The sequence below is a fragment of the Vibrio sp. 99-8-1 genome, assembly GCF_013114595.1.
GTDB lineage: Bacteria > Pseudomonadota > Gammaproteobacteria > Enterobacterales > Vibrionaceae > Vibrio.
The window spans coordinates 57672-115342 of the sequence record NZ_VTXE01000013.1; the positions used below are offsets into that span (position 1 = coordinate 57672).

Consider the following 57671-nt stretch of genomic DNA (forward strand, 5'->3'; position numbering starts at 1 on the left):
CTTCCTGAAAAGTCGGATATCACAAATAACGCCTTTATGACGGTGCTTATCAACTGTGGCTTCTCTATTCTTGCAGGTATCATGATCTTCTCTGTATTAGGCTACATGGCTGCAGAACAAGGTAAACCACTAACTGAAGTTGTTAGTGCAGGTGTCGGTCTAGCGTTTGTTACGCTTCCAGCGGCGATCAATCTTCTGCCAGCGCCTTATATCCTTGGGCCTCTATTCTTCCTAGCTTTGGTTGTTGCAGGTTTAAGTTCGCATATCTCTATTATCGAAGCGGTAACCTCAGCCATTATCGATAAATTAGAAATGAGCCGTAAGAAAGCCGCGACCATTGTATGTGGTACAGGTTTTGTTATCTCACTAGCATTTGCAACTAACGGCGGATTACTACTACTTGATCTTGTTGACCACTTTGTAAACAACGTTGGTATCTTAACAAGCTGCCTAATTGAAATTGTACTGATGGCTTGGCTCGTTAAACTGTCTGACATTCGTCAATACGTGAACAAAGTATCCGATTTCACAGTCGGTGTTTGGTTTGAAATGTGTCTACGTTTTGTATCGCCAATCATGCTAGCCATTATTGTCGCCACTAAGTTTATCCACCTTATTAATGAAGGCTATGGTGGTTATGCTCAGTTTGAACTAATGACTCTAGGTTGGGGACTTATCGTCGCTTTAATCGCTGTTGGTGTCATTATCAACATGAACAGCCAACCACAAAAACCACTAGCGGAGGCACAATAATGACTACTGGTGCAATTATAATGATGATTATCGGCCTTGGTGTTACTTGGGGTGGAGCAGCATTTTGTATTAAGAAAGCGATGGACAAGCAGTAAATCCTTCGGCTAATAGCGCAATGAAAAAAACCTCAATAGTATGGCTATTGAGGTTTTTTATTTGAGGCTACTGAGGTATCAACCAAATAGATAACAGTTACATGGCGGCTTTTATTGCCCGAGCCAATCTATCCGGCGCCTTTTTAGGGTCGGCATCGGCATCGTTGAAAAAGTCTGAAACAACGCTAAAAATGGCATCTCGAACAAAGCTGGTAGTGGACATATTAGCAGACAAACTTGGTAACAAATTCTGTGAACCTTCAGACTGGCGAAAAGCTTCCATCGAAGCCACTGAACACTGATCAAATCGATCTAATGAGATATCAGCTCTAGCCGGTAATGAGCCTTTATTGAAGTTAAATGCTTCTTGGAAAGATTTAGACATGATCGTTTGAGCGAGTTGTGCTTTACCCTCTTTTGCCAGTTTGTTGTAGTGCTTAAAAAAGACAAAACTATCGATGTTATAACTGAACATATCTACTGTTCCAGGTGCTGGGACACAAAGGTAATCTTCACCCGGTACTTTTCCTGCCGCAGTAAACTCACCTTTCACCCAGTCTCCCATTAGCTGCATTGCTGCTTTACCTTCTATAACCATATCTGTCGCAGCATTCCATGTTCGTCCAAAAGAGGCTTTATCTATATAATTACGTAGTTGATGGAAACGACTGAACACCTCCACCATTTTTTCTCCCGATAAAGTATCCATGTCTAAATCTACAAAAGCTTTACGATAATCTTCTGCCCCCAAAACAGCCAATGCTATCGCTTCAAACAAGGTCGTGTCTTGCCACGGTTGTCCTCCGTGAGCTAATGGGATATATCCCGCCGCTTTGATTTTTTCAGCAACGGTAAAAAACTCTTCCAACGTCGTCGGGATGGATACACCGACTTCTGCAAATACATCAGGGTTTGCCCATAACCAGTTCACTCTATGTAAGTTGATAGGAACCGCGACATATTTCCCTTTAAACTTCATGATATCGGCTACAGATTTAGGCAGAACATTATCCCAATGCTCAGCGATAGCGACATCCTCGACATTGGTTAAAAAGCCTAGTTGCGCCCACTCTTGAATATCGTAACCTTTAATTTGAGCCGCAGTAGGAGGGTTACCGGATACGGCTCTCGCTTTAAGCACCATCATGGCGCTTTCACCGCCACCACCTGCCACGGCAAAGTCTTTCCATGTGTAACCTTTGCTTTCCATGACCTCTTTGAGTAACTCTGCTGAACGAGCTTCTCCTCCAGACGTCCACCAGTGCAGAACTTCCAGTTCATTGGCAACAGCCAGATTTGTCGCTAACAGTAATCCGCCTAGAGATATGCCACTTAGCGATAAAAGCTTTCTATACATGTTACTTTTCCTCAAGTGCTCGCACCTTTTTCATTTAACTACGAGCTAACGTACAGCTGCAATAGGGAGGCTAACGCAAACTCGTAAGCCCCCTTGTTGTAAATTGCATATGGTTAGGTCCCCGCCATGGGCATGAGCAATACTTCTCGCGATCCCCATACCCAGACCATGCCCTTCATCATCTTTTGCCAAGCGAAAATAGGGCTTAAAAACATCTTCGATTAACGTGTCTGGGATCCCCGGACCTTTATCATCAATAATAATCTCTACTGAGTCATCCGACTTTGTTAACACGATATTGACTTCATTTCCGTATTTGACGCCATTATTAATAATATTGGTCAAACAACGTTTTAATGCTAATGGTTTGCATACAAATGGAAGCGCATCAACCGACGCGATCTGAACATTTTCTCTATCACGATTATGATGCTCTGCTATGCCCTCTATCATGTCCACTAAATCAACTTCATCCAGGTTCTCATGAATATCAGTATCCTTAACGGTTTGTAACGCGCCTTTTACCATTAATTCCAACTCATCCAGATCTCGATTAAATTTTAAACCTCTCTGGTCATCTTCAATTAACTCTGAACGTATTCTAAGGCGAGTAATGGGTGTTTTTAAATCGTGAGAAATAGCACTAAATAGCCTTTCTCTGTCCTCTATATGCCTTCCAAGTCGCATTTGCATTCGGTTGAAAGCTCGTGTTGCCGTCACTAACTCCGATGCCCCCTCTTCCACTAGCGGAGGTTGATCAATATCCATACTTAGCGCATTCGCAGCCTGTGCAAGACGTTTTAGCGGTTTAACCTGCAGGCGTATCATAAAATAAGTTAAGGTCATCAATAGTGCTGTAATAAACAGGATAAAGAATACTTGTTGATTAGAGAGCACTTCATCTTCCAGCATGACATACGGTGAAGGAAGTAATGCTGCAATATAGAGCCACTCATTCTTTGCCAGTTCAATTTGCACCACCAATATTGGTGGATTAAGAGGCTCTAAACTCAAGGTATAATGAGCCCACGATTTAGGAAGATCGCTGAGTAAGGTATCGTTACTAAGAACATGTAAATTATCCGGCAGAGAAAATTGAACATTAATTTGGTTTAGGCCCGGTAATTTTTCCATCAATATAGTTTCGAACACCTCAATGGCCGTACGTTTCATCTCATTATTTGCTACAGGATCGATCGTAATCTCTTCTTCATTGAAAGAGACAAAAAACCGCGTGCCACCCATATTCCGCAATTGGTCCAGAACAATATGACGATATTGTTGTGGTAAAGACTGAAAAAAATTTGCCGTTGACGCAAAGTTATTCGCCATACTTATAGAGGTCGATTTTAACCCTTCTAGTTCCCGATATTTAGATTGGGTATACCAAATAGCCGTAGCAATAAGCTGAGCAAATATAACAGAGAGTAACGTAAGCCAAAGAGTACGAGACACCAATGAACGCGGAACGATTCGCCTTAAACGCTCTTTGCTCGCTTGATACGCGGTTTTTAGCCAATGAATAGGCTCATTAACTGTCATATATGACATCCGCCGCCAATATATAGCCATCACCACGCATGGTTTTAATCAATTTAGGTTTTTTACCACTATCACCGAGTTGATTACGAAGTCGGCTTAACTGCACATCTAAACCTCGTTCTGTCGGCAGTGCATTACGTCCCTTCATCACTTGCGAAATACTGTCTCTATCTAAAATTTGGTTAGGATGATCTAGGAACAACATCAACAAAGTAAAATCTTTACCCGACAATTCAATTTCATTGCCGGTATCTATATCCGTTAACGTATGAGTACGGACATGGAGAGTCCAGTTTGAAAACGTAATGCGCTGCGGTTTCGCTTTAGGCACTTCCACTGCACGAGTACGCCGTAGCATGGCTTTAATTCTGGCGGTTAATTGACGAGGACTGAATGGTTTTGCCACATAATCATCCGCACCAATTTCCAAACCCACTATTTGATCGGTTTCATCTGAAACAGCCGTAAGCATAATGATAGGCACATTAGAAGAACGACGAATATACTGGCAAAGGGAGAAACCGTCTTCTCCAGGCAGCATTACATCTAACAAAATAAGATCAGGCTCCCCTTCTAATAAGTGGCGTTTCATCTCTTCACCTTCAGAGGCTAAGACAACCGTATATCCTGCTCGTGTCAAATACTCATCGAGTAATTCACGAATTTCCTGATCATCATCGACAACTAGAATTCGTTTCTTTGCATACATGCTTATGTTCTCCTCCAATGCGTCAACAAATTATATAGATAATCTCGAAAGGAGATGCCATTCCTTCGATTATCTTTCTTAAACTGACCCTATTGATGCCACTCTGAATCCTGCACCTTGAGGTCACTTGAGTATAATCATTACTTATGCTTTCGTCAGCGACAAGACAAACTACCTAATCTAACCATCCGCTAACCTTGCCATATAAACCTCATTATTCACTATAATGAGCATGATAAATAACTAAAACATCTCAAAACTGGAATATCATTCTGTATAAAAATGCGTAATTTCACCCTATAACCTAAATTTACCACATTATTACCGTCGCATTGCGCTATGTTACCTTTTGTTACATCCAGCGTGACCACCGACCCGAAAAAATATTTCAAGAACCACTATTATATTCTCAGTCGGTGAACATATTCATTTAAAGAAATCTAAAAAGAAACCTTCAATAAATAAGAAAGTTTATTTTTGGACTATATAAATATGCCAACTATTATTTAATTAATTACTAACAATAGTTATATCCACATTTTTGATAAGTAATTAACAAAAACACATTTTATTATTATCTCAGAAAGTTATAACGGGGGTTATATGGACTTTTTTAGTACTATGCAAAAAATGGGGCGCAGCCTCATGCTACCTGTGGCGTGTATGCCTGCAGCTGGTATTTTACTCGGTATTGGTGGTAACTCAGAAGTTGCTAAGTTTTTACCTGAAATCGTAGCACAAGTAATGACCGAGGCCGGTCTGGGTGTGTTTGCAAACATGGCACTGTTGTTTGCAATCGGTGTAGCTCTTGGTTTTACAAAAAATGATGGCGTAGCGGCTCTAGCAGCGGCACTAGGTTACCTAACAATGACTCGCGTATTGGGTGTTGTTGCAGAAGGTACTGATACTGGGGTATTTGGTGGTGTCATTATGGGTCTGGTTGCGGCCGAACTCTTTAACCGCTACCACACTATCAAGCTTCCTACTTACTTAGGATTCTTCGGTGGTAAACGTTTTGTTCCTATCGTCACCTCTCTAGCAGCGTGTATTGTTGCTGCTATCCTAGCGGTTGTATGGCAACCAATTGGTGCAGGTATCGCTCTATTCTCTGAGTGGGCTGCATATCAGTCTCCAGAAGTAGCCTTTGGTATCTACGGTATTGTTGAACGCTCTCTAATCCCATTCGGCCTACACCACATCTGGAACGCACCTTTCTTCTATGAAGTTGGTGAATTCACAACAGCAGCTGGTGAAGTTGTTCGCGGTGAAATCCCTCGCTACCTTGCTGGTGACCCAACTGCTGGTAACCTAGCTGGTGGTTACATGTTCAAGATGTTTGGTCTACCTGCTGCGTGTCTAGCAATGTATGTAACAGCGAAAAGCGATAAGCAAAAACTGGTTGCTTCTATCCTTGGCTCTGCTGCTCTAACATCATTCCTAACTGGTATTACTGAACCAATCGAATTTGCGTTCCTATTCGTTGCGCCTCTACTATATGTTGTTCACGCTCTACTTGCGGGTTCTGCTTTCGTAGTAATGATTGTTCTTGGTATCAAGCACGGTACTACTTTCAGCCACGGTCTATTTGACTTCACGCTACTGTTCGGTCACTCAACTAACGGTTGGATGCTACCTCTTGTTGGTCTTGTTTATGCTGCAATCTACTTCACAGTATTTGTGTTCTTGATTAAAGCCTTTAATCTTCAAACTCCAGGACGTGAAGATGAAAGCGAGTCAAAAGTACAAGCAGACACAAGCAGCGATGAGCTTGCTATGAACATCACAGCGGCATTTGGTGGTAAAGAGAACATCAAAGACCTAGAAGCATGTATCACTCGTCTACGTGTTACTGTAAATGATGGTTCTAAAGTTGATACAGATAAACTGAAACAACTTGGTGCTGCAGGTGTATTTGTTAAAGGTGATAACTTCCAAGCGGTATTTGGTACTCACTCAGAGATTATCAAAGGTCAAATGGAAGCACTTGCTTAATTTGAAATAATAAAAGACCAGTATCCCTATAACTGGTCTTTTAAATTATAAGCCCAAGTATTATTTATACTTGGGCTTTTATTTATATGGGAAATAAAAAATATAATATTACTCATTAATGCAATATACAGAAAACCGATTTTAATAAGTGAATTATCAAAAAACTGTAGTATCAAAAAATAAAAAACCGCGATTTACGTCGCGGCTATATTTTTAAGTAACAGACCCTAGATAGTTGTTTAGCGAGAGTTTATCGCCATGAGTTCAAGCATTGATTGAAAACATAATCACTCTAGGATAAGAACAATTTTCTAAAATTGTCAGTCGTTTTTTGTGCAACTTCTGTAAGAGAGATATTTTTCAATTGAGCAATATACTGAGCAACCTCAACAACATAAGCCGGTTGATTCTGCTTTCCTCTATGAGGAACGGGAGCCAGATAAGGCGAATCCGTTTCAATTAACAAGCGTTCTATCGGCAGTGCTTTTACAACGTCTTTGAGCTGCGTCGCTTGTCGGAAAGTAACAATACCTGAGATAGAAATATAAAAACCGAGCGACATCGCTTGCTCTGCAAATGCCATATCTTCGGTAAAACAGTGGATAACGCCGCCACAGTTCTGCGCATTACCCTCTCTAAGTATTGCTAATGTATCTTCTCTAGCATCACGAGTATGAATAATCAGCGGTTTATTCAGTTTCACCGCCAGAGCTACTTGCTGTTCAAATCGTTCTCTTTGTAACACAGCAGTTTCAGGTTGATAATGGTAATCCAACCCGGTCTCACCGATCGCCACAACTTTACTATGATTGGCGTACTCTTCTAACATCTGCAATGAAAAATCGCTTTCCACGTCCAGTGGATGAACCCCACAAGAAGCATAAACATTACTATGCGGTTCAATCATTTCTATCATGGCAGGGAATGCATCTAATGTAACGCCAACAGACAGCAGTTCTGTAACCTTCACCTGTTGTGCTTTACTTATAACGTCATTCACGTCGCTATGTAACGACTCATAGTTAAGCTTATCGAGATGACAATGGGAATCTACGAACATAAGTCCTCTTGAAGTTCTATTAACCAATTGGTGAGCAATAACTCCTGATTGAGACCAGAAAAAGTAGTGAACTGATGAGTTAACTCAGCTAGAGCAGTTGACGCTTTGTAAGCCGATTGATAAGGAACAACGGTCATCAACTCTTTACTAAGGGAACACAGACCTATCTCTTCAATAGCAAAGTGCCTTTTCTGGATATCTGACAGAATAATCGCCAGCCAATTTAAACGTGCTAAAAAATCGTCCTTAAGCAGGAGATAAATAGATGAATAGTGACAACTATCACCGGCAAGCAGATCAAATAGTGCCTGTTGCAACGTTAAAAAATGTTGATATTGGCCACTTTCAAAAAATTGCAGCGATTGTAACGGTGCGTAATTGTTAAGACGAATACCGGTGTGGTTGATCTCTACATCACTTTCCGACTTGAGCCATAAGTAAACTTGTTCTATATCTGGCTGAGCGACCTGCCATTTCTGACAACGACTTATAATGGTTGGCAACAAAGCATTCTTATTGGTCGTCAGTAGTAAAAAGACACAGTTTTCCGAGGGCGATTCAAGGGTTTTTAGTAATGCGTTAGACGCAGACTCATTCATGGCTTCAGCAGGAGAGATAATAATGACTCGCTTACCGCCAAGCTGAGATGACTGCTGAGCCCATTTATTGCATTCTCTAACTTGGTCTACGGTAATAGATTTACCCGATTTTTCAGCAACAACCCAATGCACATCAGGATGATTTCCTGATTGAGTAAGCGCACAAGAGTGACAAAAACCGCATGGTTCAGATGTCGAATGGCTACACACTAACGTGTGCGCAAAATGTTTAGCTAACTCAGATAACCCCGTTCCTTTTGGCGCACTACAAAGCATCGCACCAGAAACAGAGTCTGTTTCACTCAAGTTCTGCCATTTTAACCAAACCGGCTCTAGCCAAGGATAGACATTTTGCATAAAGGAAGTTACCCGTTGTCCTTTAACCATAAGTTCAAGGCCTGATATATGCTCGCTTCTACTTGCTCAATACTCTGGCTAGCATCGATCACTTTTACTGAGTCATCATTGGCTGCCAACTCTAGGTATCGAGCTCTAGAGCGATCAAAAAAGCTGATATCCATCTTTTCTATTCTGTCTAGTTCACCACGGCCTCTCGCTCTCTCAAGCCCTAATCGAGGGTCGAGATCTAAATAAAGAGTAAAGTCTGGCTTAAATGCGCCAAGTGTTGCTTGCTTCAGATTACTCATCACTTTAGGGTCAATTTGGCGACCTCCACCCTGATAAGCTTGAGAAGACATATCATGCCTATCTCCAACAACCCAATGCCCTTTATCAAGCGCGGGTTTAATCACATTTTCCACCAGTTGTACCCGAGCGGCATAAATAAGAAGCAGTTCCGTCATATCTTGCAGAACTTCGCCTTCATGCTCCTCTTTTACCAAGGCTCGCATTTTTTCGGCCAACACAGTACCGCCCGGCTCGCGAGTATTAACAATATTGGAAATACCGTGCTGAGATAATGTCTCTTTAATAGCAGCAATGGCGGTGCTTTTTCCAGCCCCTTCAAGGCCTTCTACAACGATAAATTTGGCGTTATTCATTTTTTCTTTCTTAATTGTTTTAGGTACTGTTGTACAGCACGATTATGATCTTTTAAATTTTTCGAAAACACATGACCACCAAGACCACTGGCAACAAAATAGAGGTAGTTACTGCTAATAGGCTGGAGTGCTGCTTCTATGGATGATTTACCCACCATGGCAATGGGCGTTGGTGGTAATCCATTAATAACATAGGTGTTATACGCAGTACGAGTTTGAAGATCTTTTTTGCGAATATTGCCGTTATATTTATCACCCATGCCATAGATAACCGTAGGATCCGTTTGCAAACGCATGCCTCGTTTTAGACGATTGATAAAGACAGAGGATACAGTGGCTCTTTCAGACTCGATTGCTGTTTCTTTCTCAATAATGGACGCCAAAATTAGCGCCTCATACTCTGATGCTAGAGGTAACCCTTCTTGGCGTCCATCCCAGCTAGCCGCCAGCACCTCTTTTAAATCTCGATGTGCTCGTTTTAAAATATCTAAATCAGACATACCAGCAGTGTAATGGTAGGTCTCAGCAAGAAATAGCCCCTCTAACTTCTTCTGCGGTATTGCTAACCGTTCCGCTATCTCTTGCTCTGTTAATTGTTCAATTTTCTGTTGTAAATATTCAGCTTGCTTCAAGCTTTCACGCCATTCGGTAAATCGGCTACCTTCTACAAACGTAATGGCAAATTGATGCTCTTTGCCTTTGGCGATAAACAACAGCATATCAGCCAGTGTCATCTCCGGCTGTATGAGAAAAGTGCCCGCCTTAATATGAGTCAGTTCCGGCTGAAAACGACGCAGCAAACTCGAGTACTGATTAGCTACAATCCAACTCTGTTGCTCTAACTGCTTAAGTAATGAGGAAAAGCTGCTACCACTTTTAATGGTAATGATGGTGGCTTCAGTGATTTGTATACTCTGATTGGCATACTCTTCTGTCTGCTTTTTGACAAAAAGATAACCGCCGCCTGCAAGTAACACAGCCAGCAGCAAAAGTAGTGTAATTTTTTTAATCACGAAGTTAACGTCTCCTGAAAATATCGTGTTTTGCTTCCTATAACGAAGCTTTGATGATCAATATTAATAATGGGGGCAACCGTCAACAAAGCATTGCTCATAAATACTTCGTCAGCCGCCAAAATATCAGCCAAAACATAATCAGCCACGTTAACCGTTAAACCTATCGCTTTAGCCTCTTGCAGCACTTTATAACGAGCGATACCTGTTACTCCACATAAAGAGAGATTTGGGGTATATAGCACTTCATCTTTTAGCCAAAAAAGATTCGCCATTGTTGTTTCAATGACATTATCTTGAATATCTAACACCAGCGCGTCTTGATGACCAAGCTTGTCGGCTTCAGCTTTAAGGAGTACTTGTTCTAAACGGTTATTGTGCTTGTGGCCCGCCAATAATGGTGAGTGACCTAACCTCGATGGACAAATGCCAAGGCTGACACCTTGTTGCTGCCAGTTAAGATAGTGTGCAGGATAAGCAAACGAACTAATGGTTACCACCACATTATGTGCGCCTGTCGGGCTGTATCCACGTCCCCCACTGCCTCGGCTAACATGCAACTTTACACCAGCCCTTAATGCTGAACTAGCTGCCTTCTCTACCCACAGCTTAACTCGCTCCCAGTCCGGCGACGCAATATTTAACAGATCCAAACAAGATTGCATCCGCTGAGTATGTAGCGCCCAATCGAGAGGCTCTCCTGTGGCGGTTAGTATGGTGGTAAAACAACCATCACCGTATTGAAATGAACGATCATCCGCAGGAATTGTGGCTGATGGTTCTCCATTTACCCAAATCATTCCTTTCTACCCTATTGGCTACAGACCGCTAGCCAATACTTTAACTAAGCAGCCGCTGGTCGATTTTGTACAGCGGCTAATGTTAACAGAAAATGCGCCTACTCTATGCAAAAAAAAACGGCTCGATATTTTTAATCGGCCGTTCTTTCATCAACAGATAGGGAAACTTGGTTAGATTTTCTTAAAAATCAACGAACCGTTTGTGCCACCAAAACCAAACGAGTTACAAAGCGCATATTCCATATCGACTTTACGAGCAGTATGAGGCACTAAGTCTAGATCACAACCTTCGTCAGGATTATCTAAGTTAATGGTTGGCGGTACAATTTGATCAACCAATGCCATTGCCGTAATAATCGCTTCTACCGAACCTGCGGCACCCAATAAGTGACCCGTCATAGATTTGGTTGATGATACTAATACCGTTTTCGCTGCTTCTTCACCGATTGCACGTTTAACACCACGCAATTCAGCCACATCACCAGCAGGGGTAGAGGTACCATGAGCATTGATATAACCGATTTGCTCGCCAGTAATACCAGCATCGCGCATCGCAGCTTCCATGGCTAACGCACCACCAGAGCCGTCTTCACTCGGCGCTGTCATATGGTAAGCATCACCACTCATTCCAAAACCAACCACTTCACAGTAAATTTTAGCGCCACGTGCTTTAGCGTGTTGGTACTCTTCAAGTACCATTACACCAGCTCCATCACCAAGAACAAAGCCATCACGGTCTTTATCCCAAGGGCGAGACGCTTTTTGCGGTTCATCATTACGGCTAGAAAGAGCTTTAGCGGCAGCAAAACCACCCATACCTAATGGCGTCGATGCTTTCTCTGCACCACCTGCCACCATCGCATCAGCATCGCCATAAGCGATCATACGAGCAGCATGGCCGATATTGTGTAAACCTGTAGTACAAGCGGTAGAAATAGCGATATTAGGGCCACGTAAACCCTTCATGATCGACAAATGACCAGCGATCATATTGACGATTGTGGAAGGCACAAAAAATGGGCTGATCTTACGGGGACCTTTATTGACTAACGCAGCGTGACCTGTTTCGATCAGACCTAGGCCACCAATGCCTGAGCCAATCGCAACACCAACACGTGCTGCACTCTCTTCTGTGACAGACAAGCCTGAATCATCTAGCGCTTGTATTCCTGCAGCAATGCCGTATTGGATAAACAGATCCATCTTACGAGCATCTTTTTTGGACATATACTCTTCGCTGTTAAAGTCTTTAACTAAACCAGCAAAACGAGTAGTGAATTCGGATGTATCAAAGTGTTCGATATTTACAATACCACTTTGACCTTCTAGCAGGGCCTTCCATGAAGATTCTACGCTGTTACCTACCGGTGACAACATACCCATGCCAGTGACAACGACACGACGCTTGGACACGATTTTACTCTCCGGGATTGAATAAATGATAAGTGAGGATAAAAGAATTTTAGATAAAACTCAGGCGGTCTAGAGCGACCGCCTGGGAGAGAACTATTACTGAGCGCTGTTTACGTAGTCGATAGCAGCTTGAACAGTAGTGATTTTCTCAGCTTCTTCATCTGGGATTTCAGTGTCGAACTCTTCTTCTAGAGCCATTACAAGCTCAACAGTGTCTAGAGAATCAGCACCTAGATCATCAACGAAAGAAGCTTCGTTCTTAACTTCAGCTTCGTCTACACCTAGTTGTTCAACAATGATTTTCTTTACGCGTTCTTCGATGTTGCTCATTTTTTCTTTTCCTTTACAGACTTCGCACTATGCGACGTTTTTCCGTAGTTTATTCAAACTATAAAAAGTTGCAAGACTGACCATGCTGGTCAAACCACAATCTTCACGATTTTAACTGAAATTTTTACTAAAGTTGACTTAAATCATGCATAAATACGCATAAATTTAAACCATGTACATTCCGCCATTCACATGAAGCGTCTCGCCAGTAATATAGGCGGCCTCTGGAGAAGCTAAAAATGCAACCGCTGCTGCGATTTCACGTGGGTCACCCAAGCGACCACTTGGCACTTGAGATAATGTAGCAGCACGCTGCTCATCATTCAGTGCTTTTGTCATATCGGTTTCAATAAAACCCGGTGCAACAGTATTTACCGTCACACCACGAGAAGCGACTTCTCTCGCCATAGATTTAGTGAAGCCAATAACACCTGCTTTTGCTGCTGCGTAATTGGTTTGGCCAGCGTTGCCCATAGTACCAACAACAGAACCAACATTAATGATACGCCCGTTACGTTTTTTCATCATTCCACGCAAAACTGCTTTAGAAAGACGGAAAATCGCCGTCAGGTTAGTATCCATGATATCTGTCCACTCGTCATCTTTCATACGCATCAACAAGTTATCGCGGGTAATACCTGCATTATTAACCAGAATATCTAAACCACCAAATTCATCAGTGATTTTTTTCAATACTAATTGTATTGATTCAGGTTCAGTCACATTTAAGGCCAAACCTTTACCATTTTCGCCCAAATACTCGCTAATAGCATTTGCACCATTTTCACTAGTAGCCGTGCCAATAACTATGGCACCACGTTCTACAAGAAGTTCCGCAATAGCACGGCCAATACCACGACTGGCTCCGGTTACTAACGCAATTTTACCTTCAAGATTATTCATCTGTTTCTCACACTTATTTTGCAGCATCAAAGCCAGCAGGGTCATTAACCGCAGCAGCTGTCATAGATTTAACAATTCGCTTAGTCAAACCAGTCAATACTTTGCCCGGACCAAGTTCATACAGTTTTTCTACTCCAGACTCGTTCATTTTCACTACACCCTCAGTCCAACGTACTGGGCTGTATAGTTGACGAACAAGCGCATCTTTAATTTTGGCAGGATCCGTTTCAGCAATAACATCAACGTTATTAATCACTGGGATCTGCGCTGGTTTTACTTCAATCTCTTCCAATGCAATGGCAAGCTTTTCTGCCGCTGGCTTCATTAAAGCACAGTGAGATGGAACAGACACAGGCAACGGTAATGCGCGCTTAGCGCCCGCTTCTTTACATAGAGCACCAGCTCGTTCAACAGCCGCTTTATTACCTGCAATCACAACTTGCCCAGGTGAGTTGTAGTTTACCGGAGAAACCACTTCACCTTGCGCTGCCTCTTCACACGCTTTAGCGATACTTGCGTCATCCAAACCAATGATGGCATACATAGCACCAACACCTGCTGGAACTGCTTCTTGCATTAACTGGCCACGAATCTCAACTAATTTTATCGCTTGTTTAAAATCTAATACGCCAGCACAAACCAGAGCTGAGTATTCACCTAGGCTGTGACCCGCCAAATTTTCAGGTTGTGCCAGCCCTTGCTCTTGCCATACACGCCAGATAGCAACAGAAGACGCTAACAGTGCAGGTTGAGTACGGAATGTTTCATTTAAATCTTCTACCGGGCCTTGTTGAATTAATGCCCATAAATCGTATCCCAGCGCTTCCGATGCTTCAGCAAAGGTCTGTTTCACGATTTCAAATTGTTCACCTAACTCCGCAAGCATACCTAGGGCTTGAGAGCCTTGGCCTGGGAATACGATAGCAAACTTGCTCATAGCTTTATTTCCTTAAGCAAATAATAATGAAAAGAGGAGCTGTTTCTCAACTCATCTAAAACTTAATTAGTGCAGAGCCCCAAGTGAAGCCGCCACCAAACGCTTCTAACAATACCGTTTGACCACGTTTAATTCGTCCGTCTCGAACCGCTTCATCCAATGCCGTTGGCACGGTTGCAGCCGAGGTATTTCCGTGACGATCTAACGTTACAACCACTTGTTCCATTGGCAGTGACAGTTTTTTCGCCGTAGCTGAAATAATACGGTAGTTGGCTTGATGAGGAACGAGCCAGTCGAGTTCCGACTTATCCATGCCGTTGGCTTTTAATGTCTCTTTTACTAAGCGAGACAATTGGGTAACCGCCACTTTAAACACTTCATTTCCCGCCATGTGAAGCCACGTATTGATGTCTTCCTGATTGCGGCGAGATGGATACCTCAGACTGAGTAGTTCGCCAAAGCGACCATCAGCATTGATGTGAGTCGATAAAATACCTGGCTCTTCGCTGGCAGAGATAACAACCGCACCAGCACCATCACCAAATAAAATAATGGTAGAACGGTCACTTGGATCACAGGTTTTAGAGAGTGTATCTGAGCCAACAACAAGAATATTTTTACATATACCCGATTTAATGTGTTGATCAGCCACTGAAAGCGCATAAACAAAACCAGAACAGGCGGCAGCCATATCAAATGCAGGACAATGCTTAATCCCAAGATTAGCTTGAACCTGACACGCAGCAGATGGGAATGCGTGTGAACCACTGGTCGTCGCGACAATAATCATATCAATATCGTCTTTGTCTAGCCCTGCCATATCAATCGCATTTTGCGCCGCTATGGTAGCCATATCGGCAACAGTTTCGTCTGGAGCTGAAATACGACGTTCTTTGATACCCGTTCTTGCGACAATCCACGCATCGTCGGTGTCTACCATTTTCTCTAAATCTGCATTTGAACGCACTTGAGATGGCAGATAGCTGCCTGTTCCTAAAATTCTACTAAACATGAAGACTAATAATGCCTCTCGAGTAAAACCGCTTCTAAGCGATCGCTAATACGGCTTGGTACTTGTCTTTTGACTTCGTGTACCGCCTCACCAATAGCATTGATAATAGCAGTAACATCTGCACTTCCGTGACTTTTTATCACAATGCCGCGCAATCCTAACAAACTTGCGCCATTATACTGGTCGGGGTTCAGGGTTTTTAGCTCATTAAATAACTCTGAAAACAATTTTCTTGCTACCCAACCTTTAAAACTTGACGCCATCATATGAGCTTTAAGCTTGCCTAAAAACAGATGGGCAACCCCTTCCGAGGTTTTTAAGCAGACATTGCCGACAAAGCCATCACATACAACCACATCAGCAGCATCATGAAATAACTGATCGCCTTCAATGTAACCAGTAAAGTTAATGGATTTTGTTTGGCTGAGCATCTCTGCACAACGTTTTACCAAGTCATTGCCTTTTATCTCTTCTTCACCAATGTTAAGAATTGCCACTCTAGGAGGAGAAGATAAATGCTCTTGTGCCAGCGCGCTGCCCATCACGGCAAACTGGAATAAAGTATCCGCGTCCACGGACACATTGGCCCCTAAATCTAACATCCAGGTTTTCCTACCCTGTGCGGTAGGTAGAGCAGACACCAATGCTGGTCTCTCTATGCCGGGAAGCAATTTAAGTCGAAAACGAGAAAGGGCCATCAAAGCCCCGGTATTGCCACCACTAAGGCATGCATCAGCGCCACCATCGGCAACAAGATCTAACGCAATACGCATGGATGTGCCATCACTGTTACGTAAGGCTAAAGAGGGTTTTTCTGAATTGGCAATAATACGTTCGCTATGCTGAATAGCCAAACGTTGATTCGGTGACTGTCCTAATTGGGTAAGTTGAGATGTGATCGAAGATTGATCACCAACTAGGATCACTTTTAGCTCTGGGAAATGTGACAATGCCTGCACGGCGGCAGGCACTGTTACGCGAGGACCAAAGTCCCCGCCCATTGCATCAAGTGCAACGGTAATAGTTTGCAAAGGTTAACCTTACTTATTGATAACCTTTTTGCCACGGTAGTAACCGTCAGCTGTCATATTATGACGTAGGTGAGTTTCACCTGAAGTTGCGTCTACAGATACTGCTGCTGTAGTTAGCGCATCGTGTGAACGACGCATGCCACGCATTGAACGTGATTTCTTGCTCTTTTGTACGGCCATTGACCCTACTCCTTTGTCCTAACTTTAAACGACTTATCGTTTTAAGTTCTTTAAAACTTCGAAGGGATTCGGTTTTTCTTCCTCAACTTCTTCAGGAAGATCGCCAAATACCAAGTTGTTTGAGTTAACGCTACAGTTCGCTTCATCATGCATCGCAATTTGAGGTAAACCTAAAATGAACTCGTCTTCAACTAATTGTATGAGGTCTACTTCACCGTACTCGTTCAGATCTACCAAATCGTACTCTTCCGGTGCTTCTTCTTCACTTTTCTCACTATAATAGGGAGTATAAGTAAATTGGACATCGCACTGATGTGCGAAAACTTCATTACAACGTTGACACTCTAAATCGACTTCGACGTTAGCTTTACCAGAGATAACGACTAATCGCTGTTCATCAAGCTCAAATGACAATGAGACTTCTGCGTCGCGTTTTACGCTGACAACTGATTCAGCTAATCGCTTAAAAAGACTGATTTGAATGATACCATTGTAATCAAGTCGCTTTTGAGCTGTCTTAGCAGGATCAACCGAGCGCGGTATTTTTACTTTTTGCATAGGGCGCGAATATTATCTTTCAAATCGTCTTGAGTCAAAGAAAAAGATTAAAAACTTACTATTTTTCTTAGCATAGATATCCCTGTTTACCAATCACGACGATCTCGCTATCCTGCTAAGCTACACGTAACCATTAACACACGATTATGACTCAATTAGACTTGGTATTGGCATCCACATCTCGCTATAGAAAATCCATTTTGGATAAACTCTCGATTCCATTTTCTGTCGCCGCTCCACAATGTGATGAAACGCCATTGGAAAACGAAACGCCACAAGAGTTAGTGATGCGTTTAGCTCTTAATAAAGCTCAAAGTTGTTCACTCGATAAACCATCGCTCGTCATTGGCTCTGATCAAGTGTGTGTGATAGATGGAAATATCGTTGGTAAACCGCATAGCAGAGAGAAAGCGATCGAACAGTTAACCTCCGCCAGTGGTAAAATCATTACCTTTTATACAGGCTTAGCGCTTTACAACACTCATTCACAACAATATCAGCAGCAATTAGATACTTTTCGAGTTCACTTTCGCCAATTAACTCAGCAAAAAATTGAGTGTTATATTGATAAAGAGTTACCGCTGGACTGTGCAGGAAGTTTTAAAAGTGAAGGGTTAGGTATTGCTTTATTTAACAAACTTGAAGGGGATGATCCAAACGCCCTCATCGGTTTACCATTAATAACGCTGATTACCATGCTAGAGCAGCAAGGCATCGATATATTACAGTAATTTCCTAAACTAGGGTCTGTTTTCAAATTGAATGGTGCCAACAGCAGACAAACTGCTTACTGTTGGCAACACACGATTTACTCGTCGTTCAGAGTTAATCTCTATCCAGCTTACTTAGTACGTTGTTTAGTTTGTCTTCCATTTCAGCGGCTATTTCCATCCACTCTTCTGTTGCGGGGTGGACAAACTTAATATGTGCAGCATGTAAAAATAGGCGATTTAATCCTACTGCACCCGTATAAGCATCAAAACGTCGGTCGCCATACCTATCGTCCCATGCGATAGGATGTCCGGCATACTGAGTATGCACTCGAATTTGATGCGTACGACCGGTGATTGGGCTAGCTTGAACTAAGGTCGCTTCTTTAAATTTCTCTATAATTTTGAAACGTGTTTCTGAGGCTTTGCCATTAGAGTTAACACGCACAATACTATTCACTTCGTTTTTTAGCAGAGGCGCATTAATCGCCTTACAACTTGCCTTCCACTGCCCCATCACCAAAGCAAAATAGTACTTCTGTACTGTTTTGTTTCTAAACTGAGCTTGTAGATGTCTTAGTGCAGAGCGTTTTTTAGCTACCAACAAAATTCCAGAAGTGTCTCTGTCGATTCGATGCACCAGTTCTAAAAAGCGAGCATCAGGACGCAAAGATCTCAACGCTTCGATAGCGCCGAACTTTAATCCACTTCCACCATGAACCGCAGTACCCGATGGCTTATTTAATATAAGCAAATGCTCATCTTCATAAATAATGCACTGCTCTAATTCTGCGACTTTATTGAGTTTTGTGCTTGGTGCTTCAGGTGTATTGCTCTGGTCAATTTTTACTGGTGGCACGCGTACTATATCATCGGCTTCTAACTTATATTCAGCTTTTACCCGCTTCTTATTTACGCGCACTTCTCCCTTACGAATGATTCTATAAATCAAACTCTTAGGTACATTTTTCAATTGGTTTTTAAGAAAGTTGTCGATCCGTTGTCCCGCCATATCAGCGTCAATATCAACAAATTTCACTTGGGTTTTTATCTCTGTCATAGCAGCTATTCTAACACTCAAAAACAGGAATACTTACTTTTTCTTAGCAACAAGCAATAAAGGGAAATAATTTCAACATTAATTGTAGCAAAAACAGTAAAAAGCGGATTGATAAGCTTATCAGAATGAGTTGTGCATAAAATTTGGGATTAAAATTGGACAAATGTTATCAACAGCTAAGTTTTAAGATAAATAACAAAGAGTTATGATGATGCCATTTTTAGCAAACTTCAAAAAACAGCCTGTTTATAACAAAGCAGATTGCTGAATTTCCCCTTCACTGCTATAGTTCACTCCTATAACGGATAAATTGATTATATTTTGAACTTTTTAGTTTTCCGTAATAAGCGAAAATGAGTAGATGGCTTTATATCAAAATGCAGCATATGGCGTAAGACATTAAGAATAGAGCTGCTTGTCGCACTACTCACCGATTACTAATGTTGAGTATTTACCACTTAAAATGTGGATCAGGGGTTAAACAACTCCTGATGACTGGAGTGTCCGCGAGCATCCCTTCCAGCCGTGAGGTTGCAACGATTAAACCATGGGATCTGACACCATTAGTAACGACGCGAAGCGACAAGTAAAAACACTAAAATAAAGAAAAGACAACGAGAATTTCTACAATGAAAAGAATGTTAATCAACGCAACTCAAAAAGAAGAGTTGCGTGTTGCTTTGGTCGATGGACAGCGACTATTCGATCTTGATATCGAAAGTCCTGGACATGAATCCAAAAAAGCGAATATCTACAAAGGACGTATCACTCGTATTGAACCAAGTTTAGAAGCTGCATTTGTAGACTATGGTGCAGAACGACACGGTTTCCTCCCTCTTAAAGAAGTCGCCCGCGATTATTTTCCTAAAGGTTATACCTACCAAGGCCGCCCAAGCATTAAAGAAGTGCTTGAAGAAGGTCAGGAAGTAATTGTACAGGTTGAAAAAGAAGAGCGCGGTAGCAAAGGTGCAGCCTTAACCACATTTATCTCTCTAGCTGGTAGCTATTTAGTATTGATGCCAAATAACCCTCGTGCAGGCGGAATTTCTCGTCGAATCGAAGGTGATGAGCGTACTCAACTAAAAGCGGCGCTAAGTACATTAGACCTTCCTCAAGGCATGGGCTTAATTGTTCGTACTGCGGGTGTTGGTAAAAGTGCTGAAGAGTTAGAGTGGGATTTAAACTTACTGTTAAATCGCTATGGCGCGATCAAAGAAACGGCAGATTCAAGGCCTGCTCCTTTCTTAATTCACCAAGAAAGTAACGTTATTGTACGTGCTATTCGTGACTATTTACGTCGTGATATTGGTGAGATACTGATCGACAGCAACAGTATTTATGAACGCGCACGTGAGCATATACAATTTGTACGTCCTGACTTTTTAAACCGCGTTAAAAAATACGATGGCGACGTTCCTCTGTTTACCCATTACCAAATCGAAACTCAAATTGAGTCAGCATTCCAGCGTGAAGTTCGTCTTCCTTCTGGTGGTTCAATTGTTATCGACCCAACAGAAGCGTTAACGTCTATCGATATTAACTCTGCCAGAGCAACAAAAGGTGGAGATATTGAAGAGACAGCTCTAAATACCAACCTAGAAGCCGCCGATGAGATTGCACGTCAGTTACGTCTGCGTGATTTAGGTGGTTTAGTGGTAATCGACTTTATCGATATGACGCCAGTACGTCACCAAAGAGAAGTTGAAAATCGTCTTCGCGAAGCGGTACGTATGGACCGTGCTCGTGTTCAGATTGGTCGTATTTCTCGCTTTGGATTGTTGGAAATGTCGCGTCAGCGCTTGAGCCCTTCTTTAGCGGAAGCAAGCCACCATATTTGCCCTCGCTGTATGGGGACAGGTGTCGTTCGTGATAATGAGTCATTAGCGCTATCTGTTCTTCGTCTTATTGAAGAAGAAGCACTAAAAGACAACAGTTCTCAAGTCATGGCAGTGGTACCTGTGGCCATTGCTTCGTATCTGCTCAATGAGAAACGTCGTTCAATTAACCACATTGAAAAGTCACAAAATGTGAAAATCATTATTGTGCCTAATTCGGACATGGAAACACCTCACTTTGAGGTTATTCGTATTCGTGAAGGTGAAGAGCAAGAGCTGCTTTCTTATTTAGTACCGAAGAAACTAGAAGCACTAAAAGAAGCAGAAGCGGCTGAGCAAGAAGAAGTTGATATTAAGCCTCGTAAGATCGAAGAACCAGCACTACAAGGTTTTGCCGGTCCTGCGCAGTCAGCTCCAACGCCAGCACCGACTCCAGCTCCTCAACCTGCCGCGAAGAAAGAACCAAGCCAGCCGGGTATGATTTCTCGCTTCTTAACCGCGTTAGGCAAAATGTTCTCTGGCGCTGAAGAAGAAGTTAAAGAAGAAGTTAAAGAAGAGAAACCACGAAATAATCGTAATAATCGCAATCGCCGTGATAGAAACGATAACCGTCGTCGCAACAACCGTGACGGCAATCGTGAGCAAGGTAACCGAGATCAAAACAGCCGTAATAAACGTAAGCCTAATCAAGCTGATGGCGAACAAGTTTCTACGGATAAACAAGATCCTCGTAAAGAGCAAAATCGTAAACCTAAGCAAGATAAGAGAACCAATAAGAACAACTCTAAACTTGCGGCTCAAGGAAAACAGTTAGCTGAAGACGCGCAGACTGAATCACCAGCAGAAGAAAAAACGGCTCAAGTGAAACAGCGCCGCCAACGTCGTCAGCTTAAAAAGCAAGTGCGCGTTAACAGTCAGTCAAATGAGCAAGAGAATATTACCGCTGTTGCCGTTGACGAACCTATCGCACCAAGTGTCGATGTTCAGAAACCTGAAGTAGAGAAAGAAGAAGGGAAACGTCGCAGTCGTCGTTCTCCTCGTCATCTACGCGCCAGCGGACAGCGTCGTCGTCGTAGTCGTGATCGCAGACCAAACCCATTCCGCCTACGTAAAGGTGGGGTTGCTTCTCCTGAGATGGCAATGGGTAAAGTGATGCCTAAATATGACTTGGCGAAACCGAAACGTAAAGATCGTTCACGTAACAGAAAGTCTAACGTAGAAACATTGGCACTAGGTGGCTTCTCATGTCCTGAAATGGCAATGGGTAAAGTGATCATCTTGAAAGCTGTTGATGAAAATATTATCGACACACCAATGACAGCTGAAACTCACGTGGTAGAAAAAACGGTTGAGCAAACTAAACCTGCTGTGGCAGAAACGAGTACTCCACAGGCCGTAGCCTCAGAGTCCATCGTTTCAGAAACAGTTGCAACTACCGAACCTGCGGTTTCAGAACCTGTTATTTCTGAGAAAACGGTTTCTGAGAAAGTTATTGCTGAAGCAGCAGTGACTGAGGTCAGTGAGCCAGTCGCAGAAGTTAAAGCTGACATTGCACCAGTAGAAGTGGCTGCTAAAGCAGCTGTAGTAAAATCCGTAAGCAAAGCTAAACCCGCTAAGCTTAAGGCACATGCAAGCTCAGCGATGACAAAAGCCCCTGGTCCTCAAGAAATTAAAGAGATCGACGTGGTCGCTGCACCTTTACGCCAAGATAGCTATCTAGCGAAAGGCGCGGGTAGTCAAGTTGCCACAAGCAAAGCTTCTGCAGCGATGACTAAGCCTAACTTCAACTAAACGAACGTTAAGCAACATTACGTTAAGTAACATTAAAAAGGCCAGATAGTTAACCACTATCTGGCCTTTTTTTATCTGTTCCTCACCGCTACAAAAGCTCGACGACATAAAAACAAATAGACAATTCGCTTTATATAAACCCTTAAGATATCTTAAATGGGCAGCAGGATTAAATGATTACCCCGCTTGAAGCGACCCATACAGAGTCTGATATAGCCCTTCAGTATTCACAAGTTCGTGATGCTGCCCCGACTGAATCACCTTGCCATCTTCCAGCACATAAATAAGATCCGCCTGTTTCACCGCAGATAACCTATGCGCCACAATTAATGTTGTTCTGCCATCCAAAAACTGGTTGAGTGCCGAATGTAACGCTGCTTCTGTTGTCGTGTCTAATGCAGATGTCGCCTCATCAAGAATGACAAAATCTGGATTAGCCAGTACCATTCTCGCAATGGCCAGCCGCTGCCGTTGACCACCAGATAACCGGACACCTTGTCGACCTAAAGCCGAATCTAACTGCTCGGTTAAGCCCAACACAAACTCTTTTAACTGCGCAACTTGTAGAGCGTGCCACAGCCGTTCATCATCAATATCTTCACCCAGTGTTAAGTTTTCTCTTAGCGTATCGTTGAATATCATCGGTTGTTGCAACACCACCGCCAATTTTGACCGCAAATTATCGTAGCCGACATTCTCTACTGGATGACCATTAATGAATATCTCCCCGGCATCTTTTTGGTAGATACCAAGTAACAGCTGAATAAGCGTAGACTTCCCACCTCCCGAGGCGCCAACAAGTGCCACCCGTTTTCCTTTAGGAATATGTAGAGTTAAGCCGTCTATAACCTTGCGCTCTTCATTGTATGAAAATTGTAGATTTGAAATAGTAATATCAAATGAACCGTTCTTTTCAAATGGGTTAACAGTTACTGGGGTTTTATGTTCTTCCTCTAACTGCAGTATCACATTTAACCGCTTCATCGCCGCAGAGGCACTAAACCAAGAATATTGAATACTGAGCAAATCTTGTATCGGCGACAGCAAAAACCACAGGTAACCAAACACTGCGATAATTTGCCCTACGGTAAGATCTCCCCACAACACCATAACCATAGAGACGGCGCGAAAGATTTCAAAACCAAGCAAGAACAGCAAAAACGACAACCGATTGGCGGCATCTGATTGCCAAGCAAAGCTGTCAGCGTCTTTACGAATGGCCTCGGAGTCTTGTTGTAAGCGATGTAAATACTCTCGCTCTCTGTTGGATGCTCGCAACTGATATAAGCCATCCAGTGTCTCAACCAGGCGTTGCTGAAAGCGTTCAAATGACTGGTTTTCTCTCTTTTTAAGAACTTTTACCTTCTGCCCCATTTTTTTTGACAGATAGATAATCACCGGATTAAGCAAAACAATAAACAACGCTAGCTTCCAATCCAGCCAAAAAAGCACAGCAGAAATACCAATGGTACTCAGTACGCTAACGACAAAACGACTTAAGCTAGAACTAATAAAATTATCTATCGTCTCAATGTCTGTCACCAGATGGGAGGTCAATGCACCGCTGCCACGCTCTTCATATTGGCGCATACTAATCCGGCCCAATTTACTCAATAACTGTTGACGTAAAAAACAGGTTAGCGATTTAGATATCAAAGTAAATTGACGTGTTTGAAGAATATTCAGGGCCTGACTCGTCACGCGCATAACGATAACCATAATCAGAACCAACACGATGTAGCCTTGAGGCGTTTGCCACATTTGCGGCAATAACTGGTTAAGGAATGCTAAGCCGCCAGCTGGCTGCCCCAGCAACACTTCATCAACCAGCAAAGGTAACAATAAAGGAATTGGAATACTGATGAGCGCTGCCAACAGAGCTACGCAATTGGCAAAAATAAGTGTTTTTTTATGCTTGCGCGCTTCACTAAGCAGCCACTTAGTATTTATTTCTATAAAAGAGTGGGATGACAAAATGGACGTCCATATAAAAAGCCATCTTATAGCTATAGCATGTTAAGACGGCTTAGAAAAACAAATCAAAAAAATTAACATTGATTACACAAACCGCTCATGACATTCTGTTTCGTCAGAAATGAATCACCTATCACTCTCTATTGATGCGATAAGCACCAATTTTTAGTCAAAACATTAATAAATTAAACTAAGAGACTGTGATTAACAATTCATACTCGCGACACAAACGATTATTAGGTTTATGAAAATAAAAACCAACGGACGGATCTCTATCCGTTTTCTACTCCCAATAGGATTGATAGCACTCTATATCGCCATTGCGACATCGGTCGCTGTAGGACCGATGGACATTGCATTAACAGATAGCTTAAGAGCCATCATTCCAAGCTGGATCTATCAAAGTCAGTTTAGTGCCGATCATGTTCAATTGATCATTCAAGAAGTACGTTTACCCCGAACTCTTCTTGCTGTGGCCGTTGGGGCGATATTGGCGCTCTGTGGAGCAGTGATGCAGGGATTATTTAGAAATCCATTAGCTGATCCAGGAATAATTGGCGTATCTGCTGGAGCCGCATTGGGCGCAGCCATTGCCATTGTTCTATTTGGGAACCTAGCAGCAAGTTATCCTAACATACTGTTATTTGGTACTTTGCCTGTTTTCTCATTTATCGGAGGAACCCTCACCACGTTAGTTGTCTATCGACTGGGTACAAGCCAAACGGGTACATCTGTTTCAGTGATGCTGTTGGCTGGTGTCGCCATGAGCGCCTTGGCCGGAGCTGGGTTAGGGCTTATGAACTATTTTGCCGACGATCAGGCGTTAAGGGATTTATCTCTCTGGACTATGGGTTCATTAGCAGGAGCAAGTTGGAATGGCATCGCCCTTGCTTTTATCAGTTTACTTATACTGATGTTTTTCTTTTATCGCGATGCCAATAAGCTCAATGCGTTACTGTTAGGCGAACCAGAAGCAAAACATATGGGCATCAATGTTCAATCACTAAAACGACGTTTAATCTTGCTTAGCGCTGCTGGTGTTGGCGTCACTGTCTCTCTCGCTGGCATGATAGGCTTTATAGGGCTCATCGTGCCTCATCTTGGCCGCATGATATCAGGCCCCAATCATCGCTCTCTCCTGCCCCTCTCCATGATTTTGGGCGGATTACTGTTGCTGATTGCCGATATCATTGCGCGAACCATAAAACCACCATTGGATATGCCTGTGGGTATTGTTACCGCCTTAATCGGAGCCCCCTTCTTTATCTGGTTACTGGTAAAACAGAAGGGCCGTTTATGAGTTCTAAAATCGCAATTAGTATAAAAAATATAAACCTGACTCTGGGTAATAAAGTCATACTTGATAACGTCTCTGTCGACCTCAATTGTGGCGAACTAACCGTATTACTAGGCCCGAACGGAACGGGTAAAAGTAGTTTATTAAAGGTTATCACTCAAGAGTGGCCCTGTTCTGGTGAGGTTTCGTTTTTCGATCAACCTTATCATCAATGGGACGCAGCGGAGCTAGCAAAGCATCTTGGCGTATTGCCTCAAGCGAGCAGTTTAACGTTTAATTTCACCGTAGAAGAGGTGGTTGAACTCGGCGCATTAGCCTTAAGTGAAACTCAACAACAAATTAACAACATTGCGCAAGATAACATGGCAAAGACCGATATTCTCAACCTTGCTCAGCGGCTATACCCCAGCTTGTCTGGAGGTGAAAAGCAACGCGTACATTTAGCAAGAGTACTGACACAATTGGCACAAAGTGGCAACCAAACTTCGCTACTGCTGGATGAGCCCACTTCTTCACTAGATCTCTCTCACCAGCACCAAACCTTGTCCCTAGCGAAATCGTTAGCTCAGGCAGGTGCTTGTGTCATTGCCGTTATACACGACCTTAATTTGGCCGCTCAATATGCAGATCGAGTGCTGATGTTAAACGGAGGAAAGATCGTAGCAGATGGCACGCCGTGGCAAACATTAACAGCAGAAACCATCGAAGGCGTTTATCAGTGGCCGGTACAAATAGTAGAGCATCCTAAAAGGGACTGTCCTGTTATCCTTAGCTAAAGTCAGTATTTGCAGGCATCACGTTAAGTGTTTGTCTGCACTACAATGCCTTATCATTTAGAGTTTTATTCCTTGTATACTCAAGTGACCTCAGGGTGCTTGTTCAGCGAGAATGTATTGGCTGCTGATCAAGACGCCCATTTCTGCGTCAGAGAATCTTGATAGGGAATGCCATTCCTTCCATTATCTTTCTTGAACTGAACGTGTTGATGTTGCTCTGAATCCTGTATCTTGAGGTCACTTGAGTGTAGATCTTAAACTCCTCTCTTTATTACTTTTTATTTAATTTCCGGCTCTTAATAATTGATTATTCTTGAACTTAGTCACACTTTTCTGTAGCATGCGCCACCTTAGTGGGTGTCCGATCACAATTGGTTTTAAAGCGTCTTTTTAAATACGGTTTGGCTTTAGCTTCAATTAAAGATTGGTATTGCGTCTTTATCTTATTAGAAAGAGCCAACATGTTTGAATTTCCTCAATTTTCTAGTCATTCTGCCAAGAATGATATCTTATCAGGCCTTACTGTAGCACTTGCTTTGGTACCAGAAGCCGTCGCATTTGCTTTTGTTGCAGGTGTTGACCCTATGGTTGGCTTATATGCGGCGTTTATCGTCGGCTTGATTACCTCTATTTTTGGTGGTCGCCCAGGAATGATTTCTGGTGCTACAGGTGCGATGGCCGTCGTTATGGTTAGTCTTGTCGCGACTCATGGCATACAGTACCTATTTGCCGCAATATTACTGGCTGGTGTACTGCAAATATCCGCTGGGGTGTTTAAGCTCGGTAAATTCATCCGTATGGTGCCGCATCCTGTGATGATAGGATTTGTAAACGGCTTAGCGATTGTTATCTTCTTAGCGCAGTTGGGTCAGTTTAAAGCCCCGGACCTTAATGGTATTGTCACTTGGCTGCCACAAGGTCAAATGCTGATCATGCTTGGTTTAATCGGCTTAACAATGGCAATCATCCATTTTCTTCCAAAATTTACCACAGCAGTGCCTTCATCTCTGGTTGCCATCGTATCGGTAACACTCATTGTGCAACTGCTTGGCTTAGAAACCCGCACTGTTGTTGACTTCCTTCGCACCATGTCTGGTGACGAAGCCGCCACTCTTGCTGGTAGCTTACCCACGTTTTCAATCCCGTTTGTGCCATTCAGTTTAGAAACGCTACAAATTATCCTACCTTACGCCATCATTCTTGCAGCGGTAGGTCTTATCGAATCTCTACTGACTTTAACGGTCATTGATGAAATGACAAACTCTCGTGGTCAAGCGAACCGCGAATGTGTTGGTCAAGGTATTGCTAACGTTACCTGTTCTTTCTTTGGCGCCATGGGCGGTTGTGCCATGATTGGTCAGTCAATGATAAACGTGAACTCAGGTGGTCGTGGTCGACTTTCTGGTATCGTTGCAGCATTAGCGCTGTTGTCATTCATTTTGTTTGCCTCATCGCTAATTGAGATGATTCCACTCGCTGCGCTAGTTGGTGTTATGTTTATGGTGGTTATCGGGACCTTTGAATGGGCAACCTTCAAGCTCGCACGCCGTGTACCTAAGCAAGACTTCTTCGTTATTGTTCTGGTTACAGTTGTGACTGTGTTGACTGACTTAGCCGTTGCTGTTGCTGTTGGTGTCATTACTTCTGCATTAATGTTTGCATGGCAGCATGCTAAGCACATTTATGCGAGCAGCCAAATGAATAAAGAAGGCTCTAAAGAGTACCATGTTAATGGCCCTATCTTTTTTGGTTCTGCTGCAAACTTCTTAGAGTTATTTGATGCCAAGAACGATCCAAATGACGTTATTGTTGATTTTGGTAACTCGCGTGTTGCAGACCACTCAGCGATTGAAGCGATTGAGACCTTAGCAGAACGCTATACTGCACTAGGCAAAACTCTGCACCTTCGTCACTTGAGCCCAGACTGTCGTACCCTACTTGAAAAAGCAGGCAGCTTGGTTGAAATCAACGTGAAAGAAGATCCAAGCTACAAGGTTGCAACCGACGTACTAGCGGGTTAATCAACCAAAACAAGTATCATTACTTTGACACTAAAAAACCAGTTCATCATGAACTGGTTTTTTTATATTCTTCAACTCTATCAAACAAGCTAAGCTTTACTATTTCAGCTTATCCAAAAGATGCTGGCTGGCATCTTCTATAAGATCTAACACCAATTCAAAACCCGAATTACCACCATAGTATGGGTCTGGTATTTCATTATAGGCCGACTGTGAGTAACTCAAAAATAGCTTAACTTTATGAGCATATTCATCGGGACAGATCTTCATTAACTCACTAATATTGTCATTGTCTGCGGCCAGTATCAGGTCGAAATAGGCAAAATCCTCTAAGCAGACTTGCCTAGACGTAATTCCAGCAAATGAATAGCCACGCTTCTCGCCTGCCGCCTTAGCCCGTGAGTCAGGAGCGTCCCCAACGTGATAGTCAATGGTGCCTGCTGAATCAACTTCTATTGCCACATTTTTTTGGGCTGCAATGGCTTTAAGTACCGCCTCTCCTGTTGGAGAACGACAGATATTACCCATGCAAATAATCAACACTTTTTTCATTGGGTTCACCTTAGCTAAAGTAACCATTAGCAATTCGTGGTTTTTACTCAACTATACTTCAATTATACTCAACTAACCTCAAAATGCTTGTTCAGCGAAAATTTATTGAACGACAGTCAATATCACCTTAGACCATCAAAAAGGATATGTATGTCTTCGCAGGAAATGAAAGAGACACGCCATAAAGAACGACAGCAAAAAGTAAAACAGAAAGTAGACGCAAAAATTGAAGCCGCTCAGCAAGAAAAAGGGCTACTTATTGTGATTACAGGCAATGGCAAAGGAAAGTCTACTTCAGGCTTTGGCACCATTGCACGAGCGGTTGGTCATGGTTTACGTTGCTCTGTGGCTCAATTTATTAAAGGTACATGGGATAACGGAGAGCGAAACCTTTTAGAAAAACTGGGAGTTGAGTTTCAAGTTATGGCGACCGGTTTTACCTGGGAAACACAAAATAAAGAGACCGACACTCAAGCTGCACAACTGGTTTGGCAACAATGTAAACGCATGCTCAGCGACCCCTCTATTGATGTTGTTCTCTTTGATGAACTCACCTATATGGTTAACTATGGCTATATAGAGTTAGAAGAGGTTCTTGCCGCACTCGATGCACGTCCTCATATGCAGTCAGTCATCATTACAGGCCGTGCAGCGCACCGTTCGTTAATTGAAGCCGCAGATACAGTGTCTGAGGTTAAAAACGTTAAACACGCATTTGAGTCTGGCGTAAAAGCCCTTAAAGGGGTGGACTGGTAATACGCAAGGTAGCAGGTTATCTGATACAGAGGTGAACGTGATTCACCTCTTTGATCCCGTTTACTGGAAAGTATCTAGGGTCTGTTGATCTTTCAAGAACAGATTTTGTTCAATCTGAAAGCGGTTTGAGCAAGGCATGAGGAGAGCAGCATAGTTATTCTATGTAAACGACTCATAACACAGCTCAAGACGTTTTCAGATGAACCCTTCGGGCAGCGTTTGTTGGCACTTTCTACTGCGTTATCACCTGATTTGTGTAGATGGCTACACTTCACAGGCGCTGCCTTGTATAAAGCACCAACAAACTGCTGCAAAAATAGTCGCGAAAGGTCAACAGACCCTAGTAAACTATCGCTCGCTTCTATTTTTCATTAATCGATACTCATTGATAGCAGCAATTAATTCGGAAGTGTTAATGTACTTTGCAATAAAGTAGGGAGGAATCAAGAAAACAAATAAATACAAAGATTCATGAAAAAATAACCTCATAATCATCTCTTCATGGTCAAAGTAAGCAAAAATCGCCAGTACATCTAGCAAGATACCAAGCCCAACCATAACAATAGAGACAATCAATACCAATCCCAGCATATCTCTTATAAAAATTTTCCTTTTCATCACACTATTGCTCTTAAAACAGCCGTTTTTCAAAATTACTCTTCGAGCGACAGATAAAAGTTGATTGAGATCACATAATTATCGACGTGAGTAAAAACTAAGATTTTAAGACTGATCTGTTTTAATTTCCGTTTGGCGCTTTAACATGACTTGATTAGCGGACAATTATCACTTCTTTTCTTCAAACCATTTTTTTCGATCCGCCGTATCTTTAAAGGTCCAAGCAATAAAGCGACTGACTTTCTGACCTTGGCTCATCTCAACTATTTGTATCTCTTTTGCGGCTACTTTTTGTAAGTTTTTCTTCATACCTCTGACATTATCTTTTTTGGACACTAAGGTAGAAAACCAGAGCACTTGCTCAGCAAACTGTTTGCTTTCAAACGCCATATTTTTAATAAATGCAGCTTCCCCACCAGCGCACCATAGTTCAGCTTGCTGACCACCAAAGTTGAGCACCGACTTAGGATTGTTCTGTTGTGCCCCCTGTTTACCACGCTTAACCCGGTTAGCCGCTAAATTAACCAGCTTTCGCTTAGTGCCTTGTTGCGCCTCTTGTAACGACTTATGAAAAGGAGGGTTGCACATGGTGATGTCATAAAACTCATTCGGCTGAATAATATTAGTAAACAGGTGACGGCTGTTACTTTGCAAACGGCATTCAACCTTCCCCTTAAGTACCCTATTGCTTTTGACTATGGAATTAACAACCTTGACGGAAACAGGATCCACATCACTGGCAACATAACGCCAGCCATAATCCACGGCTCCAACAATCGGATAAACACAGTTAGCCCCGACCCCAATATCCAGCGCTTTAACCAATGAGTGTTTTATATCTTCACACTCACTGATTAATAGATCCGCCAGCCTATGAACATAGTCGGCTCGACCGGGTATAGGAGGACAAAGATAATTGTCCGGTATATCCCAAGTTGTCAGCTGATAAAAATGAGAGAGTAACGCTTTATTGAGCAATTTAACCGCAACAGGATCGGAGAAATTGATGCTCCAGTCCCCTTTAGGATTTTTGATCAGGTGCGACTTTAAGGCAGGTAGCGATTTAACCAAAGCAACAAAATCATAACGTCCTATATGTTTATTACGGGGATGCAATCCAACGTTATTACTAATAGTGACAATTTTACAACTTGCTGAGCCCACTTTAGCAGCCGGCGTTCTAGAGTGTTGTTTAGCGTTGTTCATATAATGCGTCTGCCTAACGTCTACAGCGATGATTTAATTTGAGCTTTCAGTTGCCATAGATGTTCAATGGCAACCATATAATCTGGATAGTCACAAAAGAACTCGCGTTGTTGTTCTGTCATCTCATCCAGTTCACTCTTAAGCTTCCAGTAGAGAGTTGACGTGTGCAGCATGGCTGAGAGAGGCTTATAAACAAATTTTTGATACAAGCTAGCCAGACTCTCTTCCAACTGACCCTGCTGCTCTTGATGTTCTACCGGAGTCTTAATGCTGGTAATAAAAAGAAGATACTCTTCACTTGTGGTCAAACTCTCCATGACCGGCTTATTCTCTTTTGCCAACAGTTCCAGTTGCTGATTAATTAACATCAACCAGTTCTCTTTCGTCAAATCGTCCTGCTCAACGTGAACAAAATCATTAGCAATCTTTTGTTCTACTCTCTTTTGTGACGTTTTGAGTACCTTTCGTACTGCTTGAAACGGTAATTGATACTGTTTGCAAAGCTCAATAATAAGTGTGTGGAAACCACCACCGGGAAGGTGAAGGTTCTCTTTAAAAAGTGCTATCGCACGCTTTTGCTTTTCGGTCAACTGACTCATTTTCAGTACTTGTTCCAATATCTGTTCCAAAATAGTAAAGGAGCATTTCTGCTCCTTTAAATAACCAAATGACAGCGGCTTAGTTAAATAAGCTTTTTAACAGCTGCTTGGTACTGTCATCTTTAATTTTATCATCCAGAAGTTTATTCAGCTCTTTTTCTGCTTTTTTCTCTAGCTGCTTCTTCTTCTCTTTCTCTAATTTCTTCCACAACTTATCAAACTCTATTTCATATTGTGGCTTGGCCCATTGACCATATAGATGAACAGGAATAGTAATGTCTTTTAGCTCATTAATATCCTTACCGCCTTGCCCTTCTAACGAGCCGACGAGAGAGGTATCCAAGTTCATGTCCATGGTCTCTTCAATATAGTTGACCTTACCCTCACCATGAACACGAAGTAGAGGAGAAGAAACCGTTAGATCATTCGTGGTCATCTGCCCTTTAGATAGCTTCAACGTTGCTTTCATCGCACTAAAGTCTGTTTTTTGAGACTCTTGAGCACTTTGCTCAACCGTCTCTCCTTTGATCTTGGCGTAATTAACGCGAATGATCTGCGCAATATTGATGCCATTTACCGCACCATCCGCAAAGTTAATTTTGACCACACCGGCTAAATTCTTCTTCAGCCCAGTTGGCGTCAAACTCATACCTTTCACATTGACATCAATATTCCCGGTACCTTCCACCATGTCGTTATCTACTGCGTCTTTTAATAGAGGTTGTACTTGTACACCCACTATTTTTTTCTTTGCCCAATAACTGGCGGGTGACTTACGAGCATCTAACTGTGCTGATGCCGAAATCGAACCTTGATATAAGTTGGAAGTGAAAGAGTTTAAATCTACAACACCACGATCAACAGCGAACGAAGTCGTAACCTTCTGCATACGCACATTATTCGCTTTAAACTTATCTATGGTCACTTTACCCTGAATATCTAGGGTTTTAAGTGCCGATAAATCCGGTTCGACTTCTTGTTTCGGTGCAGTTGCTCCCCCCTCTTTTTGACCACTGCCACTACCACTATCTGTTGGTGCAGGTTGAGAGGCGGTTTTGTTTAAACCTAAAAACGCATCTAAATCAATCTCTGGGCTATGAAGCGAAAATCGAACTTTAGCAATCGTCGCCAATTGTACTGTCGCACTGCCATCTAGCTGAATGGCATTTAAAGCCAATTTGTTCAACGTCAAGGCAATAAACTGCTTGTTCAAATCAAAGCTAAAAGTAGACTCACCAACAATCTTCATTGGAGACTGCGGCAATGATGCCCCTTTTAGCTCCGTATTTAGCTGCATGTTTTCCAGAAGTACTCCGCTTATCGCCTTATCAATCATAAGGTCGGACGTTAACGACATATCAATATCTAACTCAGCCGCCTTACCTTTCACTGCCAGTTTCAACTTATTGACTTGATCGAATACAAAAGTATCTAAGTGAATAGAAGCATTAGAAATCGATGTAGTTGGATCTTCAAATGTGGCATCAAAAGCGATGTTTCTTAACTGATAATTGGCCAAGTCTTTGGATAAGGTAAACTCCGCTAATCCTTTCGCGGTAAAAGATTGCTCGTTATTATTGCCTTTCGCTTCAAAATTAACCGTCGTCCACTGATCAAATACAAACTCAGACACAGATAGACCAACATCATATAACTTGGTATGACTGCCTTTTGCGTCATCGGTTATTTCGAGTAAAGCATTGGTAATGGAAATACCGGCCAAGTTAATATCCCACTGCTGGGTATTAGCCACAGTATCTGTGCTCTTTGCCGCTTCAACAGGTGCAGACTCTACTTTCGGCTCAGCAGCATTTGTGCTGCTAGCTGTCTCGGACGATTTATTGCTCAAGGCATCTAAATTGCTTCGTCCATCTTTTAATGTCTCTAAATAAATTTCTGCGCCATCCAGTGCCACATTACCGATCATCAGTTGCTGGCCAAATAGCGGAAGTACCGAAACATCGACGCCAATCTCGCTGATTTTTAATAGATTGTCATTGCTAAACCCTTGCGGGTTTTTTAGTTCAGTTTGACCTAACGACAAACCAACCGATGGAAAAAATCGCCAACCTATATCCCCTTCAATCACCAAATCCAGTCCAGTTTGTTTCTTGGTTTGCTCTACAATAAGAGGCTTGAACTGATTGGGGTCGACAAATAAAAGAAGGGCTGCAATAGCGATAACCACCGCTAATACAGGAATGCCTATAATGAGAAACAGTTTTTTCATTGTTTTATCCCTGCTAAATGAAAATAACGTATAGCTGAAGAGTTGTAATTGCTATAACGAATCAAACTACTAAGACTAAAAATGGCACATAAAGTGCCATTTTTTCAATAAGGTATTGTACTTTTTTATCTTAATTGACAAAAAATCAATCGAAACTGCCGTTCAATTAAGACTTAAGCAACTTAGCGATATGCGCTTTTAGCACATCTATAGCAATTCTATTTTTACCACCACGAGGAACAATAATGTCTGCATATTGTTTAGACGGCTCGATAAACTGCATAAACATTGGACGTACTGTTTTCTGATACTGCTTCAGTACCGACTCCATTGTTCTACCACGCTCTTGTACATCGCGAGTCACACGACGCAATAAACAGATATCCAACGGTGTATCCATAAAGATCGATGCATGCATCAAGTCACGTAAACGTGGATCGGTTAACAACAAAATACCTTCTAAAATAATCACTTTTTTAGGAGTCATCGTCACCGTATTATCGGTACGAGTATGATCGGTATAGCTGTACTCCGGCACTTCAACTGAATTACCTGCAATAAGTTGTTCAAGATGTTGGCAGAGTAAGTCATGATCCAGTGCACTTGGATGGTCATAGTTGGTTTTGACGCGTTCATCCATGCTTAGATGACTTTGATCTTGATAGTAGCAATCTTCCGTAATGACACCTATTTGATGGTCACCTACTTTTTCAAGCAACTCTCCATAAATAGTACTGGCGATTAAACTTTTTCCAGAAGCCGATGCGCCGGCTATGCCGACAATGACGCATTGATTATTTTCAGACATGATTCGCACTTGGTGATGGTTGAATAAACCGCCCGATTATAAGGCCTTCGATAGCGAGTTACTAGGATTTGTATCAAGAGATTTCAGCTTTTTCTCGCTAATTTATGATGAGCGCGTGAAAAGTGTCCAGCACAGAATGCTCCTACTATTGATAACTCACCAGCCAAACAGAGTGCAGCACATACTTCTGCTAACGCTTGTGACTTTCCTTGCCCATATAAGCCCATCAATTCTAAACACGCTTTCTGGCTTGGTAACCCCGTTCCACCACCAACAGATCCCACCATTAAGTTAGGTAAAGTCACGCTGGCGTATAGATCACCATTGCGATCCACTTCCATTCGCGTCATGCCTATAGCAGATTCCGCTACACACGCCGCATCTTGACCACACGCTATATAAAAAGCGGCGAGTGCATTAGCATAGTGTGCGTTAATACCAATTGTGCCACTTAGTGCACCACCAACGGTGGTCATCAGACCAAACTGCATCATTTTTTCCGGCGTGGTATGCAGATATTTTTGGATTAATTTAGCTGGAATATGGGCTTCAGCGGTCACTTTTTTGCCGCGTACACTTCGCAACGTTTGGCTATTGGCTTTTTTATCACCCGACAAGTTTCCATCCAAGAATGCGTACTCTGGCTCCACCGGCGTATTCGCCAAAATAAACTCAAATACCGCGTTGGTGGCGATGGTCACCATGTTTTGCCCTGAGGCATCACCGGTCAAAAATTCGAAGACTAAGTAAACATGATTGCCTTCAATATTGATATTGACATCGGTTAGTTTACCGTGTGATGTTGTGGACTCGGCAATCTGCTTAAATTGATCATATTGATTAACGGCCCAAGCAACAAATTGTCCCGCTTCTGCTAACCCATAAAAAGCAAAACCGGGAGTTCTCGTTACTCCCTCATTGAGCAACATAGCGCTCACACCACCCGCTTCAGTTAACAGTTTCGCCCCACGATTATAAGAGGCCACTAGCGCCGCCTCAGTCGTTGCCAATGGAACCAAAAAGTCGTCTTTGGCGAATAGACCATTTACTCTTAAAGGTCCAGCAAGCCCGACAGGAACTTTCACCGTTCCAATAAAATGCTCGATGTTTCTGTAATAAGCGTCTGTTTGCTGTTGCGTATGAGGATCAAGCAGCTCTGCTTTTGCTGGTAAGTTATCCAACACTTGCCAGCGCCGTTCAAGATTCTTTTCTGTTAAAAAAGGACTTGGCGTTAACTTGTTGTGAACGGGCTGGAACTTACCAGATAAAGTTTGTTGCAGTTGTTCTGAGGTGATTCCATCACCGAGAATGGATACATAGTCACGACGATGCAAATCAAGTTTAGACATAGCACTATAAGATTAAAAATTTTTGCTGATTCTACCGACTTATCATCGGGACACAAGCGTTAGCTCACCTTAACTTGGTTACGCCCCGACTGTTTCGCCAGATAAAGAGCTTCATCAGCACGTTTAAATATCTCCTGCTGATCCAGCCGTTCATCTCGCACAGTAAAACAGCCAACGGAAACAGAATAAGGTATCTCTTCGTTATCAGACAGATAAGGACGCCTTTGTAAATTGCTACGAATTCTATCGCCAATAGCAAAGGCATCCGCTTCATTGGTATTTGGCAGCAAAATAGCAAACTCTTCCCCACCAATACGCGCTAAGTAATCCACACTTCTAAGCACCTGTTGGCACAGCTGCGTAAAATGACACAGCACCTTGTCACCAACATGATGTCCATAATTATCGTTGATACGCTTAAAGTAGTCTAAATCCATAAAGATAAGAGAGAAGGAGTGCTTATTCTTCCTGTATTCAAGGATATGTTGATAAATGAGTGAATCTATTTTTCTTCGGTTTAGAACACCAGTCAATGGATCCGTCGAGGCTTCATACCGTAATCGCTCTTCCTCTTCTTTTCGTTGAGTGATGTCCAGCAATATTCCGGCGATAAAATCCCCTTTTTTCTGTGGATTCTTATCCACCGTTGCCGACACTTCTACCCAACGCTCATCTCGACTCTCTGTGGCTATTTTTAAATCACATTGAAATGAGTCACTTCCTGAGCGAATAAACTGACGAATAGCATCAAAAAATACACATCTGTAGTCAGGGTGTATCAATCTCAGCCACTGTCTAAAAGAGAACTGTAAGTTATGGTGTTTCTCTGGAGTACGGCTTAACAGCTCTGAAGTACACCATAAATGTCCCCTACGAATATCCAGTTCCCACGCACTAAAAGCGGTGATTTTCTTTAATACTTCAAGTTGTCTTGTCTTCGCACTAAGACTGTCCCGCAATACCGCACCAGAAATCAGAAAACTGGCGGTTCGCAATAACGCAATTTCACTAGCCGACCACTGATAGTCTCGCTCGCAATCATCAAAACCTAATGTCCCCCACCACTTATTCTCCACGAATATCGGAATAGTGAGCATAGATAAAATCCGCTGACCTTCTAGATAGGTTTTTAGCCAGGTATCAGGTAACAGGCTTGTGGTAACATCTTGATATTCACCTCGCATCCGACTTTCGATTAACGATTGGTATTCTGGCTCATTTCTATTGGACTTAAAGCGATTAAAGCTGGGTAAACCGATCTGCACATATTTCTCGTCTGACGCCCACTCAAATACATAATCCTGCAGAACAAATTGCGCTTGCAACTCGAGAGTTTGAAATATCCATACACGGCTTACTTTGGTGATTTTGCCAAGATCTTGCAAAAGTGCGTTAACGCCTTCGGGCCATCCTCTACCTGTGGTGAGATCTTCAGCGCTGCGGGCTATTGCCGCCAGCAACTCATTTTCTAGATTATTAGCTTGAGCGTAGTCTAAATTGTCAAAGCTACCTGTCTGGATCGTCATACACTCTCTATTTAACTGAAATGTCGAAAAGGCTTTCCGTTATCTCTTTTGAGCTGAAGCCACTTTCTTTCATTAAACTCACCTTCTTCCATTGAACCCATTGATACCACTGTGAGTCCTGCACCTTAAGGTCACTTGCCTATATTCTAGTACCAATATAAAAAAAGTGTGGTTATTAATGCATAAACCGATTATAAGTGAATAAGAATACATTTACGAATACGTATAGTTATTACTTCACCTTAGTTCGGGATAACAAAGCAAAAAGGATTTCGATGAATCGTAATGTCTGGCTTTTATCACTTTGCCAAGCTCTATTAATGACGGGAAACATATTGCTTGTTTCTGTTATCGGTTTAATTGGTAAAGAAATATCCCCAAGCCCAAGCTTGATAACCCTACCCGTTGCTCTACAGTTTTTAGGGCTAATGGCTGCAACCATTCCAGCCTCATTGATCATGGGCAAAATAGGTCGAAAACGCGGGTTTAGTATCGGTAATCTTGTTGGCATTTCCGGTGCTTCATTAGCCACCTATTCTCTGATGAACCAAAACTTCTTTCTATTTTGTTGCGCCACTTTCTTATTAGGTATCGGCATCGGCTTTGGAACCCTATACCGTTTTGCCGCGATTAAAGTCTGTGATCAAAGTGCGCGACATAGAGCGATTTCTATCTCTATGGCTGGCGGAGTCCTTGCCGCCATGCTGGGACCAAACCTCGCTATCTACTCGCAAAACTGGTCAGATAATGGACTCTATGTCGGCGCATTTGCCTGTTTGGTTCTATTAAACATCATCGCTTTAGCGGTTCTACAAACCATTAATTTTCCCAAACAACATAAAGAACACAGCAACGAAAAACCGGATGATCTAAAAACGATCATCCTCCAGCCAAATTTTCTCGTTGCGGTATTCGCTGCCATCGTTTCCTATGCAGTAATGAATATCCTGATGACCGCTACACCATTAGCGATGATTGGCTGCGGTTTTAGTTTTACTAAAGCAGCAGGGGTCATCGAATGGCACGTACTTGGCATGTATGTGCCCGCCTTTTTTACGGGTAGGCTGATTGAAAAATATGGTGCCAGAACCATGATACTGATGGGCGGCATTCTGTTTGTCTGTTGTGTTGCCATTAATATCCATGGTCAGTCAATTTGGCATTTTAAGACCGCACTGGTACTACTAGGAGTCGGCTGGAACTTTATGTTCATTGCCGCAACAGGATTATTCAGCCAATCGTATTCGGTACATAACAAGTCAAAAGCTCAGGCCTTTAATGAGTTTTGTGTCTTTAGTTGCGTTACCGTTACCGCGCTGCTTTCTGGTTGGCTAGAGTCAACCATCGGCTGGCAGAAACTAAATCTTTATGTGCTACCTTTTGTTATTGCTGTAATAGTCGTATTTATACGACAAGTAAAAAAGGCTAGGTTTGAAGCTAAAGCCACTAAAACCTAACCTTTTCATTTAGCTTGCAGCTAAAGAATAATTTGCCACTGTAAATTGATATTTATAGCACGGTAATTACATCGTCCATCGCTAAACGCGCTTTTGGCAAACCATGGTTATAATCTTGCTCATCTTTGTGGTAACCCATGGCTAGTGCCACGTCACACACATAGCCATCTAGCTCATCTTTAAAAATTTCGCCAATCAGCTCAGAGTCAACACCTTCCATTGGAGTAGAGTCAATACCCAGCCTAGCCAGCACATGCATGGTGTTACCTAATGCAATATAAGTCTGAGATTTAGTCCAGTTGCCGTTAAAGCCACTCTCATCTGTGTTGGCTTCAACAAAAGTAAATGCACCGTTTAACATGGTGTCGAACATATCTTGTGGTAAGTGACCTGAGGTTACTTCTGCATCAACCACTCTCTTATACTGCTCTTTATCAAAACGAGGATTATGAGCGAACAAAATAGTATGCGACGCTTCTTTAGCATGTGGTTGATTAAACTGATGCTTGTTAGCAAACGTATCGTGAAAACGCTGTTTAGCCGCATCACTTTCAATGATAATAAATTTCCATGGTTGAGAATTAATAGAAGAAGCAGATAAACGAATCGCCTCCTTAATCACATTCATATCGTCTGCTGAAATACGTTTTTCTGCATCATATTTTTTAGCGGTATAGCGATTATTAAGATCTTGAATAATTTGATGAGACACCTTGCTCTCCTAGTTACAATTTTAAAAATAGCGCGCTCAGTTTTATAAATGCCGTTATGCGCGAATTGCCTTTGCAACAGATAGTATGAGAAATACTAAAAGAGAGAAAGTGCCAAAATAGACAATCATTATGGACATATACATCCATAATAACTCTCTATAACCGCCGTCTTTACAGGTTTTTAGTAGTAGAAGTATAGAATAGTAGAATTAGAGAATAGTAGAAAAAGATTGCAGAGAGATGCAACAACAGAGGGGCCGAATGTTTAGCCGCACTCTGTTCTATTTCATCATTAACTAAGGTCGGTTAAAGGAATCCTGACTGGCTTCGCTTTTCCTGTCCAAAATAATTGGCTAGCTATTTGCTCCGCTAATGCCATATATATATGTGAATGCTCACTATCTGGACGAGATACCACTGTTGGTTTTCCTTTATCAATATCCTCTCGCATACTGATATGTAATGGCACCTGTGCGAGCAATTTTGCTGAAAATTCCTTGGCCATTTTAGCAGCACCATTGGAACCAAAAATATGTTCTTTCTCACCACAATGACTGCATATGTGATAACTCATATTTTCAACAATACCTAATACTGGTACATCAACCTTGTCAAACATAGCGAGCCCTTTGCGAACATCAGCTAATGCAAGATCTTGTGGCGTCGTCACAATAATTGCGCCAGTAACCGGTATGTTTTGAGACAAGGTTAACTGAACATCGCCCGTACCCGGCGGCATATCAATCACTAAGTAATCAAGTTCTGGCCAGTCAGTTTCATTAAGCAACTGTCCTAACGCTTTAGAAGCCATAGGACCACGCCAAATAGCCGCTTCCGACTTATCAACAAGGTAACCAATCGAGTTAGTGTGGAGACCAAAAGATTCAATCGGGATCATGTACTGGCTATCACGAACATCTGGTGTTTGATCTTCTTTCCCCAGCATCATAGGAACAGACGGACCGTAGATATCCGCATCCAGCAAACCAACACTTGCTCCTTGCGCTTTTAACGCTAATGCCAAATTCACGGCAGATGTTGACTTACCAACACCTCCTTTAGCAGACGTAACCGCAATAACATTTTTAACCGTTGCCAGCTCTGATTTAACCTGTGTCTCCATAGCAACCACATCAGTGACCAAGCGGATAGAAGAACTGTCTTCGGCTTGACTGTCTAACCAATGTTGCAATGACTCCATCAAAGAGTTCGATACAAAGGGAATTGAAATTAAAATCTCACCACTTTTAAGTAACTTAACAACGCCATCATGCTCACTCCAGTTTTCAATTAACAACGGATGTTGAAACTGATTTAACCAGTGACATAACGTCTGCTTCGAATCAAATGTAGCCATGTTTCTCACTCCTAGCTTAGGGCTGCTACTTTTATGTAAACGGTTGACGGTGTTCCATGCTAACACCACCACGACATGATCAAAACCATTAATATATTAAGGAGATTAAAGCCGACTCAAGCATCTGAAAACTATTTTTTCACCCAGTTTGGCGCTTTCCCTTCTTGGAGTACGCTTGCTCATAAGGTAGTATTGGTTCCTATTTTCTTCTTCCAACTAAAGCGAATTATTAAGTATGGCAACTGATCCAAGAAAACTTTTGGTAACTTGTGCCCTTCCGTACGCTAACGGCTCCATCCACCTAGGACATATGCTTGAGCATATTCAGGCAGATATTTGGGTACGTTATCAGCGACTAAGAGGCAACTCGGTAAACTTCATCTGTGCAGACGATGCTCACGGCACACCAATAATGCTAAAAGCACAGCAGATGGGAATAACACCAGAAGAGATGATCGCTGCGGTAAGTGAAGAACACCAAAAGGATTTTGCTGGCTTTGATATTAGCTTCGATAACTATCACAGCACGCACAGCGACGAGAACCGTGAGCTGGCATCACTTATTTATCTTCGCCTAAAAGAGAACGGCTTTATTACTAGTCGTACTATCTCTCAACTGTTTGATCCAGAAAAAGAGATGTTCTTACCGGACCGCTTTGTAAAGGGAACTTGCCCTAAATGTAAGTCTGAAGAACAGTATGGCGATAACTGTGACAACTGCGGTGAAACTTATAGCCCAACGGATTTAATCAATCCTAAGTCGGCGGTTTCTGGCGCAACACCAGTAATGAAAGACTCTGAACACTTCTTCTTTGATCTGCCACAATTTGAAAGCATGCTAAAAGAGTGGACTCGCTCAGGTTCATTGCAGTCGGAAACGGCGAACAAAATGCAAGAGTGGTTCGAATCAGGATTGCAGCAGTGGGATATTTCTCGCGACGCACCTTATTTTGGATTCGAAATTCCAAGAGAGAAAAATAAGTTTTTCTATGTTTGGTTAGACGCGCCTATCGGCTACATGGGTTCTTTTAAAAACCTATGTGACAAACGTAGTGATCTCGATTTTGATGAATACTGGAAAAAAGACAGTGCGACAGAGCTTTACCACTTTATTGGTAAAGATATCGTTTATTTCCACAGCCTATTCTGGCCTGCCATGTTAGAAGGCGCCGGTTTCCGTAAACCAAACAATGTGTTTGTTCATGGTTATGTGACGGTTAATGGCGCAAAAATGTCTAAGTCAAAAGGCACCTTTATCAAGGCTGCGACTTATCTAGAACACCTAGACCCTGAATGTCTGCGTTACTACTATGCCGCTAAGCTCAATAGCCGTATCGACGATTTGGATCTAAACCTAGAAGACTTTACTCAACGCGTAAACTCTGACGTGGTTAACAAGATTGTTAACCTAGCCTCACGTAATGCTGGCTTCATTAGCAAACGCTTTGACGGCAAGTTATCTGCGAATTTCGCTGAACCAGAGCTTTATCAAGAGTTTGTTGCTGCTGCTGATAATATTGCAGAACTTTTCGAAAGCCGCGAGTTTAGCCGCGCCATTAGAGAGATCACCGCATTAGCGGATAAAGCAAACCAGTATGTCGATGAAAAAGCACCTTGGATTGTTGCTAAGCAAGAAGGTCAAGATCAACAGCTTCAAGACATCTGCTCTGTGGGAATTAACTTATTCCGCGTATTAATGACTTACCTAAAACCAGTAATGCCAGAGCTTGCTAGCCGTACAGAAGCTTTCCTAAATCAAGAGCTGACTTGGCATGCTATCGCAGAGCCATTAACCGATCATGAAATTACTAAGTTTAAGGCTTTGTTTAATCGCATCGATCCGAAGAAAGTGGAAGCCATGGTTGAAGCATCAAAAGAAGATGCAGCAGCGGAGAAAGCGGCTGTTGAAAAAGCGGCTGAAACAGAACTTAGTAAAGATCCTATTGCCGATGAAATTGAGTTTGATGATTTTGCAAAAGTAGATTTACGCATTGCTAAAATTGTCTCTTGTGAAGAAGTGCCAAAAGCCAACAAGTTATTAAAACTTCAGCTGGATATTGGCGGTGAAACTCGTCAAGTATTTGCTGGTATCAAATCTGCCTATAAAGCTGAAGAGCTAGTTGGAAAACACACTGTCATGGTGGCAAACCTGAAAGCACGCAAGATGAAGTTTGGCATGTCTGAAGGTATGGTTTTAGCCGCTGGTCCTGGAGGTGAAGAGCTGTGGATTTTAGAACCTCATGAAGGGGCTAAGCCAGGAATGCGTGTAATGTAATCCTATTACTCTGCGATTTAAACCACTTACATCTGTAGGTGGTTTTATTTTGCAGTCGCTCTTTATTAATACTAAGAGTCTTAATTAATACTGAGAGCCCAAAAGCAGAAAGCCCGCATACCATAAGGTTGCGGGCTTTTTTATTCGCTACAGAAAATCAATCAATATTAATGATCATCTTCTGTAAAGTCGGTCGGTAACGAAAGTTTCATTTCGTTCCAAATCTGTCCACTCGCTAGACCGTAGCTTCTGATCACCAATGGCAATTTATCTCGATCGCCGTTTTGACACACTTCTAGCAGCTCACTGTAAAAAGAGAGAGCCAGAGAGCGTGATTCAGGATTGGAGAAATAGAAATTTCCAACACGGTCATACAGTTTTTTCAATCCATTAAATATCAAACCATAAATCTGGTTACCGGAATGGAATGCCAATCTCTGGAACAGCATGTAATCATAAAAGTTAAACGTCTTAGCGATTAGCATCGATTGACGTTTTTTCTCATCTTTCTCGCCATCGTCTTTTATCATTTGAGAAATCTTCTCACCATAAGGTGACGTCGCGATAAAAGAATCCCAAGACTCTGCTGCCAACAAACTTTCACACGACTCGATAACACTCTGAATAGTGCGCTCAGATGTCTCTTTATTGGCTTTAAATGCGTAGCGCATAAAAATTGGACTAATGTTAGAACGTGCCGCAAGTAAATCTTCAACAATGCCAGTGGCATTATCTGCATCCAAGGTCATCAATGTATCTAAAATATGCAGACCAGAGGTCTCCATAAACTGATTCACTTTGGTTGGTTTGCCATGTTGAATTGTCAACCAGCCATCTCTTGCTAATCTTTGAAGGACTTCACGCAGCGTAGTACGTGTTACTCCGATAAGTTCTGACAGCTCACGCTCTGCTGGTAAAATGGAACCGGGTGCAAAGCGACCATTCCAGATACTTTCAATAATGTATTTTTCTGCAAATCCTGCTGGACTTTTTGCCTTAATGACCATGTATTAATTTATCCGAATCGTTTTTTTAAGGTCGAATGACTCATCATACCACTAGTTATATACTCAAGTAACCTCAAGATGCTTGTTCTGCGAGAATTTATTGACTTCTAATCAAGGCACTGATTTGAAGCCATAGTTATTCTACGGTAAGAATCCGTAACACATAAAATGAGCTGCGCAACACATCTCGTCTTGGTAATAAAATCAGTAATCAAATTTTTATCTAAATATATTAATTCAGTCACATTTTGAAACATCTTCAGCCTCGCTATTTCGCTATTATGCAACCAAGCAGCATCAATGTAACCAACTGATTTTATTGCAACTATTATCGAAATCTAACATCTCGGTGTGTGAGCTAACATAACCTTAAGAAATTTGTAAGAATTCGTAACCTTCCATGCTATGCTATGCGCGTTTTGTTTGTAGTATTAGGAAAATTTTACGTCTTTAAGAATTTAAATGAGTCAAATTCTTAAAAATGGAAGAGCCTAATCGGATAGTAATAAACAAGACATGGAGTGTTTGCCTATCTCGATAGTACTAGTTATAAATACCGCTTTTAAAGCTTCATTTATAACCGCAAAGATGTTGTCCATAATGGATTGGTTTAAATAATAACAACTAAACGCAAGCATACTTTACGTAAATTTTAAATATTAAGAGTATTACCATGCCGATTTCACTCGGAAACGCTTTTATCAAGAACTTTCTTGGTAAAGCACCTGACTGGTACAAACTTACCATTGTCGCTTTCCTAGCTATTAACCCAATTGTTTTCTTTTTATTTGACCCATTTTTTGCCGGTTGGTTGTTGGTGGTTGAATTTATCTTCACTCTCGCTATGGCCCTAAAATGCTACCCTCTTCAACCGGGTGGTTTGCTAGCGATTCAAGCCGTTGCCATGGGGATGACCTCTCCTGCGCAAGTGATGCATGAAATTGAAGGTAACTTAGAAGTATTATTACTACTGATCTTTATGGTCGCTGGTATCTACTTTATGAAACAGCTATTGCTGTTTATCTTTACCAAGATATTGCTGGGCATTCGTTCAAAAGCGCTGCTTTCTGCGGCTTTCTGTTTTACCGCTGCCTTTCTTTCTGCGTTTTTAGATGCATTAACCGTAATTGCCGTTGTTATAAGTGTCGCGGTTGGTTTTTACTCTATTTACCACAAAGTGGTTTCTGGTAAAGGTTCAAGCTCGTCTCATGACCATACGACTGACGAACACCTCTCTGAACTGACGCGTGATGACTTAGATAACTACCGTGCATTCTTGCGTTCTCTATTAATGCACGCAGGGGTAGGTACAGCACTCGGTGGTGTAACTACTATGGTTGGAGAGCCACAAAACTTAATCATTGCGGATCAAGCGGGTTGGTTATTTGGTGAGTTTATTATTCGCATGTTGCCAGTGACGCTACCGGTATTTATCTGCGGCATGATCACGTGTGTATTGGTTGAGAAATTTAAAGTCTTTGGCTACGGCAAAGAGCTACCAGAGCATGTACGTAATATTCTCAATGACTACGATACGGCAGAAAAGAAAAAACGCACCAAACAAGATGTTGCCAAATTATATGTTCAAGGCGCTATCGCTATCTGGTTAATCGTTGGCTTAGCACTGCACCTTGCAGCGGTTGGCTTGATTGGTCTGTCTGTCATTATCTTAGCAACGGCATTCACTGGGGTGATCGAAGAGCACTCCCTTGGTAAAGCATTTGAAGAGGCACTGCCCTTCACCGCACTACTGGCGGTGTTCTTTGCTATCGTTGCGGTAATCATAGACCAGCACCTATTCGCACCAATTATTAACGCCGTGCTAGAGATGGAAGGTGATGCTCAGTTAAGCATGTTCTATCTCGCCAATGGTGTTCTTTCTATGGTTTCAGATAACGTGTTTGTTGGTACTGTATACATTAATGAAGTGAAAACAGCATTGATTGAAGGACGCATCACCAGAGATCAGTTCGATCTATTGGCTGTCGCCATCAACACAGGTACAAACTTACCTTCTGTTGCGACACCGAATGGACAAGCTGCATTCCTATTCTTGCTGACTTCAGCCTTAGCTCCACTGGTACGTTTATCTTATGGCACCATGGTTTATATGGCACTGCCTTATACCATTGTGTTGGCGGTTGTGGGTCTATTTGGCATTGCCTACTTACTCGACCCTATGACAGCATGGATGTACGACATGGGTTGGATAACGCACCATATCGCGACAGCGGCGGATGCGGTAAGTTCATCTGCACATTAATGGTTGCACTAATACATTGAACTAATTAATAATTAAAAGCTCTGAATTATCAGAGCTTTTTTATTTAGGACGGAAATTGTGAATTTTTTACACCCTGTTAAGTTGTTCTCCAAATCGCGACTCTCTTGGTTTCTACTTTTTCTTTTTAGCTTTTTCTTCTTATTGTGTGCGCTCTATTTTCAGCACGGCATGAACCTTGAGCCTTGCGTAATGTGTATATACGAACGCGTGGCCATGATCGCCATTGGCTTTGCTGCTCTGCTGGGTATGATTAAACCAAACAACACCTTTTTCCGCTGGGGAGGGTTAATTGCATGGGGCGCTTCCGCATATAAAGGCCTAACATTAGCAATGGAACATGTGGGCTACCAAACGAATATCTTTGCCACTTGTGAACCGTTACGATTTCCAGAATGGGCGCCGCTAAATAAGTGGGTTCCTTGGTACTTTGAAGCACCGGGAAATTGCAGCGAAATTGTCTGGCAGTTTGTTACGCTCTCAATGCCACAATGGTTGGTGATTATCTTTGCTGGAAACTTGATTGCCCTAGCGATAGTGGTTATTGCACAGTTTACAAAAAGCCGTCGCCTATTCAGTTAAGCAATTGCCGGTAACGCGGCTTGATATCTCTATAGCAATAAACAGAAAAAGACGTAAATGGGATTATCCATTTACGTCTTTTTTATAGGCCATTTAGCTACTTAGCACAACACTGTTTAAACTTTTTGCCACTACCGCAAGGGCAACTGTCGTTACGACCAACATCTTTATATGGATTAACACTTTGCACCTTGCCCCCCACCATTAACTCGTCTGCCGCTAACGCCACTTCCATGATCATGCTATCCAGTTGTGGAACCATATCACCCAGTGAAGGTGGTTGTTCAATGCCTGCTGACTTCATCTCAGATTGTGTCTGTTGTTCATCGATAACAAGCATAAAAGTCGTAAGCAAGGCTTGCAGCATCCGCAACGCCCCGTCATTTAAATTCACATCATGGTATTGAGGCTCAATACTAGGCCATACTGTCAGAAAGCCTTGCGAAAATGCCAACAAAGCTTCTTCGTCTAAATCCCCAATGCAATACTCACTACGCTGTAACAGATTGTGTTGCTGGTTTATATGAGGTACCAGCAGAGCGGTAACTTCAGCACTTTCAACACCAACATCCAAACACCATGATTCTGGCGATAATGGTTTTACTGCTAAATTGGACGCCAATACTGCCCCTTCAAGAAAAACCGCAGACTCTCCCTGCCAATCTTGAGGTAAGGTTAATAACTTCATACTAGATTACTTAATAATGTTTAATGTGCAGAGTATATCAGACTTGGGTTTAATAACATTCCTAGGTACAATGCCCGCCCACATTTAAGCGAGTTATAAACATGCGAGTCATACTTGGCCCTATGCAGGGCGTACTTGATCACTTAATGCGCGAGATTCTTACCGAGATCAATGACTATGATCTCTGCGTGACTGAATTTGTGCGAGTTATCGATCAAAAATTACCTGAGCATGTGTTTACCCGCTTATGCCCTGAGTTAAGCACTGGAGCAAAAACGGCTTCCGGCACTCCGGTTCATGTTCAATTGCTTGGTCAAGAGCCAAACTGGATGGCAGAAAATGCCATTCAAGCTCAAAACCTAGGGGCTAAAGGCATTGACCTCAACTTTGGTTGCCCGGCAAAAATGGTGAATAAAAGTCGTGGCGGCGCTGCGCTTCTGAAAGACCCTCAACAAATCTACAAGATAGTAAAAGCTTGCCGAGATGCTGTTGATGAGCAAATTCCTGTCAGTGCAAAAATTCGCCTTGGATGGGATAACCCGAACGACTGCTTTGAGATTGTTGATGCGATAGAGCAAGCAGGCGCAGATGAAATAACCATCCACGCGAGAACCAAAGCTGGAGGTTACAAAGCCGACCAAATAAAATGGAGTTACATAAAAGAGATCAAACAACGCACATCCGTACCACTTATTGCGAATGGTGAAATTTGGAATTACCAAGATGGTCAAGCGTGTATTAACACAACGGGGGTTGATTCTCTGATGGTCTGCCGCGGTGCATTCAATGTTCCTAACTTAGGCAACGTCGTTAAACACAATCATCAAGCGATGAAATGGCAACAAGTCGTGGCGCTGTTATTACGTTACTCTCAATACGAAATTAAGGGTGATAAAGGCTTATATTATCCAAATAGAGTAAAACAGTGGTTAGCTTACCTGCGTAATGAATACCAACAAGCCGATGATCTTTTTCGAGATATTAGGAAGTTTAACAAGGCCGCCCCTATCGTGGCACATATTGAGCAGTATCAAGCTCAAATATAGTATTTAACCGCCTTGTTGATAACGCCACCCCGCCATTAAATTGGCGAGGTAAACATGGGCACTAACGCCCATGTTTAAAGTTTTAATTAAGTAGCAGGCTATCGTCTGCCAACTCTTCGCCTCTTACTTTCGAGAACATCTCTAATAAGTCAGGCACACGCATATTGGCGCGTTGATCCCCTGCCACATCCAGTACAATTTCTCCCTGATGAAGCATAACGGTTCTGTCCCCACACGCGAGTGCATCTTTCATTGAGTGAGTAACCATCATTACCGTCAAGTTAAACTCTTTAACGATCTTATTGGTTAAATCAATGATAAACGCGGCCATGCGCGGATCCAGAGCGGCGGTATGTTCATCCAAAAGAAGTAACTTACTTTCGGAAAGCGTGGCCATCACTAAGCTGACCGCTTGACGTTGTCCGCCAGACAGCAAACCAATGTTGTCCCCGAGCCTATCTTCTAATCCTAGGCCTAATATACTGATTCTTTCCTGAAAGAGTTTACGTCTTTTACTGGATAAACTGTGATGCCAACTGCGACGTTTCCCTCGCATATAAGCGAGAGCCATATTCTCTTCTATGGTTAAGTCTGCACAGGTACCCGCTAAGGGGTCTTGGAATACTCTGGCGCATTGACTCGCACGTTGATCCACCGTTTTACGTGTCACGTCTAGATCATCAATACGTACCTTTCCGCCTACCATAGGCGTTTCACCCGTTACAGCCCCAAGCAAGGTTGATTTTCCGGCCCCATTAGAACCAATCACCGTTAAAAACTGGTGTTCTGGAACTTCAATAGAGACGCCTCTTAATGCTCGGTTTTCTAAAATGGTACCAGGATTAAACGTAACCTGAATATCGTCTAAATGGATCATGCTACTTCTCCTGATTGTTTAGCCTGCTTAGATACAGCATCACTCTTTGCCGGCTTTGCCACCTTTTTTGCTTTGAGGTTTCCTTTTACTTTTGGCGCGATCAATGCCACCGCCACCAACACCGCAGTGACTAAATTTAAATCTGATGCTTGCAGACCAAACATGCCAGAGCTCAATGCAAAGGCTACCGCTAGACGGTAAAGCACCGAACCAACAATAACTGCCACTACCGCAATCCAAATCTTGCGGCCGGGAATAATAGTCTGACCTAAAATAACAGCGGCGAGTCCAACCACGATGGTTCCCACCCCAGAGGTAACATCAGCAAAACTATTGGTTTGAGCAAATAACGCCCCCGCGAAACCAACAAATGCATTGGATAACGCCAAACAGAAATAGGTATAAAAAGAGGTACTTGCACCTTGAGAACGCACCATTCGTGCATTAACACCAGTGGCCCGCAGCCCTAGACCAAAGTCACTATTAAGCAGTCGAACTATAAATATCGCGGAAAGTAATACCAAGATACCCACCACCAACGGGCGAATATAGACCGTATCACCGAGAGATTCGAATGGTGTAAGAATGGTATCGGAACCCAGTAGAGCAATATTTGGACGCCCCATGATACGGATATTAATAGAGAACGCCGCAATCATAGTGAGTATCGATGCCAGTAGATGCAGGATGCCACACTTAACAGCTAAAAATGCCGTGACTAATCCAGTCATTGCGCTTGCGAGGATTGCTAACAATGTAGCGATCCAAGGGTCAATACCGGCAACAATAGCAGTGGCGGCTACCGCGGCTCCCATTGGAAAACTACCATCCACCGTAAGGTCAGGAAAGTCCAACACCCTAAATGTTAAATATACACCGAGGGCAACTAATCCGTAAATCAGTCCAATTTCCAGTGCGCCAAAAAATGCAAAAGCAGACATACCTACTCCTTCTCTGCTTACTTCAAATCACTCGAACAACATAAATATCGAGTTATTTATTTAACTTAACCGCCCCAAATTAGGGGCGGTTAAGGTTGTAGCTTGTCGCCATAAAAAAATGACGTTTACTTAATCTCTGTTGCACGGTCCAGAACAGACTGCGGGATAACAATGCCAAGCTTGTCTGCAGCGGTTTTGTTGATCACAATATCAGACCCTTTCGCAACGCGTACTGGAATGTCACCCGGATTTTTTCCTTGAAGAACATCAGCAACGTAATCGGCAGTTTGCACACCAATTTGGTAGTAATCAAAGCCTAGAGCGGCAATAGAACCGGCATCAATGTATGTCGTCGTCGCAGCAAATACAGGTGTTTTTGCTTGATTCGCAGCAATAGTCATACCTTCAATAGCACTTGCAACGGTATTATCAATCATGGCGTAAATGACGTCAGATTTTGCAGAGATAGCTTGTGTCGCACTCTGTACATCTGCACTTTTCAGTGCTGTAGCTTCAACCAGTTCAAGACCGTGTTTCGCTACACTCTCTTTAAGCAGCGTCATTAAGCTAATTGAGTTAGCTTCACCCGGGTTATAAACCACACCGACTGTTTTTATGTTTGGTAGAATCTCTTTCATTAACTCTACATGCTGCTCAATTGGAGACAAATCAGAAAGGCCCGTTACATTCTTACCTGGTTTTTCTGCGTTACTGACCAATTTAGCGCCCACGGGATCCGTTACGGCAGTAAATACGATTGGGATGTCACGAGTAGCGGAAACAAGCGCTTGCGCTGTTGGAGTGGCAATACCAACCAAAACATCGGGTCTTTCACCAACATACTGACGTGCTATTTGCACCGCAATGGCAGGATTTCCCTGTGCTGTTTTGTAATCAAATTCTAAATTTTTACCTTGTTCATAACCTTTGGCTTTTAGTCCATCAATTAAGCCTTGGCGAGTTGCATCTAGAGCTGGGTGTTCTACAATTTGAGAGACAGCCACTTTCACGGTTTTTGCAATAACACCTGTAGAAGATAGCAATGCTACTCCAGTCAAACATGCCGTTGCGATAATTCTGCTTGCCTTCATCTTAACTCCTTGATCAGCAATTTTTTAGTTTCAATCCTGCAAATAAACTTTTTTATTTCTCACGTTGTACGCATTTATTTACGATACGTAAACATTTTTACCAGTATCAGCCTCAGAATGGAAGAAGCTTTTTAAATTATTGTTAAAAAATAGAGGATTTACTCGGTAGATTGACAGAGGGGCTGAATAAAATAGTGGATAATTATTCATTTCCCATAGGTTATGCCTTTAGCGCAAAAGCAGCGATAAGCAAGAAAGGGGCGATAAAAACACCAAAAAAGAAAAGAGTCTCAGTAGAAAATTGACATCAATAAAAATTCAATACAGCCGTATTAAAAACAAAAACAGGACGCCTTAGCGTCCTGTTTTTCGAATCTTAGCAATAATACCGATTACTCTAATGCTTAAAACCAGCGTTCAAGGGCATTTTTATCAAGTTGACGAAATGCTCGGTTAAGGATGACAGCCAGCTCTTTATATCTCGGTTTGGCTTTAATGGGCTCTAATGCAAAACCTGTCTCAACGATTTTTTGATGCAGCTCTCTGTACCAACCAGCTAAAGCCGGTGGTAAATTTGTATTGGCTCGATTACCTAACCACCACATACCCTGCAACGGCATACTTATAGCGAATATAGCAATAACGATTGCTTGCGGCATAGCCTGCATGTTTTGAAAACTCATCTGCACAAGCACACTTATTGCTGCTACTGCAGGCATCACCTTGATACCAAAACGAGTTGCTTTAATTATGCGTTGTTCTGGAAAAATAGGAGACAACTCTTTACGCATCGGCCAAATATCCATGTATTTTTGCCCGTTTCTCAAATTTTTTACCAAACCAGACTCACTACTCATTAACGCCCTCTTCACTAAAAAAAAGTTGAATCATTCAACAAAAACTATAAAAAACTTGATGAAAGTTAATATTCCTTCAAAAAATTTTTGTTATATTGGCCTATAATCGCTATCCTTTGCAGACCCTTAATGTCATTGTTGACTTTATTTCTGAATATAGCAACCAAATGACATTTTTTAGCAAGGAATGCTGCCAGGATCACAGTTATGCGATCTTGTTTCATATAAAGGATATAATTTTTATAACCAAGAAAGTAGCAGGTTTATGACCCCTTCTACTATTCTTGAGGTTGATTTTAACCCTTGATTAGCAGGTAATCACTCATGTCCAAGCTGGTTTTAGTTTTAAACTGCGGTAGTTCTTCTCTTAAATTCGCTATTGTTGATGCAGAAAACGGTAACGAACACCTTACAGGTCTTGCGGAATGTCTTCACCTTCCTGAAGCCCGTATCAAGTGGAAACTTGATGGCAAGCACGAAGCACAATTAGGCGACGGTGGCGCTCACGAGCAAGCTCTATCTTTTATCGTAGAAACTATTCTAGCTTCTAAGCCTGAGCTATCTAACGCGCTAGCCGCTGTTGGTCACCGTGTAGTACACGGCGGCGAGAAATTTACTCAATCAGTATTGATTGACGAAGATGTCGTAAAAGGTATCGAAGATTGTGCCGCACTAGCACCACTTCATAACCCAGCGGCTATCGTTGGTATTAAAGCGGCTCAAAAAGCATTCCCGGGCTTACCAATGTCTGCTGTATTTGATACCGCATTCCACCAAACAATGCCTGAAGAAGCATTCCTTTATGCTCTTCCGTATGATCTATACACAGATCACAGCATTCGTCGTTACGGCATGCACGGTACTTCTCACCTATTTATCGCTCGTGAAGCAGCAGAGCGTTTAGGCAAGCCAGAAAACGAACTAAACATTATCAACTGTCACCTAGGTAACGGTGCATCAGTTTGTGCAATTAAAAATGGCCAATCTGTCGATACTTCAATGGGTCTAACTCCTCTTGAAGGCCTGGTAATGGGTACTCGTTGTGGCGATATCGACCCTGCTATCATTTTCCACCTGCATGACACGCTAGGTTACTCTGTTGACAAGATCAACACCATGCTAACTAAAGAGTCTGGCCTACAAGGTCTAACTCAAGTAACGTCTGACTGCCGTTTTGTAGAAGATAACTACGGTGAGAAAGAAGAAGCCACTCGTGCAATGGATGTTTTCTGTCACCGCCTAGCAAAATACGTTGCTGGTTACACAGCCACTCTTGAAGGTCGTCTAGACGCTATCGTATTTACTGGTGGTATCGGTGAGAACTCTGCACCTATTCGTGAAATGGTTCTTAACCGTCTTGGCGTATTTGGTATCGAAGTTGATAGTGAAGCTAACCTTAAAGCTCGTTTCGGCGGCGAAGGTACTATCACTACTGCTGACAGCCGTGTTCCTGCATTAGTTATCTCAACCAACGAAGAGTTGGTTATCGCAGAAGACACTGCCAAACTAGCAAACTTATAAAAATGACTGGCTAACGAAAGTTAGCCAGTTTTGTTTTAGGGCTCAATAAGTCATTCCTAATATCCATTGAGCCATCTCCCTGTAATTAGAGGTACTCTACACATGTCCCGTACTATTATGCTTGTACCAATTAGCGCTGGTGTTGGTTTAACCAGTGTTAGTTTAGGTGTAATTCGCGCGATGGAACGAAAAGGTGTTAACGTTTCTTTCCTTAAGCCTATTGCTCAACCGCGCCACGGTGGTAACCAACCAGACTTAACGTCTACTATCATCAACGCTAACAGCGATATTAAAACAGCAAGCCCAACACCAATGCACGAAGCTGAATCTTTGATCGGCAACGAGAAAATGGATGTATTGCTTGAATCAATCGTTGAGCGTTACAACCAAGTTAATGATGCAGAAGTCACATTAATCGAAGGCTTGGTACCAACACGCAAACACCCATTTGCTAACCAAGTAAACCAAGAAGTTGCCAAAACTTTAGGTGCTGAAATTGTTTTTGTTGCGACTCCGGGTACATATAATGTTACTCAACTTAGAGAACGCATTGAACTAGCTGTTTCTAACTTTGGTGGTGCCAAGAATAAGAACATCTCTGGTGTGATTATTAACAAGCTGAATGCACCTGTTGACGATGCTGGCCGTACTCGCCCTGACTTGTCAGAAATATTTGATGAAGCAGATGCAGCACAGCAAGCTGACATCCGTACAATGGAAATCATCAACAACAGTCCTATTCGTGTACTTGGCTGCGTACCTTGGAAAATCGATTTAATCGCTACTCGTGCGATCGATATGGCGAAACACCTAGGCGCCGAGATTGTTAGCGAAGGTGATATGATGACTCGCCGTATTAAGAGCATCACTTTCTGTGCCCGTTCTGTACCACACATGATTGAGCACTTTAGAGCTGGCTCACTGCTAGTGACTTCTGCAGACCGTCCTGATGTTATTGTTGCAGCAGCCCTTGCCGCAATGAATGGTGTTGAGATTGGTGCAATGTTGCTTACTGGTGGCTATGATCTTCCTGTAGAGATTCAAAAACTGTGTCAACGCGCCTTTGATACTGGCTTGCCTATCTTCAAAGCAGAAGGCAACACATGGCAGACGTCTCTTAACCTTCAAAGCTTTAGCTTAGAAGTACCTGCTGATGATAAAGAACGTATCGAATACGTTAACGACCACGTAGCAAGTCACATCGATGGCCCTTGGATAGACTCATTATCTGAAGGCAGCGAAGGTATACGCCGTTTAAGCCCACCAGCATTCCGTTACCAGTTAACTGAGTTTGCTCGTCGTGCAGCTAAGCGTATTGTTCTTCCTGAAGGTGATGAACCACGTACCGTTAAAGCAGCTGCTATTTGTGCAGAGCGTGGTATTGCTAACTGTGTACTTTTAGGTAACCCTGAAGAGATTCGCCGCGTTGCAGAACAACAAGGTGTTGAATTAGGTACAGGCGTAGAAATCATCGACTCTGATGCCGTTCGTGAAAAATACGTTCCTCGTCTTGTTGAGCTTCGTGAGAAGAAAGGCATGACAGAAGTTGTGGCTCGCGAGAAACTAGAAGACTCTGTATTCCTTGGTACCATGATGCTAGAGAATGATGAAGTCGATGGGTTGGTTTCTGGTGCAGTACACACCACAGCCAATACAATTGTTCCACCATTCCAGATCATTAAAACCGCACCAGATGCTTCGATTGTTTCTTCGGTATTCTTTATGCTGTTGCCTGATCAAGTACTTGTTTATGGTGACTGTGCAATCAACCCAGATCCAACCGCTGAACAGCTAGCGGAAATTGCCATTCAATCGGCAGATTCAGCTGCAGCATTTGGCATTGACCCACGAGTTGCCATGATCTCTTACTCTACTGGTGAGTCAGGTAAAGGCGCTGATGTTGATAAAGTTCGTGAAGCAACCAAACTTGCTAAAGCAAAACGTCCTGATCTCGTCATTGATGGTCCACTTCAGTACGACGCTGCCATTATGGAAAATGTTGCGGCTTCTAAAGCGCCAAACTCTCCTGTAGCAGGTAAAGCGACTGTATTTGTATTCCCAGACCTAAATACCGGTAATACGACTTACAAAGCCGTACAGCGTTCTGCTGACCTAGTCTCTATTGGTCCTATGCTTCAAGGTATGCGTAAACCTGTAAACGACTTGTCTCGTGGTGCATTGGTTGACGATATTGTGTATACCATCGCATTAACAGCCATTCAGGCCGATCAAGCTTAACCTGCACTGTTAGTAACATAACGTTCAGTGAATACGAAAACGGGACCATTAGGTCCCGTTTTTATTTGCAAATAGCTCAGTCGTTAGTTAATGACCAAATCACACTCTAATCAGGTGAAATGAGCGACTCAGCTTGATAGTCATTATCCTTGAATACCAATAATCAACCACGGTGCATTGTCGACAGTAAGATCACGCTCTAGATGCCACACATCTTCGATATCTTCTTCGATACCTTCAACCGCATCGCGGTAACGGCCTTTAAATTGAAGGCTTAGTTGCGCTTTACTCGCATCACAATCTGCACGAACAATTTCCGCATCGACATACATGACATCGGTATGCTG

Annotated in this window: 51 protein-coding genes (2 of these 51 cut by a window edge); 16 read left to right on the forward strand and 35 right to left on the reverse strand. The window is 42.5% G+C overall.

Translation table 11 applies throughout. From position 1 onward, the window contains the following. Together F0227_RS09140 and F0227_RS09145 are read left to right on the forward strand one after the other, a co-directional pair. A protein-coding gene (locus tag F0227_RS09140) for a sodium-dependent transporter (RefSeq protein WP_171752889.1) crosses the window boundary here: on the forward strand, positions 1 to 753 show its 3' portion. 735 nt of this gene lie to the left of the window's left edge; the window shows 753 of its 1488 coding nt (coding positions 736-1488); its start codon lies off the left edge, out of view; its stop codon occupies positions 751 to 753. After that, entirely contained in the window at positions 753 to 848 is a 96-nt protein-coding gene (locus F0227_RS09145) for a MetS family NSS transporter small subunit (RefSeq protein WP_171752890.1), read from the forward strand. The genes F0227_RS09140 and F0227_RS09145 overlap by 1 nt, the downstream gene beginning before the upstream one ends. Positions 849 to 945: 97 nt before the next feature. Here F0227_RS09145 and F0227_RS09150 read toward each other — a convergent pair whose 3' ends face one another. The 3 genes from F0227_RS09150 to F0227_RS09160 are packed head-to-tail and all read right to left on the reverse strand — an operon-like array spanning position 946 to position 4456. Further along, positions 946 to 2205, reverse strand: a complete 1260-nt coding sequence (locus tag F0227_RS09150; RefSeq protein ID WP_171752891.1) for an ABC transporter substrate-binding protein — start codon at positions 2203 to 2205, stop codon at positions 946 to 948. A 45-nt stretch (positions 2206 to 2250) separates the two neighbouring features. Continuing rightward, positions 2251 to 3747, reverse strand: a complete 1497-nt coding sequence (locus F0227_RS09155; RefSeq protein ID WP_171752892.1) for an ATP-binding protein — start codon at positions 3745 to 3747, stop codon at positions 2251 to 2253. Next, positions 3737 to 4456: a response regulator transcription factor gene (locus tag F0227_RS09160; RefSeq protein WP_171752893.1), complete on the reverse strand. Its 720-nt coding sequence runs from the start codon at positions 4454 to 4456 to the stop codon at positions 3737 to 3739. Before F0227_RS09160 ends, F0227_RS09155 begins: the two co-directional genes overlap by 11 nt. Positions 4457 to 5059: 603 nt before the next feature. On the opposite strand from F0227_RS09160, the gene ptsG reads away from it, so the two are divergent. Then, on the forward strand, positions 5060 to 6448 hold the full coding sequence (ptsG, locus tag F0227_RS09165; protein WP_171752894.1) for a PTS glucose transporter subunit IIBC: 1389 nt from the start codon (positions 5060 to 5062) through the stop codon (positions 6446 to 6448). A 292-nt stretch (positions 6449 to 6740) separates the two neighbouring features. Here the strand turns inward: ptsG and F0227_RS09170 are convergent, their stop codons facing one another. The 13 genes from F0227_RS09170 to yceD all read right to left on the reverse strand — a co-directional run bounded on the left by F0227_RS09170 (position 6741) and on the right by yceD (position 17285). Continuing rightward, positions 6741 to 7508 (reverse strand): YchF/TatD family DNA exonuclease, encoded by a 768-nt coding sequence (locus tag F0227_RS09170; protein ID WP_171752895.1) that lies wholly within the window; start codon positions 7506 to 7508, stop codon positions 6741 to 6743. Then, entirely contained in the window at positions 7499 to 8494 is a 996-nt protein-coding gene (gene holB, locus F0227_RS09175) for a DNA polymerase III subunit delta' (protein WP_171752896.1), read from the reverse strand. The genes F0227_RS09170 and holB overlap by 10 nt, the downstream gene beginning before the upstream one ends. Next, positions 8473 to 9108, reverse strand: a complete 636-nt coding sequence (gene tmk / locus F0227_RS09180; RefSeq protein WP_171752897.1) for a dTMP kinase — start codon at positions 9106 to 9108, stop codon at positions 8473 to 8475. The genes holB and tmk overlap by 22 nt, the downstream gene beginning before the upstream one ends. After that, a complete protein-coding gene (gene mltG / locus F0227_RS09185) occupies positions 9105 to 10121 on the reverse strand; it encodes an endolytic transglycosylase MltG (RefSeq protein ID WP_171752898.1) in 1017 nt (338 codons plus the stop codon). Before mltG ends, tmk begins: the two co-directional genes overlap by 4 nt. Then, the gene (pabC, locus tag F0227_RS09190; RefSeq protein WP_171752899.1) at positions 10118 to 10921 is read right to left on the reverse strand and encodes an aminodeoxychorismate lyase; all 804 of its coding nucleotides are present in this window, start codon (positions 10919 to 10921) and stop codon (positions 10118 to 10120) included. Before pabC ends, mltG begins: the two co-directional genes overlap by 4 nt. A gap of 171 nt (positions 10922 to 11092) precedes the next feature. Continuing rightward, entirely contained in the window at positions 11093 to 12334 is a 1242-nt protein-coding gene (fabF, locus tag F0227_RS09195; RefSeq protein WP_171752900.1) for a beta-ketoacyl-ACP synthase II, read from the reverse strand. Between the two features lie 96 nt (positions 12335 to 12430). Beyond that, positions 12431 to 12664, reverse strand: coding sequence for an acyl carrier protein (acpP, locus tag F0227_RS09200; RefSeq protein WP_004406112.1), 234 nt, complete (start codon positions 12662 to 12664; stop codon positions 12431 to 12433). A 165-nt stretch (positions 12665 to 12829) separates the two neighbouring features. Then, the gene (gene fabG / locus F0227_RS09205; RefSeq protein WP_171752901.1) at positions 12830 to 13567 is read right to left on the reverse strand and encodes a 3-oxoacyl-ACP reductase FabG; all 738 of its coding nucleotides are present in this window, start codon (positions 13565 to 13567) and stop codon (positions 12830 to 12832) included. Positions 13568 to 13580: 13 nt separating this feature from the next. After that, the gene (fabD, locus tag F0227_RS09210) at positions 13581 to 14504 is read right to left on the reverse strand and encodes an ACP S-malonyltransferase (RefSeq protein ID WP_171752902.1); all 924 of its coding nucleotides are present in this window, start codon (positions 14502 to 14504) and stop codon (positions 13581 to 13583) included. A gap of 55 nt (positions 14505 to 14559) precedes the next feature. Further along, the gene (locus F0227_RS09215) at positions 14560 to 15516 is read right to left on the reverse strand and encodes a beta-ketoacyl-ACP synthase III (protein WP_171752903.1); all 957 of its coding nucleotides are present in this window, start codon (positions 15514 to 15516) and stop codon (positions 14560 to 14562) included. A 5-nt stretch (positions 15517 to 15521) separates the two neighbouring features. Next, complete coding sequence (gene plsX / locus F0227_RS09220) at positions 15522 to 16547, reverse strand: phosphate acyltransferase PlsX (RefSeq protein ID WP_171752904.1); 1026 nt, start codon at positions 16545 to 16547, stop codon at positions 15522 to 15524. A gap of 9 nt (positions 16548 to 16556) precedes the next feature. Next, positions 16557 to 16727 carry a 50S ribosomal protein L32 gene (rpmF, locus tag F0227_RS09225; RefSeq protein ID WP_171752905.1) on the reverse strand — a complete coding sequence of 57 codons (171 nt, stop codon included), beginning with the start codon at positions 16725 to 16727 and terminating at the stop codon, positions 16557 to 16559. Positions 16728 to 16760: 33 nt separating this feature from the next. Beyond that, the gene (yceD, locus tag F0227_RS09230; protein WP_171752906.1) at positions 16761 to 17285 is read right to left on the reverse strand and encodes a 23S rRNA accumulation protein YceD; all 525 of its coding nucleotides are present in this window, start codon (positions 17283 to 17285) and stop codon (positions 16761 to 16763) included. Positions 17286 to 17431: 146 nt separating this feature from the next. Here yceD and F0227_RS09235 point away from each other — a divergent pair, with 146 nt between their 5' ends. Then, a complete protein-coding gene (locus tag F0227_RS09235; protein ID WP_171752907.1) occupies positions 17432 to 18016 on the forward strand; it encodes a nucleoside triphosphate pyrophosphatase in 585 nt (194 codons plus the stop codon). Between the two features lie 94 nt (positions 18017 to 18110). Here the strand turns inward: F0227_RS09235 and rluC are convergent, their stop codons facing one another. After that, complete coding sequence (gene rluC, locus F0227_RS09240; protein WP_171752908.1) at positions 18111 to 19055, reverse strand: 23S rRNA pseudouridine(955/2504/2580) synthase RluC; 945 nt, start codon at positions 19053 to 19055, stop codon at positions 18111 to 18113. A gap of 629 nt (positions 19056 to 19684) precedes the next feature. On the opposite strand from rluC, the gene rne reads away from it, so the two are divergent. After that, on the forward strand, positions 19685 to 22681 hold the full coding sequence (gene rne / locus F0227_RS09245) for a ribonuclease E (protein ID WP_171752909.1): 2997 nt from the start codon (positions 19685 to 19687) through the stop codon (positions 22679 to 22681). Positions 22682 to 22858: 177 nt separating this feature from the next. Here the strand turns inward: rne and F0227_RS09250 are convergent, their stop codons facing one another. Then, the gene (locus F0227_RS09250) at positions 22859 to 24580 is read right to left on the reverse strand and encodes an ATP-binding cassette domain-containing protein (protein ID WP_171752951.1); all 1722 of its coding nucleotides are present in this window, start codon (positions 24578 to 24580) and stop codon (positions 22859 to 22861) included. A 319-nt stretch (positions 24581 to 24899) separates the two neighbouring features. Between F0227_RS09250 and F0227_RS09255 the strand changes: the two genes are divergently transcribed. The 3 genes from F0227_RS09255 (at position 24900) to F0227_RS09265 (ending at position 28749) form a co-directional block, all read left to right on the forward strand. Beyond that, complete coding sequence (locus tag F0227_RS09255; RefSeq protein ID WP_171752910.1) at positions 24900 to 25955, forward strand: iron ABC transporter permease; 1056 nt, start codon at positions 24900 to 24902, stop codon at positions 25953 to 25955. A gap of 8 nt (positions 25956 to 25963) precedes the next feature. Further along, positions 25964 to 26728 (forward strand): heme ABC transporter ATP-binding protein, encoded by a 765-nt coding sequence (locus F0227_RS09260; RefSeq protein ID WP_345775801.1) that lies wholly within the window; start codon positions 25964 to 25966, stop codon positions 26726 to 26728. Positions 26729 to 27189: 461 nt separating this feature from the next. Then, entirely contained in the window at positions 27190 to 28749 is a 1560-nt protein-coding gene (locus F0227_RS09265; protein WP_171752912.1) for a SulP family inorganic anion transporter, read from the forward strand. Positions 28750 to 28848: 99 nt separating this feature from the next. Here F0227_RS09265 and F0227_RS09270 read toward each other — a convergent pair whose 3' ends face one another. After that, the gene (locus tag F0227_RS09270; protein ID WP_171752913.1) at positions 28849 to 29301 is read right to left on the reverse strand and encodes a low molecular weight protein-tyrosine-phosphatase; all 453 of its coding nucleotides are present in this window, start codon (positions 29299 to 29301) and stop codon (positions 28849 to 28851) included. Positions 29302 to 29451: 150 nt separating this feature from the next. Between F0227_RS09270 and cobO the strand changes: the two genes are divergently transcribed. Beyond that, positions 29452 to 30057 (forward strand): cob(I)yrinic acid a,c-diamide adenosyltransferase, encoded by a 606-nt coding sequence (gene cobO, locus F0227_RS09275; protein WP_171752914.1) that lies wholly within the window; start codon positions 29452 to 29454, stop codon positions 30055 to 30057. 348 nt (positions 30058 to 30405) lie between these two features. Here cobO and F0227_RS09280 read toward each other — a convergent pair whose 3' ends face one another. The 7 genes from F0227_RS09280 to F0227_RS09310 all read right to left on the reverse strand — a co-directional run bounded on the left by F0227_RS09280 (position 30406) and on the right by F0227_RS09310 (position 38393). After that, positions 30406 to 30675: a D-fructose-6-phosphate amidotransferase gene (locus tag F0227_RS09280; protein WP_216613375.1), complete on the reverse strand. Its 270-nt coding sequence runs from the start codon at positions 30673 to 30675 to the stop codon at positions 30406 to 30408. A 168-nt stretch (positions 30676 to 30843) separates the two neighbouring features. After that, positions 30844 to 31881: a 23S rRNA (adenine(1618)-N(6))-methyltransferase RlmF gene (gene rlmF, locus F0227_RS09285; protein ID WP_171752916.1), complete on the reverse strand. Its 1038-nt coding sequence runs from the start codon at positions 31879 to 31881 to the stop codon at positions 30844 to 30846. Between the two features lie 20 nt (positions 31882 to 31901). Continuing rightward, the gene (locus F0227_RS09290; protein WP_171752917.1) at positions 31902 to 32498 is read right to left on the reverse strand and encodes a hypothetical protein; all 597 of its coding nucleotides are present in this window, start codon (positions 32496 to 32498) and stop codon (positions 31902 to 31904) included. 61 nt (positions 32499 to 32559) lie between these two features. Further along, entirely contained in the window at positions 32560 to 34710 is a 2151-nt protein-coding gene (locus F0227_RS09295; RefSeq protein ID WP_171752918.1) for an AsmA family protein, read from the reverse strand. Between the two features lie 166 nt (positions 34711 to 34876). Then, positions 34877 to 35518, reverse strand: coding sequence for a uridine kinase (gene udk, locus F0227_RS09300; RefSeq protein WP_171752919.1), 642 nt, complete (start codon positions 35516 to 35518; stop codon positions 34877 to 34879). Between the two features lie 83 nt (positions 35519 to 35601). Further along, positions 35602 to 36867, reverse strand: coding sequence for a hydroxymethylglutaryl-CoA reductase (locus tag F0227_RS09305; protein ID WP_171752920.1), 1266 nt, complete (start codon positions 36865 to 36867; stop codon positions 35602 to 35604). Positions 36868 to 36926: 59 nt separating this feature from the next. Beyond that, positions 36927 to 38393 (reverse strand): sensor domain-containing diguanylate cyclase, encoded by a 1467-nt coding sequence (locus F0227_RS09310; protein WP_171752921.1) that lies wholly within the window; start codon positions 38391 to 38393, stop codon positions 36927 to 36929. A 275-nt stretch (positions 38394 to 38668) separates the two neighbouring features. Here F0227_RS09310 and F0227_RS09315 point away from each other — a divergent pair, with 275 nt between their 5' ends. Continuing rightward, positions 38669 to 39850 carry an MFS transporter gene (locus tag F0227_RS09315; RefSeq protein ID WP_171752922.1) on the forward strand — a complete coding sequence of 394 codons (1182 nt, stop codon included), beginning with the start codon at positions 38669 to 38671 and terminating at the stop codon, positions 39848 to 39850. Positions 39851 to 39902: 52 nt separating this feature from the next. Here the strand turns inward: F0227_RS09315 and F0227_RS09320 are convergent, their stop codons facing one another. Both F0227_RS09320 and apbC read right to left on the reverse strand, forming a co-directional pair. After that, entirely contained in the window at positions 39903 to 40562 is a 660-nt protein-coding gene (locus F0227_RS09320) for an NAD(P)H-dependent oxidoreductase (protein WP_171752923.1), read from the reverse strand. 293 nt (positions 40563 to 40855) lie between these two features. Beyond that, on the reverse strand, positions 40856 to 41920 hold the full coding sequence (gene apbC / locus F0227_RS09325; protein WP_171752924.1) for an iron-sulfur cluster carrier protein ApbC: 1065 nt from the start codon (positions 41918 to 41920) through the stop codon (positions 40856 to 40858). A 235-nt stretch (positions 41921 to 42155) separates the two neighbouring features. Between apbC and metG the strand changes: the two genes are divergently transcribed. Further along, positions 42156 to 44195 carry a methionine--tRNA ligase gene (gene metG / locus F0227_RS09330; protein ID WP_171752925.1) on the forward strand — a complete coding sequence of 680 codons (2040 nt, stop codon included), beginning with the start codon at positions 42156 to 42158 and terminating at the stop codon, positions 44193 to 44195. A gap of 167 nt (positions 44196 to 44362) precedes the next feature. On the opposite strand, the gene fadR is transcribed toward metG, so the two are convergent. Beyond that, entirely contained in the window at positions 44363 to 45202 is an 840-nt protein-coding gene (gene fadR / locus F0227_RS09335; protein ID WP_171752926.1) for a fatty acid metabolism transcriptional regulator FadR, read from the reverse strand. Between the two features lie 673 nt (positions 45203 to 45875). On the opposite strand from fadR, the gene nhaB reads away from it, so the two are divergent. Both nhaB and dsbB read left to right on the forward strand, forming a co-directional pair. Then, the gene (gene nhaB, locus F0227_RS09340; protein WP_171752927.1) at positions 45876 to 47465 is read left to right on the forward strand and encodes a Na(+)/H(+) antiporter NhaB; all 1590 of its coding nucleotides are present in this window, start codon (positions 45876 to 45878) and stop codon (positions 47463 to 47465) included. Positions 47466 to 47543: 78 nt separating this feature from the next. Further along, the gene (gene dsbB / locus F0227_RS09345) at positions 47544 to 48065 is read left to right on the forward strand and encodes a disulfide bond formation protein DsbB (protein ID WP_171752928.1); all 522 of its coding nucleotides are present in this window, start codon (positions 47544 to 47546) and stop codon (positions 48063 to 48065) included. 97 nt (positions 48066 to 48162) lie between these two features. Here dsbB and F0227_RS09350 read toward each other — a convergent pair whose 3' ends face one another. Next, on the reverse strand, positions 48163 to 48753 hold the full coding sequence (locus F0227_RS09350; RefSeq protein WP_171752929.1) for an SEC-C metal-binding domain-containing protein: 591 nt from the start codon (positions 48751 to 48753) through the stop codon (positions 48163 to 48165). A 101-nt stretch (positions 48754 to 48854) separates the two neighbouring features. On the opposite strand from F0227_RS09350, the gene dusC reads away from it, so the two are divergent. Next, complete coding sequence (gene dusC, locus F0227_RS09355; protein ID WP_171752930.1) at positions 48855 to 49799, forward strand: tRNA dihydrouridine(16) synthase DusC; 945 nt, start codon at positions 48855 to 48857, stop codon at positions 49797 to 49799. An 82-nt stretch (positions 49800 to 49881) separates the two neighbouring features. On the opposite strand, the gene F0227_RS09360 is transcribed toward dusC, so the two are convergent. The 4 genes from F0227_RS09360 to yfbV all read right to left on the reverse strand — a co-directional run bounded on the left by F0227_RS09360 (position 49882) and on the right by yfbV (position 53565). Then, complete coding sequence (locus tag F0227_RS09360; protein ID WP_171752931.1) at positions 49882 to 50676, reverse strand: ABC transporter ATP-binding protein; 795 nt, start codon at positions 50674 to 50676, stop codon at positions 49882 to 49884. Then, entirely contained in the window at positions 50673 to 51617 is a 945-nt protein-coding gene (locus tag F0227_RS09365; RefSeq protein ID WP_171752932.1) for an ABC transporter permease, read from the reverse strand. The genes F0227_RS09360 and F0227_RS09365 overlap by 4 nt, the downstream gene beginning before the upstream one ends. 125 nt (positions 51618 to 51742) lie before the next feature. Further along, positions 51743 to 52708: an ABC transporter substrate-binding protein gene (locus F0227_RS09370; RefSeq protein ID WP_171752933.1), complete on the reverse strand. Its 966-nt coding sequence runs from the start codon at positions 52706 to 52708 to the stop codon at positions 51743 to 51745. Positions 52709 to 53112: 404 nt separating this feature from the next. After that, the gene (gene yfbV, locus F0227_RS09375) at positions 53113 to 53565 is read right to left on the reverse strand and encodes a terminus macrodomain insulation protein YfbV (protein ID WP_171752934.1); all 453 of its coding nucleotides are present in this window, start codon (positions 53563 to 53565) and stop codon (positions 53113 to 53115) included. A gap of 324 nt (positions 53566 to 53889) precedes the next feature. On the opposite strand from yfbV, the gene F0227_RS09380 reads away from it, so the two are divergent. Further along, positions 53890 to 55086 (forward strand): acetate kinase, encoded by a 1197-nt coding sequence (locus F0227_RS09380; protein ID WP_171752935.1) that lies wholly within the window; start codon positions 53890 to 53892, stop codon positions 55084 to 55086. Positions 55087 to 55188: 102 nt separating this feature from the next. Next, entirely contained in the window at positions 55189 to 57324 is a 2136-nt protein-coding gene (pta, locus tag F0227_RS09385; RefSeq protein WP_171752936.1) for a phosphate acetyltransferase, read from the forward strand. Positions 57325 to 57467: 143 nt separating this feature from the next. Here pta and F0227_RS09390 read toward each other — a convergent pair whose 3' ends face one another. Beyond that, positions 57468 to 57671 carry the 3' end of a TIM44-like domain-containing protein gene (locus tag F0227_RS09390; RefSeq protein WP_171752937.1) on the reverse strand. It continues 672 nt past the right edge of the window, so the window shows 204 of its 876 coding nt (coding positions 673-876); its start codon lies off the right edge, out of view; the stop codon is at positions 57468 to 57470.

Bases quoted from the DNA above. Each gene is read 5' to 3' on its own strand.
- F0227_RS09155 (WP_171752892.1), bottom strand. From the start codon at position 3,747: ATGACAGTTAATGAGCCTATTCATTGGCTAAAAACCGCGTATCAAGCG.
- F0227_RS09315 (WP_171752922.1), top strand. From the start codon at position 38,669: ATGAATCGTAATGTCTGGCTTTTATCACTTTGCCAAGCTCTATTAATG.
- pta (WP_171752936.1), top strand. From the start codon at position 55,189: ATGTCCCGTACTATTATGCTTGTACCAATTAGCGCTGGTGTTGGTTTA.
- F0227_RS09150 (WP_171752891.1), bottom strand. From the start codon at position 2,205: ATGTATAGAAAGCTTTTATCGCTAAGTGGCATATCTCTAGGCGGATTA.
- F0227_RS09360 (WP_171752931.1), bottom strand. From the start codon at position 50,676: ATGATCCATTTAGACGATATTCAGGTTACGTTTAATCCTGGTACCATT.
- F0227_RS09170 (WP_171752895.1), bottom strand. From the start codon at position 7,508: ATGTTCGTAGATTCCCATTGTCATCTCGATAAGCTTAACTATGAGTCG.
- fadR (WP_171752926.1), bottom strand. From the start codon at position 45,202: ATGGTCATTAAGGCAAAAAGTCCAGCAGGATTTGCAGAAAAATACATT.
- yfbV (WP_171752934.1), bottom strand. From the start codon at position 53,565: ATGAGTAGTGAGTCTGGTTTGGTAAAAAATTTGAGAAACGGGCAAAAA.
- F0227_RS09255 (WP_171752910.1), top strand. From the start codon at position 24,900: ATGAAAATAAAAACCAACGGACGGATCTCTATCCGTTTTCTACTCCCA.
- rpmF (WP_171752905.1), bottom strand. From the start codon at position 16,727: ATGGCCGTACAAAAGAGCAAGAAATCACGTTCAATGCGTGGCATGCGT.
- fabD (WP_171752902.1), bottom strand. From the start codon at position 14,504: ATGAGCAAGTTTGCTATCGTATTCCCAGGCCAAGGCTCTCAAGCCCTA.
- udk (WP_171752919.1), bottom strand. From the start codon at position 35,518: ATGTCTGAAAATAATCAATGCGTCATTGTCGGCATAGCCGGCGCATCG.
- holB (WP_171752896.1), bottom strand. From the start codon at position 8,494: ATGGTTAAAGGACAACGGGTAACTTCCTTTATGCAAAATGTCTATCCT.
- F0227_RS09235 (WP_171752907.1), top strand. From the start codon at position 17,432: ATGACTCAATTAGACTTGGTATTGGCATCCACATCTCGCTATAGAAAA.
- rne (WP_171752909.1), top strand. From the start codon at position 19,685: ATGAAAAGAATGTTAATCAACGCAACTCAAAAAGAAGAGTTGCGTGTT.
- metG (WP_171752925.1), top strand. From the start codon at position 42,156: ATGGCAACTGATCCAAGAAAACTTTTGGTAACTTGTGCCCTTCCGTAC.
- F0227_RS09280 (WP_216613375.1), bottom strand. From the start codon at position 30,675: ATGAAAAGGAAAATTTTTATAAGAGATATGCTGGGATTGGTATTGATT.
- F0227_RS09270 (WP_171752913.1), bottom strand. From the start codon at position 29,301: ATGAAAAAAGTGTTGATTATTTGCATGGGTAATATCTGTCGTTCTCCA.
- F0227_RS09365 (WP_171752932.1), bottom strand. From the start codon at position 51,617: ATGTCTGCTTTTGCATTTTTTGGCGCACTGGAAATTGGACTGATTTAC.
- acpP (WP_004406112.1), bottom strand. From the start codon at position 12,664: ATGAGCAACATCGAAGAACGCGTAAAGAAAATCATTGTTGAACAACTA.
- F0227_RS09160 (WP_171752893.1), bottom strand. From the start codon at position 4,456: ATGTATGCAAAGAAACGAATTCTAGTTGTCGATGATGATCAGGAAATT.
- F0227_RS09370 (WP_171752933.1), bottom strand. From the start codon at position 52,708: ATGAAGGCAAGCAGAATTATCGCAACGGCATGTTTGACTGGAGTAGCA.
- F0227_RS09295 (WP_171752918.1), bottom strand. From the start codon at position 34,710: ATGAAAAAACTGTTTCTCATTATAGGCATTCCTGTATTAGCGGTGGTT.
- F0227_RS09215 (WP_171752903.1), bottom strand. From the start codon at position 15,516: ATGTTTAGTAGAATTTTAGGAACAGGCAGCTATCTGCCATCTCAAGTG.
- rlmF (WP_171752916.1), bottom strand. From the start codon at position 31,881: ATGAACAACGCTAAACAACACTCTAGAACGCCGGCTGCTAAAGTGGGC.
- F0227_RS09310 (WP_171752921.1), bottom strand. From the start codon at position 38,393: ATGACGATCCAGACAGGTAGCTTTGACAATTTAGACTACGCTCAAGCT.
- dusC (WP_171752930.1), top strand. From the start codon at position 48,855: ATGCGAGTCATACTTGGCCCTATGCAGGGCGTACTTGATCACTTAATG.
- F0227_RS09305 (WP_171752920.1), bottom strand. From the start codon at position 36,867: ATGTCTAAACTTGATTTGCATCGTCGTGACTATGTATCCATTCTCGGT.
- F0227_RS09350 (WP_171752929.1), bottom strand. From the start codon at position 48,753: ATGAAGTTATTAACCTTACCTCAAGATTGGCAGGGAGAGTCTGCGGTT.
- pabC (WP_171752899.1), bottom strand. From the start codon at position 10,921: ATGATTTGGGTAAATGGAGAACCATCAGCCACAATTCCTGCGGATGAT.
- nhaB (WP_171752927.1), top strand. From the start codon at position 45,876: ATGCCGATTTCACTCGGAAACGCTTTTATCAAGAACTTTCTTGGTAAA.
- fabG (WP_171752901.1), bottom strand. From the start codon at position 13,567: ATGAATAATCTTGAAGGTAAAATTGCGTTAGTAACCGGAGCCAGTCGT.
- yceD (WP_171752906.1), bottom strand. From the start codon at position 17,285: ATGCAAAAAGTAAAAATACCGCGCTCGGTTGATCCTGCTAAGACAGCT.
- rluC (WP_171752908.1), bottom strand. From the start codon at position 19,055: ATGACAGAGATAAAAACCCAAGTGAAATTTGTTGATATTGACGCTGAT.
- F0227_RS09265 (WP_171752912.1), top strand. From the start codon at position 27,190: ATGTTTGAATTTCCTCAATTTTCTAGTCATTCTGCCAAGAATGATATC.
- F0227_RS09380 (WP_171752935.1), top strand. From the start codon at position 53,890: ATGTCCAAGCTGGTTTTAGTTTTAAACTGCGGTAGTTCTTCTCTTAAA.
- tmk (WP_171752897.1), bottom strand. From the start codon at position 9,108: ATGAATAACGCCAAATTTATCGTTGTAGAAGGCCTTGAAGGGGCTGGA.
- F0227_RS09145 (WP_171752890.1), top strand. From the start codon at position 753: ATGACTACTGGTGCAATTATAATGATGATTATCGGCCTTGGTGTTACT.
- apbC (WP_171752924.1), bottom strand. From the start codon at position 41,920: ATGGCTACATTTGATTCGAAGCAGACGTTATGTCACTGGTTAAATCAG.
- cobO (WP_171752914.1), top strand. From the start codon at position 29,452: ATGTCTTCGCAGGAAATGAAAGAGACACGCCATAAAGAACGACAGCAA.
- ptsG (WP_171752894.1), top strand. From the start codon at position 5,060: ATGGACTTTTTTAGTACTATGCAAAAAATGGGGCGCAGCCTCATGCTA.